Annotated in this window: 47 protein-coding genes and 2 tRNA genes; 32 read left to right on the plus strand and 17 right to left on the minus strand. The window is 75.2% G+C overall.

Features of this window, described 5'->3' with window-relative positions; genetic code table 11:
• The coding region (locus QNH85_RS18360; RefSeq protein ID WP_282948735.1) for a heparan-alpha-glucosaminide N-acetyltransferase domain-containing protein at positions 1–1218 on the minus strand (1218 nt) is incomplete at its 3' end.
• 114 nt (positions 1219–1332) lie between these two features.
• On the opposite strand from QNH85_RS18360, the gene QNH85_RS18365 reads away from it, so the two are divergent.
• The 4 genes from QNH85_RS18365 to QNH85_RS18380 all read left to right on the plus strand — a co-directional run bounded on the left by QNH85_RS18365 (position 1333) and on the right by QNH85_RS18380 (position 5288).
• Positions 1333–2154, plus strand: a complete 822-nt coding sequence (locus QNH85_RS18365) for a methyltransferase domain-containing protein (RefSeq protein WP_282948737.1) — start codon at positions 1333–1335, stop codon at positions 2152–2154.
• Positions 2155–2171: 17 nt separating this feature from the next.
• Entirely contained in the window at positions 2172–2954 is a 783-nt protein-coding gene (locus tag QNH85_RS18370; RefSeq protein ID WP_282948739.1) for a fumarylacetoacetate hydrolase family protein, read from the plus strand.
• Positions 2955–3027: 73 nt separating this feature from the next.
• A complete protein-coding gene (gene gltX, locus QNH85_RS18375) occupies positions 3028–4533 on the plus strand; it encodes a glutamate--tRNA ligase (protein WP_282948740.1) in 1506 nt (501 codons plus the stop codon).
• Positions 4530–5288 carry an HAD family hydrolase gene (locus tag QNH85_RS18380; RefSeq protein ID WP_282948742.1) on the plus strand — a complete coding sequence of 253 codons (759 nt, stop codon included), beginning with the start codon at positions 4530–4532 and terminating at the stop codon, positions 5286–5288. Before gltX ends, QNH85_RS18380 begins: the two co-directional genes overlap by 4 nt.
• A 48-nt stretch (positions 5289–5336) precedes the next feature.
• Here the strand turns inward: QNH85_RS18380 and QNH85_RS18385 are convergent, their stop codons facing one another.
• Complete coding sequence (locus QNH85_RS18385) at positions 5337–6137, minus strand: class I SAM-dependent methyltransferase (RefSeq protein WP_282948744.1); 801 nt, start codon at positions 6135–6137, stop codon at positions 5337–5339.
• A 191-nt stretch (positions 6138–6328) separates the two neighbouring features.
• On the opposite strand from QNH85_RS18385, the gene QNH85_RS18390 reads away from it, so the two are divergent.
• Positions 6329–6400: transfer RNA gene (locus QNH85_RS18390), tRNA-Gln, on the plus strand.
• Positions 6401–6502: 102 nt separating this feature from the next.
• Positions 6503–6575 (plus strand) — tRNA-Glu (locus QNH85_RS18395).
• 175 nt (positions 6576–6750) lie between these two features.
• Here QNH85_RS18395 and QNH85_RS18400 read toward each other — a convergent pair.
• On the minus strand, positions 6751–7470 hold the full coding sequence (locus tag QNH85_RS18400; RefSeq protein WP_154728344.1) for an IclR family transcriptional regulator: 720 nt from the start codon (positions 7468–7470) through the stop codon (positions 6751–6753).
• A 95-nt stretch (positions 7471–7565) separates the two neighbouring features.
• Between QNH85_RS18400 and leuC the strand changes: the two genes are divergently transcribed.
• The 4 genes from leuC to QNH85_RS18420 all read left to right on the plus strand — a co-directional run bounded on the left by leuC (position 7566) and on the right by QNH85_RS18420 (position 11618).
• Positions 7566–9020: a 3-isopropylmalate dehydratase large subunit gene (gene leuC / locus QNH85_RS18405; RefSeq protein WP_213281961.1), complete on the plus strand. Its 1455-nt coding sequence runs from the start codon at positions 7566–7568 to the stop codon at positions 9018–9020.
• Between the two features lie 49 nt (positions 9021–9069).
• Positions 9070–9735 carry a 3-isopropylmalate dehydratase small subunit gene (gene leuD, locus QNH85_RS18410; protein ID WP_282948747.1) on the plus strand — a complete coding sequence of 222 codons (666 nt, stop codon included), beginning with the start codon at positions 9070–9072 and terminating at the stop codon, positions 9733–9735.
• 143 nt (positions 9736–9878) lie between these two features.
• The gene (gene murA, locus QNH85_RS18415; RefSeq protein ID WP_282948749.1) at positions 9879–11195 is read left to right on the plus strand and encodes a UDP-N-acetylglucosamine 1-carboxyvinyltransferase; all 1317 of its coding nucleotides are present in this window, start codon (positions 9879–9881) and stop codon (positions 11193–11195) included.
• A 168-nt stretch (positions 11196–11363) separates the two neighbouring features.
• Complete coding sequence (locus QNH85_RS18420; RefSeq protein ID WP_282948750.1) at positions 11364–11618, plus strand: acyl carrier protein; 255 nt, start codon at positions 11364–11366, stop codon at positions 11616–11618.
• 134 nt (positions 11619–11752) lie between these two features.
• Here the strand turns inward: QNH85_RS18420 and QNH85_RS18425 are convergent, their stop codons facing one another.
• The 3 genes from QNH85_RS18425 to QNH85_RS18435 are packed head-to-tail and all read right to left on the minus strand — an operon-like array spanning position 11753 to position 13801.
• Complete coding sequence (locus QNH85_RS18425; RefSeq protein ID WP_282948752.1) at positions 11753–12532, minus strand: ANTAR domain-containing protein; 780 nt, start codon at positions 12530–12532, stop codon at positions 11753–11755.
• Between the two features lie 5 nt (positions 12533–12537).
• Positions 12538–12714 (minus strand): hypothetical protein, encoded by a 177-nt coding sequence (locus tag QNH85_RS18430; protein WP_282948754.1) that lies wholly within the window; start codon positions 12712–12714, stop codon positions 12538–12540.
• A gap of 49 nt (positions 12715–12763) precedes the next feature.
• On the minus strand, positions 12764–13801 hold the full coding sequence (locus tag QNH85_RS18435) for an ANTAR domain-containing protein (protein WP_282948756.1): 1038 nt from the start codon (positions 13799–13801) through the stop codon (positions 12764–12766).
• 234 nt (positions 13802–14035) lie between these two features.
• Here QNH85_RS18435 and QNH85_RS18440 point away from each other — a divergent pair, with 234 nt between their 5' ends.
• Positions 14036–14770: a lysophospholipid acyltransferase family protein gene (locus QNH85_RS18440; protein ID WP_282948759.1), complete on the plus strand. Its 735-nt coding sequence runs from the start codon at positions 14036–14038 to the stop codon at positions 14768–14770.
• Positions 14767–15768, plus strand: a complete 1002-nt coding sequence (locus QNH85_RS18445; RefSeq protein WP_282948760.1) for an NAD(P)H-dependent glycerol-3-phosphate dehydrogenase — start codon at positions 14767–14769, stop codon at positions 15766–15768. The genes QNH85_RS18440 and QNH85_RS18445 overlap by 4 nt, the downstream gene beginning before the upstream one ends.
• On the opposite strand, the gene QNH85_RS18450 is transcribed toward QNH85_RS18445, so the two are convergent.
• Positions 15765–16403: a TetR/AcrR family transcriptional regulator gene (locus tag QNH85_RS18450; RefSeq protein ID WP_213281948.1), complete on the minus strand. Its 639-nt coding sequence runs from the start codon at positions 16401–16403 to the stop codon at positions 15765–15767. The genes QNH85_RS18445 and QNH85_RS18450 overlap by 4 nt on opposite strands.
• Positions 16404–16635: 232 nt before the next feature.
• Here QNH85_RS18450 and QNH85_RS18455 point away from each other — a divergent pair, with 232 nt between their 5' ends.
• From QNH85_RS18455 to QNH85_RS18480, 6 genes are all read left to right on the plus strand, one after another.
• Positions 16636–18306 (plus strand): ABC transporter substrate-binding protein, encoded by a 1671-nt coding sequence (locus QNH85_RS18455; protein WP_282948763.1) that lies wholly within the window; start codon positions 16636–16638, stop codon positions 18304–18306.
• A gap of 83 nt (positions 18307–18389) precedes the next feature.
• Entirely contained in the window at positions 18390–19232 is an 843-nt protein-coding gene (locus tag QNH85_RS18460) for an ABC transporter ATP-binding protein (RefSeq protein WP_282948765.1), read from the plus strand.
• A complete protein-coding gene (locus QNH85_RS18465; RefSeq protein WP_282948767.1) occupies positions 19229–20035 on the plus strand; it encodes an ABC transporter ATP-binding protein in 807 nt (268 codons plus the stop codon). Before QNH85_RS18460 ends, QNH85_RS18465 begins: the two co-directional genes overlap by 4 nt.
• Positions 20036–20040: 5 nt before the next feature.
• Positions 20041–21024: an ABC transporter permease gene (locus QNH85_RS18470; RefSeq protein WP_213281944.1), complete on the plus strand. Its 984-nt coding sequence runs from the start codon at positions 20041–20043 to the stop codon at positions 21022–21024.
• Positions 21025–21027: 3 nt separating this feature from the next.
• The gene (locus QNH85_RS18475) at positions 21028–22095 is read left to right on the plus strand and encodes an ABC transporter permease (protein ID WP_428830436.1); all 1068 of its coding nucleotides are present in this window, start codon (positions 21028–21030) and stop codon (positions 22093–22095) included.
• Positions 22092–24353: an exo-beta-d-1,3/1,6-glucosidase gene (locus QNH85_RS18480; RefSeq protein ID WP_282948769.1), complete on the plus strand. Its 2262-nt coding sequence runs from the start codon at positions 22092–22094 to the stop codon at positions 24351–24353. The genes QNH85_RS18475 and QNH85_RS18480 overlap by 4 nt, the downstream gene beginning before the upstream one ends.
• A gap of 108 nt (positions 24354–24461) precedes the next feature.
• Here QNH85_RS18480 and QNH85_RS18485 read toward each other — a convergent pair whose 3' ends face one another.
• Entirely contained in the window at positions 24462–25634 is a 1173-nt protein-coding gene (locus QNH85_RS18485) for a trans-sulfuration enzyme family protein (RefSeq protein WP_282948797.1), read from the minus strand.
• A gap of 99 nt (positions 25635–25733) precedes the next feature.
• On the opposite strand from QNH85_RS18485, the gene QNH85_RS18490 reads away from it, so the two are divergent.
• On the plus strand, positions 25734–26885 hold the full coding sequence (locus QNH85_RS18490; RefSeq protein WP_282948771.1) for a D-alanine--D-alanine ligase family protein: 1152 nt from the start codon (positions 25734–25736) through the stop codon (positions 26883–26885).
• A 22-nt stretch (positions 26886–26907) separates the two neighbouring features.
• On the opposite strand, the gene QNH85_RS18495 is transcribed toward QNH85_RS18490, so the two are convergent.
• Positions 26908–27486 carry a DUF3515 family protein gene (locus QNH85_RS18495; protein ID WP_282948773.1) on the minus strand — a complete coding sequence of 193 codons (579 nt, stop codon included), beginning with the start codon at positions 27484–27486 and terminating at the stop codon, positions 26908–26910.
• A 65-nt stretch (positions 27487–27551) separates the two neighbouring features.
• On the opposite strand from QNH85_RS18495, the gene QNH85_RS18500 reads away from it, so the two are divergent.
• Entirely contained in the window at positions 27552–28559 is a 1008-nt protein-coding gene (locus tag QNH85_RS18500) for a thiamine-phosphate kinase (protein WP_282948798.1), read from the plus strand.
• A 40-nt stretch (positions 28560–28599) separates the two neighbouring features.
• Here the strand turns inward: QNH85_RS18500 and QNH85_RS18505 are convergent, their stop codons facing one another.
• Together QNH85_RS18505 and rpmB are read right to left on the minus strand one after the other, a co-directional pair.
• Positions 28600–29121 (minus strand): GNAT family N-acetyltransferase, encoded by a 522-nt coding sequence (locus QNH85_RS18505; protein WP_213281941.1) that lies wholly within the window; start codon positions 29119–29121, stop codon positions 28600–28602.
• Between the two features lie 114 nt (positions 29122–29235).
• Complete coding sequence (rpmB, locus tag QNH85_RS18510; RefSeq protein WP_213281940.1) at positions 29236–29427, minus strand: 50S ribosomal protein L28; 192 nt, start codon at positions 29425–29427, stop codon at positions 29236–29238.
• A gap of 307 nt (positions 29428–29734) precedes the next feature.
• Here rpmB and QNH85_RS18515 point away from each other — a divergent pair, with 307 nt between their 5' ends.
• The 11 genes from QNH85_RS18515 to mutM all read left to right on the plus strand — a co-directional run bounded on the left by QNH85_RS18515 (position 29735) and on the right by mutM (position 40311).
• Positions 29735–31285, plus strand: a complete 1551-nt coding sequence (locus tag QNH85_RS18515; protein ID WP_282948775.1) for a DAK2 domain-containing protein — start codon at positions 29735–29737, stop codon at positions 31283–31285.
• Positions 31282–33552 carry an ATP-dependent DNA helicase RecG gene (locus tag QNH85_RS18520; protein ID WP_428830437.1) on the plus strand — a complete coding sequence of 757 codons (2271 nt, stop codon included), beginning with the start codon at positions 31282–31284 and terminating at the stop codon, positions 33550–33552. Before QNH85_RS18515 ends, QNH85_RS18520 begins: the two co-directional genes overlap by 4 nt.
• 69 nt (positions 33553–33621) lie before the next feature.
• A complete protein-coding gene (locus tag QNH85_RS18525; RefSeq protein WP_282948777.1) occupies positions 33622–34314 on the plus strand; it encodes an ABC transporter ATP-binding protein in 693 nt (230 codons plus the stop codon).
• Positions 34311–36020, plus strand: coding sequence for a DUF6297 family protein (locus tag QNH85_RS18530; RefSeq protein WP_282948778.1), 1710 nt, complete (start codon positions 34311–34313; stop codon positions 36018–36020). The genes QNH85_RS18525 and QNH85_RS18530 overlap by 4 nt, the downstream gene beginning before the upstream one ends.
• Positions 36017–36598, plus strand: coding sequence for a 16S rRNA (guanine(966)-N(2))-methyltransferase RsmD (rsmD, locus tag QNH85_RS18535; RefSeq protein ID WP_282948780.1), 582 nt, complete (start codon positions 36017–36019; stop codon positions 36596–36598). Before QNH85_RS18530 ends, rsmD begins: the two co-directional genes overlap by 4 nt.
• Before the next feature lie 10 nt (positions 36599–36608).
• Positions 36609–37154, plus strand: a complete 546-nt coding sequence (coaD, locus tag QNH85_RS18540; protein WP_282948781.1) for a pantetheine-phosphate adenylyltransferase — start codon at positions 36609–36611, stop codon at positions 37152–37154.
• On the plus strand, positions 37151–37654 hold the full coding sequence (locus QNH85_RS18545; RefSeq protein ID WP_282948783.1) for a hypothetical protein: 504 nt from the start codon (positions 37151–37153) through the stop codon (positions 37652–37654). The genes coaD and QNH85_RS18545 overlap by 4 nt, the downstream gene beginning before the upstream one ends.
• A gap of 133 nt (positions 37655–37787) precedes the next feature.
• Positions 37788–38366 (plus strand): YceD family protein, encoded by a 579-nt coding sequence (locus tag QNH85_RS18550; RefSeq protein ID WP_282948785.1) that lies wholly within the window; start codon positions 37788–37790, stop codon positions 38364–38366.
• A 2-nt stretch (positions 38367–38368) separates the two neighbouring features.
• A complete protein-coding gene (gene rpmF / locus QNH85_RS18555; RefSeq protein ID WP_213281933.1) occupies positions 38369–38563 on the plus strand; it encodes a 50S ribosomal protein L32 in 195 nt (64 codons plus the stop codon).
• Positions 38564–38621: 58 nt separating this feature from the next.
• Positions 38622–39371 (plus strand): ribonuclease III, encoded by a 750-nt coding sequence (rnc, locus tag QNH85_RS18560; protein WP_282948788.1) that lies wholly within the window; start codon positions 38622–38624, stop codon positions 39369–39371.
• Positions 39372–39387: 16 nt separating this feature from the next.
• Positions 39388–40311, plus strand: a complete 924-nt coding sequence (gene mutM / locus QNH85_RS18565) for a bifunctional DNA-formamidopyrimidine glycosylase/DNA-(apurinic or apyrimidinic site) lyase (protein ID WP_282948789.1) — start codon at positions 39388–39390, stop codon at positions 40309–40311.
• A 10-nt stretch (positions 40312–40321) separates the two neighbouring features.
• On the opposite strand, the gene QNH85_RS18570 is transcribed toward mutM, so the two are convergent.
• Positions 40322–41269, minus strand: coding sequence for a phosphoglycerate dehydrogenase (locus QNH85_RS18570; protein WP_282948791.1), 948 nt, complete (start codon positions 41267–41269; stop codon positions 40322–40324).
• Between the two features lie 147 nt (positions 41270–41416).
• Between QNH85_RS18570 and QNH85_RS18575 the strand changes: the two genes are divergently transcribed.
• The gene (locus QNH85_RS18575) at positions 41417–42046 is read left to right on the plus strand and encodes a response regulator (protein WP_213281973.1); all 630 of its coding nucleotides are present in this window, start codon (positions 41417–41419) and stop codon (positions 42044–42046) included.
• 57 nt (positions 42047–42103) lie between these two features.
• Here the strand turns inward: QNH85_RS18575 and QNH85_RS18580 are convergent, their stop codons facing one another.
• From QNH85_RS18580 to QNH85_RS18600, 5 genes are read right to left on the minus strand one after another with little or no spacing between them, the layout of a single operon-like run.
• Entirely contained in the window at positions 42104–43936 is a 1833-nt protein-coding gene (locus QNH85_RS18580; protein WP_346016345.1) for a GAF domain-containing sensor histidine kinase, read from the minus strand.
• A complete protein-coding gene (cydC, locus tag QNH85_RS18585; RefSeq protein WP_282948793.1) occupies positions 43921–45819 on the minus strand; it encodes a thiol reductant ABC exporter subunit CydC in 1899 nt (632 codons plus the stop codon). The genes QNH85_RS18580 and cydC overlap by 16 nt, the downstream gene beginning before the upstream one ends.
• On the minus strand, positions 45816–47546 hold the full coding sequence (cydD, locus tag QNH85_RS18590) for a thiol reductant ABC exporter subunit CydD (RefSeq protein WP_282948794.1): 1731 nt from the start codon (positions 47544–47546) through the stop codon (positions 45816–45818). Before cydD ends, cydC begins: the two co-directional genes overlap by 4 nt.
• A gap of 13 nt (positions 47547–47559) precedes the next feature.
• Positions 47560–48642: a cytochrome d ubiquinol oxidase subunit II gene (gene cydB, locus QNH85_RS18595; RefSeq protein WP_282948795.1), complete on the minus strand. Its 1083-nt coding sequence runs from the start codon at positions 48640–48642 to the stop codon at positions 47560–47562.
• Between the two features lie 12 nt (positions 48643–48654).
• Complete coding sequence (locus QNH85_RS18600; protein WP_282948802.1) at positions 48655–50139, minus strand: cytochrome ubiquinol oxidase subunit I; 1485 nt, start codon at positions 50137–50139, stop codon at positions 48655–48657.
• Positions 50140–50161 lie beyond the last annotated feature (22 nt).

Raw genomic sequence — 50161 nt, forward strand, 5'->3', positions numbered from 1 at the left:
GTCCGCTGCACGACCACGACGACCGTACGCTGACCGCGTGGAGGGTCTGAACGGTCTCGTGGTGCTGCTCGCCGGCGCGCTCGGTCTGGTCACCGGCATCGGTGCCACGCTGGCGTTCCGGTTCAGCCGCCGCGCCCCGCACACGGCGCCCGGGCGGGCGGCGCGGGGGCCCTCCCGCCCCCGGTCCTGGCCGGCGGCCCCCGGGCGGCCCGCGCGGGCGGGGGCGCGCGCCGCGAGGGTGTGCAGCAGCCGCTCCAGGGGCCCCTGGCCGAACGCGACCCGCCAGAGCCAGCACGCCGCGAGCGTGACCGCGAGGAACGTCAGCCACACCGAGGTGTCCGGCTCCCACACCACCCGCTCCCCGAGCCCGGCGATCGCGAACAGCTGCGCCGTGTAGGCCGTGAGGGCCAGCGCGCCGGTGGCGGCGACCGGGGCGACGAGGCGCGGTGCCGCGTCCCCCACGACGAGGCACAGCGCCAGGACGGCGAGGCCGACGCCGGTGTTCGCCACGACCTCCAGGGGCGAGCTCGAGTGCGGCTCGGTGGTCACCAGCGCGGCGAGGGTCCCGCCCGGCTCCACCGCCCGGCTCAGCAGCGCCGACGCCCCGTGGCCGACGACGGCGAGGACGACGCCGGCGCCCAGCAGCCGGCGGCGCACCGCCGCGTCGCGCAGGTCCGACCGCCCGACGGCGAGACCGACCAGCACGTAGGCGAACCACACGAGGGCGGGGTAGTAGTCGCCGACGACGATGTCGGTGAACGCGCGCCCGGGCAGCACCGCGAGCACCGGGGCCACCGCCAGGCGCAGCACCGGCCCGAGCGCCGCGACCGCCGCCGCGCCGACCAGCAGCCGGCGCGGGTCGGCGCCGAGCAGGGGGACGGCCGCCGCGAACAGCACGGCGTAGGTCGGCAGGATCACCACGACCGGCGTGCCGAGCAGGAGCACCGCGACCCCGATGCCGAGCACGGCGAAGGCGCGCACGAGGATCCTTGTCCGGGCCTGCACCCGCCGGACGCCGACGACGGGGGAGGACCCGCCGGAGATCAGAGCCACCGACACCCCGGACAGCAGCACGAACAGCGCCGCGGACCGCCCGTCGACCACCTGCGCGAGCGACCACGGCCACGGGTCGTCCGGTCCGCCCGGCCCGACGTGCGCCGTGATCATCCCGAGCACGGCGAGGCCGCGGGCGACGTCGACCCCCGTGATCCGCTGCATGCCGACACGGTAGCGGCGTCCCGGACGCCGGGCGCCGCGCACGTCGTCCCGCCATCCGGGACGGCCCGTACCGCCTACTGGAACGCACCCCGGCGACCCGCCTAGAGTCGACGGGTGACCGACACGCACCCGGCCGAGGTCTACACCCACGGCCACCACGACAGCGTGCTGCGCTCCCACCGGTGGCGCACCGCGGAGAACTCGGCGGCCTACCTGCTGCCTGCCCTGCAGCCCGGCCAGCGCCTGCTCGACGTGGGCTGCGGCCCGGGCAACCTCACCGTCGACCTCGCGGCCCGCGTGGCGCCCGGGGACGTGGTCGGGCTGGACCGGTCCGAGCGGGTGCTCGACATCGCCCGCGAGGAGGCCGCCCAGGCCGGGGTCGCCAACGTCACGTTCACGCCCGGCGACGCGTACGCGCTGCCGTTCGAGGACGACAGCTTCGACGTCGCGCACGCGCACCAGCTGCTCCAGCACCTGGCCGACCCGGTCGCCGCCCTGCGCGAGCTCCGCCGGGTCACGCGGCCCGGCGGCGTGGTGGCCGTGCGCGACGCCGACTACGCGGGGATGACCTGGTACCCGCCGTCGCCCGTCCTCGACGAGTGGTCCGCGCTGTACCACGAGGTCACGCAGGCCAACGGGGCGGAGGCCGACGCCGGCCGGCGGCTGCACTCCTGGGTCCTCGCCGCGGGCTTCGACCCCGACTCGCTCGTCGTCACCGCCGGTGTCTGGTGCTACGCCTCCGCGGAGGACCGCGAGTGGTGGGCCGGCCTGTGGGCGGAGCGGTGCGTGGCCTCCGACTTCGCGCAGCAGGCCGTCGGGCACGGGCTCGCCGACGAGGTGGCGCTCGAGCAGCTGGCGACCGGCTGGCGCGAGTGGGGCGAGGCCCCCGACGGGTGGTTCGCCGTGCTGCACGGCGAGGTGCTGGCCCGGGTCTGACCGTTAGGGTGAGGCCCGTGCGTATCGCGAGGTTCACCACGGGGGACGACCCCCGCTACGCCCTGGTCGAGGGCGAGCCGGGTCAGGAGCAGCTCGTCGTCATCACCGGCGACCCGATCTACACGCCGGTGCAGCCCACCGGCGAGCGGATCCCGCTCGGCGACGGGGTCCGCCTGCTCGCGCCGGTCATCCCGCGGTCGAAGATCATCGGCGTCGGCCGCAACTACGTGGACCACGCCGCCGAGATGGGCAACGAGGTCCCGGCGTCGCCGCTGCTGTTCCTCAAGCCCAACACCTCGGTGGTCGGCCCGGACGACCCGATCGTGCTGCCCGACTGGACCGAGGAGGTCTCGTACGAGGCCGAGCTGGCCGTCGTGATCGGCAAGGTCACCAAGGACGTCCCGCCCGAGCGCGCCCTCGCGCAGGTGTTCGGCTTCACCGTGGCGAACGACGTGACGGCCCGCGACGCGCAGCGCGCCGACTCCCAGTGGGCCCGCGCCAAGGGCTTCGACTCGTCCTGCCCGCTCGGGCCGTGGATCGTGCCGGGGCTCGACGTCGACGACCTGGCGGTGCGCTCCCGGGTCAACGGCGAGGCGAAGCAGGACGGCCGGACGTCCCAGATGGTCTTCGACGTCGCGTACCTCATCTCGTACATCTCCGAGGCGTTCACCCTGCTCCCCGGCGACGTGATCCTCACCGGCACGCCCGCGGGCGTCGGCCTGCTCGCCGAGCGGGACGTCGTCGAGGTCGAGGTCGAGGAGATCGGCACCCTGCGCAACCCGGTGCTGCGCCGGGGCTGACCGCCTGCCCGCGCGTCGGACCCGGCCCCACCCGCGTCGGGCCGGGCCGGCGCGGCTCGATAGGGTGGACGGCGTGACCTCCGCTGCTCCCGCCTCCCCGGTTCGCGTCCGCTTCTGCCCCTCGCCCACGGGCACCCCGCACGTCGGGCTGATCCGCACGGCGCTGTTCAACTGGGCGTACGCCCGGCACGTCGGCGGCACCTTCGTGTTCCGCATCGAGGACACCGACGCGGCGCGCGACTCCGAGGAGTCCTACCAGCAGCTGCTCGACGCGCTGCGCTGGCTCGGGCTCGACTGGGACGAGGGCGTCGAGGTCGGCGGCCCGCACGCGCCGTACCGGCAGTCGCAGCGGATGGACCTGTACGCCGACGTCGCGCGGCGCCTGCTCGAGGGCGGCTACGCCTACGAGTCGTTCTCCACGCCGGAGGAGGTCGAGGCCCGGCACCGCGCCGCCGGCCGCGACCCGAAGCTCGGCTACGACGGGTACGACCGCGGCCTGACCGACGAGCAGAAGGCCGCCTACCGCGCGGAGGGCCGCGAGCCCGTCCTGCGGCTGCGGATGCCCGACGAGGACGTCACGTTCACCGACCTGGTGCGCGGCGACGTCACGTTCAAGGCCGGGTCCGTGCCGGACTACGTGGTCGTCCGCGGCAACGGGCAGCCGCTCTACACGCTGGTCAACCCGATCGACGACGCCCTCATGGGCATCACGCACGTGCTGCGCGGCGAGGACCTGCTGTCGTCGACCCCGCGCCAGGTCGTGCTGTACCGGGCGCTGCTGGAGCTCGGCGTGGCGACGGTCATGCCGCAGTTCGGCCACCTGCCCTACGTCATGGGCGAGGGCAACAAGAAGCTCTCGAAGCGGGACCCCGAGTCGAACCTGTTCCTGCACCGGGAGCGCGGCTTCACGCCCGAGGGCCTGCTGAACTACCTGTCGCTGCTCGGCTGGTCGATCGGCCCGGACCGCGACATCTTCTCGGTCGCCGAGCTGGTCGAGGCGTTCGACGTCGCGGACGTGAACCCCAACCCCGCGCGGTTCGACCTGAAGAAGGCCGAGGCGATCAACGCCGAGCACGTCCGGCTGCTCGCGCCCGAGGACTTCCGCGACCGCCTGGTGCCGTACCTGCACGCCGCGGGCCTGGTCCCCGCCGACTCGTACGCCGACCTGTCGCCGGAGCACCGCGCCCTGCTCGACGCCGGCGCGCCGCTGATCCAGACCCGGGTCACGCTGCTCGGCGAGGCCGTGGGGATGCTCGGGTTCCTGTTCACCTCCGACGACGCGCTGGTCGTCGAGGAGGACGCCCGGGGCGCGCTGAAGGAGAGCGCCGCCGACGTGCTCGACGCCGCGACCGCCGCGCTGTCGGAGCTGCCCGCGGACGGGTTCACCACCCAGGCCACGCAGGACGCCCTGCAGGCCGCGCTGGTCGACGGGCTCGGCATCAAGCCGCGGTTCGCGTTCACGCCGCTGCGCGTGGCCGTGTCGGGCCGCCGCGTGTCGCCGCCGCTGTTCGAGTCCCTGGAGATCCTCGGCAAGGACTCCACCCTGGCGCGGCTCGCGACGCTGCGCGCCTCGCTGTGACGGCCGCTGTGCCCCCCGCCGTGCCCGGGCCGCCGGTCGACGGCGTCCTGTTCGACGTCGACGACACCCTGGTCGACACGCACGGGGCCTTCGCCGCGGCGCTCGCCGCCGTGAGCCGGCGCTGGCTCCCGGAGCTCGACCCGGCGCGGGACGGCGAGGTGCTGGACCACTGGCGCGCCGACTCCGGCGGCCGCTACCGCCGGTACACGCGCGGCGAGGTGTCGTACCGCGAGCAGCGGATGGCCCGCGCCAACGACCTGCACGCGACGTTCGGCGGGCCGGCGCTCGACGACGCCGCCTACGACGAGTGGAACGCGCTGTTCGAGGAGCGGTTCCGCGCCGCCTGGGCCGCGCACGCCGACGCCGCCGCGGTGGTCCGGCGGCTGCTGGACGCGGGCGTGAAGGTCGGCGCCCTCACCAACGCCGCGACGGAGTACCAGATCGCGAAGCTGACGCACGCGGGGCTGGCGCAGGACGTCCCGCTGCTGGTCGGCGTCGACACCCTCGGGTTCGGCAAGCCGGACCCGCGCGTGTTCGCGGAGGCCTGCCGCCGGCTGGGCACCGAACCCGGCCGGACCGCGTACGTGGGCGACGAGCTGGACGTCGACGCCCGCGCCGCCGTGGCCGCCGGGCTGCGGGGGGTGTGGCTGGCCCGGCCGGGCCTGGGCGCGAAGGACGCGAACGGCACCGCCGCGCTGCCGACCGACGTGGTGATCGCGTCGCTGGACGAGCTGCCGGCGGTGCTCGGGCTCTGACGGCGGGGCCGGCGCGGGCCGGCGCGGGTGAGCCCAGGTCAGCGCGGGTCAGCGCGCGGCGGTGCGCACCGCGCGGAAGCAGTCCGTCCGGTAGGGCATCGCGACGACGTCGCGCCCGCGGAGCTCGGGGTGCGTGGCCGCCAGCTCGTCGATCTCCGCCAGCAGCGCCTCGCGCGCGTCCTCCGGGAGGGTCAGCACGTGCGAGCGGCTCGCGGCGAGCGCCCGCAGCGACGACGGCGCCACGGGGTCCGTCCACCGCACCTGCCGGTGCTCGACGGGGCCGAACATCGGTCCGAGGGCCGGGGCCCCGCTGATGGTCCGCAGCGGGTCGTCGCGGTGCAGGATCTCCTCCACCTCGGCGACCCACCCGGCACCCGCCTCGGTGTCCCGGACGTTCCACAGCAGCGCCAGCGTGCCGCCGGGCCGCAGCACCCGGGCCAGCTCGGCGGCCGCGCGCGGCGGGTCGAACCAGTGCCACGCCTGCCCGACCGCCACCGCGTCGGCGCTCGCCGCCGGCAGCCCGGTGCCCTCGGCGGTGCCCGGCAGGACGGTCACCCCGGGGAGCGCGGCGTGCAGAGCGTCGCGCATGCCCGGGGACGGCTCGACGGCCGTGACCCGGCGGCCCGGGACGTCCTGCGCGAGGATCCGCTCGGTCAGCTTGCCCGTCCCGGCGGCGAGGTCCACGACGTCCAGGGCGCTGCGGGGCACGCACCACGCGACGGCCTCGTCCGGGTAGGACGGGCGGGCCGTCTGGTACAGCGCGGCGGCGGCGCCGAACGAGGCCGCGCGGCGGGCGTGCTGGTCGTCGTGGGTGGCGTGGCGGGTGGGGGAGGCGGGCTGATCGGTCACGCCTCCGAGACTGCCACCGGGCGTCCGGACAGGCCTCGCGAGCGGCCGGTTTGGAGCCCGCCCGACTGTCCGGTAATGTTCTCGGCCGGTGAGACGTCCGGTTGACGTCGGCCCCCCAACCGCTCGGACGGCGCCCTGTGCGCCGGTCGGTGCTGGTCGCGGGACCGGGATCAACGGGGGTTTTGTCCCATTGGGGTATGGTGTAATTGGCAGCACGAGTGATTCTGGTTCACTTAGTCTAGGTTCGAGTCCTGGTACCCCAGCAAGGCCCGGTGACATTGCCCGCGAGGGCGGACGCCACCGAGTCGAGCAGGATGCTGTAGAGTAGTTCCCGGTCGATCCCCGGTAGGGGAGAGATCGTCCAGGCCCCCATCGTCTAGAGGCCTAGGACGCCGCCCTCTCACGGCGGTAACAGGGGTTCGAATCCCCTTGGGGGTACATCGAGAGGCCGGTCACCATCAGGTGACCGGCCTTTCTGCTTGCCGCACCCATTCCCGGGCTTCCCCCCTGCATTCCTCAGCGATAGCCGAGATCGGCAGTGCGGCGCCGAGGTCGGCAGCCGTAGGTGCCGAACTGGGCCACCGACTGCCGACCTCGGCGCGTCGCGGGTGCGCTACTCCGCGGTGCGGCGCAGGACCTCCGTCAGGCGGTTCGCCGCCGAGACGACGGCCGCGGCGTGCAGGCGGCCGGGCTGGCGGCTGAGGCGCTCGACCGGGCCGGAGATCGAGACCGCCGCGACGACCCGCCCGGACTGGCCCCGGACCGGGGCGGAGACCGACGCCACGCCGACCTCGCGCTCGGACACCGACTGGGCCCACCCGCGGCGGCGGACGCCGGACAGGATCGTGGCGGTGAACTTCGCGCCCTGGAGCCCGCGGTGCAGCCGGTCGGGCTCCTCCCAGGCGAGCAGGATCTGCGCGGCGGACCCGGCGGCCATCGTGAGCGTCGCCCCCACCGGGATCGAGTCGCGCAGGCCGATGGGCCGCTCGGCGGCCGCGACGCAGATGCGCTGGTCGCCCTGCCGCCGGTAGAGCTGGGCGCTCTCGCCCGTGTGGTCCCGCAGCGCGGCGAGCACCGGGCCCGCCGCTGCCAGCAGCCGGTCCTCGCCGGCCGCGCTCGCCAGCTCCGTCAGTCGCGGCCCCAGGACGAACCGACCCTGCATGTCGCGCCCCACCAGGCGGTGGTGCTCGAGCGCGACCGCCAGACGGTGAGCCGTCGGACGGGCAAGATGGGTGGCGTTGACCAGCTGCGCGAGGGTCGCGGGGCCGGCCTCCAGGGCGTTGAGGACAGAGGCGGCCTTGTCGAGTACGCCGACTCCGCTAGAGTTGTCCATAGGTCGATATTGGCGTCTCGAAGGCTGAGACGCAAGTGCGACACCCAGACGGACCCCGGACGGCCCCCCGCCCGGCGAGCGGAGAGGACGGCGACATGGCCGGCACACTGGCGGAGAAGGTGTGGGAGAACCACATCGTGCGGCGCGGCACGGACGGCGCGCCCGACCTCCTGTACATCGACCTGCACCTGGTCCACGAGGTGACCAGCCCGCAGGCCTTCGAGGGGCTGCGGCTCGCGGGCCGGAAGGTCCGCCGCCCGGACCTCACCCTGGCGACCGAGGACCACAACACCCCGACGCTCGACATCGACCGGCCGATCGCCGACACGACGTCGCGGACCCAGATCCAGACCCTGCGGAACAACGCCGCGGAGTTCGGCGTCCGGCTGCACTCCCTGGGCGACGCGGACCAGGGCATCGTGCACCAGGTGGGCCCGCAGCTCGGGCTGACGATGCCGGGCCTGACGGTCGTCTGCGGCGACTCGCACACGTCCACGCACGGCGCGTTCGGCGCGCTGGCGTTCGGCATCGGCACCTCCGAGGTCGAGCACGTGCTCGCCACGCAGACCCTGCCGCTGGCCCCGTTCAAGACCATGGCCATCACCGTGAACGGCGCGCTGCCGCTCGGCGCCACGGCGAAGGACATCATCCTGGCGGTCATCGCGAAGATCGGCACCGGCGGCGGCCAGGGCTACGTCCTGGAGTACCGCGGCGACGCCATCCGGTCCCTGTCGATGGAGGGCCGGATGACGATCTGCAACATGTCGATCGAGGCCGGCGCCCGCGCGGGCATGATCGCCCCGGACGAGACCACGTTCGAGTACCTCAAGGGCCGCCCGCACGCGCCCGAGGGCGCCGACTGGGACGCCGCCGTGGAGTACTGGCGGACGCTGCGCACCGACGACGACGCGACGTTCGACGCCGAGGTGGTCCTGGAGGCCGCGGACCTCGAGCCGTTCGTCACGTGGGGCACCAACCCCGGCCAGGGCCTGCCGCTGTCCGCGACCGTCCCCGTCCCGGAGGAGATCGCGGACGCCAACGAGCGCGTCGCCGCCGAGCGGGCCATCGAGTACATGGGCCTGACGCCGGGCCAGCCGCTGCGCGAGATCGCGGTCGACACGGTGTTCATCGGCTCCTGCACGAACGGCCGGATCGAGGACCTGCGGGCCGCCGCGAAGATCGTCCAGGGCAAGCAGAAGGCCGAGTCGGTCCGGGTGCTGGTCGTGCCGTCGTCCGCGCGGGTGCGCCTGCAGGCCGAGGCCGAGGGCCTGGACAAGATCTTCCTGGACTTCGGCGCGGAGTGGCGCAACGCCGGCTGCTCGATGTGCCTCGGCATGAACCCCGACCAGCTGGCGCCGGGGGAGCGGTCCGCGTCGACGTCGAACCGCAACTTCGAGGGCCGGCAGGGCAAGGGCGGCCGCACGCACCTGGTGTCCCCGCTCGTGGCCGCCGCCACCGCGATCCGCGGGACCCTGTCCTCCGTCTCCGACCTCGGCCCGGACGTCCCGGTGCCGGACGGCTCGCCGCTGCAGGACCTGCAGCCGGCCTGAGCCGCCGACCCCGCCGCCCGAGCCCCCCGACCCCAGGAACGAGATCGTCATGGAGAAGATCACCCAGCACACCGGCGTCGGCGTCCCGCTGCGCCGCAGCAACGTCGACACCGACCAGATCATCCCGGCCGTGTACCTCAAGCGGGTCACCCGCACCGGCTTCGAGGACGCCCTGTTCGCCGCCTGGCGCGGTGACCCGTCGTTCGTGCTGAACCAGGACGCCTACAAGGCCGGCTCCGTGCTGGTCGCGGGCCCCGACTTCGGCACCGGCTCCTCCCGCGAGCACGCCGTGTGGGCGCTCAAGGACTACGGCTTCAAGGTCGTGCTGGCCTCCCGGTTCGCGGACATCTTCCGCGGCAACTCCGGCAAGCAGGGCCTGGTCGCCGGCCAGGTCGCGCAGGAGGACATCGAGCTCATCTGGAAGATCCTCGAGACCGCCCCGGGCACCGAGGTGACCGTGGACCTCGAGGCCCGCACGGTCACCTGCGACGACGTCGTGGTGCCGTTCCAGATCGACGACTACACCCGCTGGCGCCTCCTGGAGGGCCTGGACGACATCGGCCTGACCCTCCAGCACGAGGAGGAGATCACCGCGTTCGAGGCGACCCGCGACGCCTGGCGGCCGAAGACGCTGCCGGCCAAGCACCTGCCGCCGGTGGAGATCAAGGCCGCCCGCCCGGTCGAGCTCGCGATCGGCCGCCGTCCCGGCCTGTAGGACCACGCACCCGACGCCCGGGCCCCGCAGCCGCTGCGCTGTGCGGGGCCCGGGCGTCTGGTTTGTGGAGGTTTGGCGAGCGCTGTGCCGCGCCACCCGCGCGGTGCGCGTCGGCACCCTCCCGGGTGGGTCACCATGGGGGGATGACCGATCTGCTGTACGTCCACGGCGGCACGCCGCTCTCCGGTGAGATCACCGTCCGCGGGGCCAAGAACTTCGTCTCCAAGGCGATGGTGGCGGCGCTGCTGGGCGAGACCCCGAGCGTGCTCCGCAACGTCCCGCAGATCCGCGACGTCGGCGTCGTGACCGGGCTGCTGGAGCTGCACGGCGTGCGGGTCGACGCCGACCCGGAGGGGGGCGTGCTGCGCCTCGACCCCACCGACGTCGAGTCGGCGCACGTGGCCGACATCGACGCGCACGCCGGGTCCAGCCGCATCCCGATCCTGTTCTGCGGCCCGCTGCTGCACCGCCTCGGCGAGGCGTTCATCCCGGACCTCGGCGGCTGCCGGATCGGCGACCGGCCGATCAACTACCACCTCGACATCCTGCGGCAGTTCGGCGCCGTCGTGGACAAGCGCGAGAACGGCATCCACATCCGCGCGCCGCGCCGCCTGCAGGGCACGAAGATCACGCTGCCGTACCCGAGCGTCGGCGCGACCGAGCAGCTGCTGCTCACCGCCGTGCGCGCCGAGGGCATCACGGAGCTGACGAACGCGGCGATCGAGCCCGAGATCATGGACCTGATCAACGTCCTGCAGAAGATGGGCGCGATCATCTCGGTCGACACCGACCGGGTCATCCGGATCGAGGGCGTCGACCGGCTCGTCGGGTTCCAGCACACGGCGCTGGCGGACCGCATCGAGGCGGCGTCCTGGGCGTCGGCCGCGCTGGCGACCGGCGGAGACATCTACGTCCGCGGCGCCACCCAGCCCGAGATGACGACGTTCCTCAACACGTTCCGCAAGGTCGGCGGCGAGTTCGTCATCGACGACGAGGGCATCCGGTTCTTCCACCCCGGCGGCGACCTGTCGTCGATCGTGCTCGAGACGGACGTGCACCCCGGCTTCATGACCGACTGGCAGCAGCCGCTGGTCGTCGCGCTGACCCAGGCCAAGGGCCTGTCGATCGTGCACGAGACGGTGTACGAGAACCGGTTCGGGTTCACCGACGCGCTGCGCGGGATGGGCGCGACCATCCAGGTCTACAAGGAGTGCCTGGGCGGGCGGCCGTGCCGGTTCGGGCAGCGGAACTTCTACCACTCGGCGGTCGTCTCGGGCCCGACGCCGCTGTCCGCCGCCGACATCGAGGTGCCCGACCTGCGCGGCGGGTTCAGCCACCTGATCGCCGCGCTCACCGCCAAGGGCACGTCCGCCGTGCGGGGGATCAGCCTCATCGACCGGGGCTACGAGCGGTTCACCGACAAGCTGGTCGCGCTCGGCGCGGAGTTCGACCGCGACTGACGCGGTACCGCCACGACGACGCCCGCCCGCGCCACGCGCCGGCGGGCGTCGTCGTCCCCGGGTTGCGGCGTCGCGCCGGGCCCCTAGCGTGGGGCTCGGGTCCAGGGTCGGGCCCGTCCGCGCGGCACCGCCGGAGCGCCGCGGTGCCGGACGAAAGGAGCCGTGGTCATGGCGACAGGCGAGACCGGTTTCGACGACGTCACGTTCGACCTCATCTCCGTGCAGTACCACTCGCTCAAGGCCGGGCACGACTACGGGCAGTACGTGCGCGACGCCCGCAACGCCGGCGAGGACGAGATCGCCGAGTTCTTCGAGCGCGTGATGGCCGAGGACTCCGCGCGGGCCCAGCAGTGCCACCAGTTCCTGGCACGGCTCACCCAGCACGGGACGGACGCGACCTCACCGCAGAGCGCAGGGGCCTGAGCGGCGGGGTCCGGCCCGGTCGCGAGGTCGCCCGGCGGGACCGGGCGACCTCGCGGACGGACCGGGCGGGCCGACGTGGCACGCGGACGGACCGGGCAGGCCGACGCGCCCCGGGCCGACGTGGCCCGCGGGGGTCAGGTCCCGGGCCGGTCGCGGAACTCGTTGGCGCTGTGCGGCTCCGCCCCGGACACCCGGGTGACGATCTGCGCGGCCACGTCCCGCAGCTTGGCGTTCCGGTGCTGGGACGCCCGGCGCAGGATCGCGAAGGCCTCCTCGGGGGAGCAGCGGTTCTGCGCCATGATGACGCCGAGCGCCTGGTCGATGGTGGTGCGCGACGCCATGGCCTGCTTCAGGTCGGCGTTGACCCGGGCCTGCTCCTCCACGCGCGCGGCGACGGCGAGCGCGCGTCCGGCGTCCTCGGCGAACGCCTGCACGTCCGCCAGCGTGGCCTCGTCCCACTCGCCGGGCTCCGGCCGGTACAGGTTGATCGCCAGCTCGAGGTCGGGCTCCTCGGCCAGGGACGCGGGCAGCGCCGCCGCCGAGCCGAACCCGGCCGCCAGCGAGGCCTCGCGCCACTGCGCCCACCGGTCGGCGGCCGCGATCTCGGGCACCGTGATCAGGCCGCCGTGCACGGTGGCCTCCAGGCACGGGCCCGCCCCGGCGGCCTGCTCCACGCGGTCGCACTCGGCGCTGCGCTCGTCGGTCGCGGCCGCGACGGTCGGCTGCTGGCGCAGGCGGAGCGTGATGGCGGCCGAGGCCGAGTCGCCGACCCGCTCGGCGGCGCGGTGCACGATCGTGTCGAGCAGCACCTCCAGCGGGACGGCGGTGGCGAGCATGCTGTGCATCTCCCCGAGCGCGACCGTGCGCCACTCCTCGTGGACGGAGCCGTCACCGTCCACGGACGGGGTCGCCACGGCCCTCATCGCCCGGCGGGGCCGCGTCCGGGGCGCTGCCGCTGCTCGGGCCCGTCGGCCGGCTCGGTGTAGGCGTCCTCGGGCCCGTCGCCCTCGGACCCCGGCGTGCTCTGCTCGGCCACGTCGTCGGGGTCGCCCCCGGGCAGCACGCCGTCGGGGCGGTCAGCCGCATCCTGGCTCACGTCGTCCTCCTCCGTCTCGGATGGGAGACATGCTGCTGCCGGGGCGTGCTCACCGCATCTCGGCGGGCTCGGGCGCCGTGCCGTGCGGCGGCACCATCCGCAGCGCCACGCCGGCGTGCTCGCACCGCCGCCGCAGCCGGGAGATGTGCAGCGCGGCGACCGGGCCGAGCCGCTGCAGGGCGGAGGCGTCCAGCACGAGGGTGCCGCGCGACGGGACGGCGCGCAGCGCCTCGGACAGCCCGGTCACGAGCGCGGGGGCGGTCGAAGCGTCCACCTCGCCCTCCAGCCGCACGAGCACGACCCGCCCGTCCTGCGCGTGCCGGACGTCGAGCTGCGCCGGCAGGTGCGGGTGGGCGTGCAGCGAGCCGTCGAGCGCCGCCGCGGTCGCCCCCGGCACGTCGGCGAGGCTCGCGAGGGCGGTGTCGAGCAGCTCGCGCGGGTCGACCGCGGCGCGGCGGCCCGGCAGCGCCTCCAGCAGCCGCTCGGCCAGGGCCCGGACCTTCACGTTGAGGTGCTCGGAGTGCCACCGCAGGAACTCGAAAGCCGCGGCGCCGTCGATCCCGTACGCCAGCATGACGGCGCCCTTGGCCTGGTCGATCACCTCGCGGGAGGCGATGGCGGCGGTCAGCATCTCGTCGGCCCGCCGGGCGGCGGTGGCGCCGATCTCGGCACCGAGGTCGATGAGCAGCCCGAGCTGCTGGCGCGCGGGGGCGTCGGGCGTGTCCGCCTGCGCGTCGAGCGAGCCGTCCCCGGTGCGGGTGCCGCGCGGGTCGGCCTCGCCGGCGAGCACCGCGAGCACCACGCGCTCCTCGCCGGCGGCGTCGAGCAGGCGGTAGCGCGCGGTGCGCCCGGCCGCGGGCTCGGTGGGCGCGCCGCGCAGGACGGACTCGAGCCCCGCGCGGTCGTCGCGGTGGCAGTGGGCGAGCATCAGGGCGGTCGAGGGGACGACGTCCCCCGGCTGGAAGCCGTGGATGCGGTAGACGGGCTCGGACCACGCGAGCGACTCGCCGTCGCTGAGGATGTGGAACGTGCCCGGTACGGAGGACCGGGACTCCGCCCGGGTCGACGGTCGGGTGGTGAGGGACATGCGTGCTCCGAAGCCGAGGCGCGACCGTGTCTCTGCACGTCACGCCGGGTTTCTCGCGCGGCTCGCTTCGTCCCAACGATGCGCGGCGGCCCCGGGGGTGAACCGCGGTGACCAGGACCGATACTGCCTCATCCGGGCGTGGCGCGCACGCCGAGGCCGTCACCGGCGGTGCGGGCGCGCTCGCCCCGGGCGCGCCCGCGGGGCCCTGCTGCCCGCCAGGTAGCATCGGCTCCCGTGCACCCGCCCCGCGCCAACCGCGCCTACCGCAACGTCGCCCGCGTCCTGCGCCCCGTGCTCTACGCGATCACGCGGCGGGACTGGCGGGGCACGGAGCACCTGCGCCTGCCGGCGGGCACCGGGTTCATCGCCGCCGGGAACCACATGTCGAACGTCGACCCGATCACGTTCGCGCACTACCTGTACGACAACGGCGTCGCCCCGAAGATCCTCGCGAAGTCGTCGCTGTTCGGGGTCCCGGTGCTGGGCTGGGTGCTGCGCACGTCCGGGCAGATCCCGGTGTACCGGAACACCTCGCGGGCGGGCGACTCGCTGAGCGCCGCGGAGGCCGCGCTGGCCGAGGGGGAGTGCGTCGCCGTGTTCCCCGAGGGCACGCTGACCCGGGACCCGGACCTGTGGCCGATGGTCGCGAAGACCGGCGTGGCCCGCCTCGCGCTGACCTCCCGGGTGCCGGTCGTGCCGATCGCGCAGTGGGGCGCGCAGGACCTGCTGGGCCGGTACAAGAAGCTGTTCAAGCCGTTCCCGCCCAAGAGGATCACCGTCGTCGCGGGCCCGCCCGTCGTGCTCGACGACCTGTACGACCGGCCGCTCGACGCCGCGACGCTGCGCGAGGCCACCGAGCGGGTCATGGCGGCGATCACCGCCCTGCTCGCGGACGTGCGCGGCGAGACGCCCCCGGCCACCCCCTACAACATGCGGCGTCCGGGCGGGACGTCGACGGACCTCACGTGACGCGCGCCGCCGTGCTGGGCGCCGGCGCCTGGGGGACGACGTTCGCCGCGGTGCTGGCCGACGCGGGGTGCGACGTCACCGTCTGGGGCCGGGACGCCGCCGTGTGCGCCGAGATCGCGCGGGACCGCCGGAACAGCCGCTACCTGCCGGGCACCGACCTGCCGGAGCGCGTCACCGCAGACCCGGACGCGGCGTCCGCCCTCGCCGGCGCCGACGTGGTGGCCGTCGCCGTCCCGTCGCAGTCCGCGCGGGCCACCCTGGCGCCGCTCGCCGGGGCGCTGGCGCCCGGGGCGGTCGTCGTGTCCCTGATGAAGGGCGTCGAGCTCGCCACCGACCGCCGGATGAGCGAGGTCGTCGCCGAGTCGCTCGACCTGCCCGGCGCCCGCGTGGCCGTGCTGTCGGGGCCGAACCTCGCTTCCGAGATCGCCGCGCGGCAGCCGACCGCGACCGTCGTCGCGTCGACGGACGCCGGTGCCGCCGAGCGGGTCGCCGCCGCCTGCGCGACCGGGTACTTCCGGCCGTACACGAACGACGACGTGGTCGGGGTCGAGCTGTGCGGCGCCGTGAAGAACGTCATCGCGCTCGCGGTCGGCATCTCGCAGGGCCGCGGCCTCGGCTACAACACGATGGCCACCGTCATCACCCGGGGCCTGGTGGAGATCACCCGGCTCGGGCTCGCGCTCGGCGCCCGGGCGGAGACGTTCCCCGGGCTCGCGGGCATGGGCGACCTCATGGCGACCTGCGCGTCCCCGGACTCGCGGAACCACCGGCTCGGCCTGCACATCGGCCGCGGGATGACGCTGGACGAGGCCGTCACCGCGACCGGCGGCACGGCGGAGGGCGTGAAGAGCTCGAGGTCCGTGCTCGACCTGGCGGAGCGCGCGGGCGTCGAGATGCCGATCACCCAGGCGGTGGTCCAGGTGCTGCACGAGGGGCTGCCGGTCGACGCGCTGGCGCCGCTGCTGCTGGGCCGCCCGCGCAAGGCCGAGGGCCTCTAGCCCTCCGCGACCACGGCGGGTGCGGGCTGCACGACCGCGGACACCAGCGCCTCGATGGCGAACTCGCTCGCGCGCGCCAGCTCCACGTCGTCCCGCGCCAGCAGCCACTGCACCTGGAGGCCGTCCATCACGGCGAGGATGCTCGCCGCCGCGCGGTCGACGGTGTCGGGGGCCTCGATGCCCCGCGCCTCGCACACCACCCGGAACGCCGCGGCGATCTCGCCCCGCAGCGTGCGGTACCGGTCCTCGAAGTACGCGCGGCCGGGGTGGTCGTCGGTGACGGACTCGGCGGACAGCACGGCGTAGGTCTGCACGATGCCGGGGCGCTGCTCGTTGGCGAACGCGGTGCGCACCAGGTGCCGGAACAGCTCGATGCCGTCGGGGATCCGCTGCTCGGCGAGGCCCTCCACGTCGGTCTCGTCGCGGTACCGCAGCACCTCGACCAGCAGCTGGTCCTTGGACCCGAAGTGGTGCAGGATCCCGGCGTGGGTCATGTCGACCTGCTCCGCGATCTCGGTGAGCGGGCCGTTGTTGTACCCCTTGCTGCCGAACGTGGTCATCGCGGCGCGCAGGATGCGCCGTCGGCGCTCCAGCGTCTCCGGTCGTGGCCGGGGGGACCGCTTGGGCGAGCCCATGACTTCCTCATTCCTGCGGGCGCCGGGGTGCCGCGCGCCTGCGGGGCGCGCGCCGCCGATTCTAGGGCGCCCGCGTCGTGGCGGCGGGGACCTGCGGTCGTGACCAAGTCGTGACCCTGCACGTCGACATCGACTTACTGACAGTGTAGTAACGTTCCGGCCAGCACGATCGCGACGACGCGACGTGGCCTCTGAGCAGCCACCCCGGGCCGCTCGTTTCGAAGGAGAAACCATGAGGATCAAGACACCGGCGGTCGCACTCGGCGTGGCCGCCGCCCTGGCCCTGACCGCCTGCTCCGGCGGCTCCGGCGGGTCGGCGGACGACGGCACCAGCACCGGCGGGGCGGGCGCCGCCCTCACCATCGCCAAGCCCGACGGCGCGATCGCCACCGAGTCGAACAACCCGTGGGTCGGCGACGCGTCGGGCATGAAGCTCGGCTACATCAACGCGATCCTCGAGCCGCTCGGCTTCGTCAACCTGGTCGACCCCACCGACGAGGTCACGCCCTGGCTGGCGCAGGAGATCACCTGGAACGACGACTTCACCGCGGTGACGCTGGTCGCGCGGGACGGCGTCACCTGGAACGACGGCGAGGACTTCACCGCCGACGACATCGCCTTCACGTTCACGCTGCTCAAGGACACCCCGGAGCTCGACAACGCCGCCCTCGGCATCACCGACGTGGCGCTCGACGGCGACACGGTCACGATCAGCTTCGCCGCCTCGATGTTCGCCAAGCAGGACAAGGTCCTGCACAAGCTCATCGTCCCGCAGCACGTCTGGGAGTCCGTCGCGGACCCGGCGACCGACCCGAACCTCGAGCCCGTCGGCACCGGCCCGTACACGCTCACGCAGTTCTCGTCGCAGAGCGTCGAGCTGACCGCGCGCGACGACTACTGGGGCGGCGAGCTGGCCGCGCCGACGCTCTACTACGTGTCGTACAACGACAACACCGCCCTGACCACCGCGCTCGCCAGCGGCGAGGCGGACTGGGCGCAGGCGTTCATCCCCAACGTGCAGTCGGCGTACCTCGACAAGGACGAGGACAACGTCTACTGGGCCGCCGCCGGCCTGGGCATCGACACGATGTTCGTCAACACGCAGACGAAGCCGTTCAGCGACGTCGCGTTCCGGCAGGCCATGAACCTGGTGGTCGACCGCGAGAAGCACCAGGCGATCGCCCGCGAGGGCGGCGTGCCGGAGCTGACCTCCGTGACCGGCCTGCCGACCCCCGCGGGTGACGCGTTCATCGGCGAGGACTACGCGGACGAGTCCTTCGGGGTCGACGTCGAGGGTGCCAAGCAGATCCTCTCCGACGCCGGCTACACCTGGGACGGCGACGCCCTCGTGGACCCGGACGGCGAGCCCGTCACGTTCGAGCTGAGCGTCCCGCAGGGCTGGAGCGACTACGTCACCGGCATCAGCCTGATCGCCGACTCCGCTGCCGAGCTGGGCGTGGAGGCCACGGTCGACACCCCGGACTCCGACACCTGGTGGGCGATGAAGGGCGAGGGCGACTTCCAGGCGATCCTGCACTGGACGGACACCGGCGCCACGCCGTACGACCTGTACAGCGACATCATGGACGGCCGCTGGCTGAAGCCGGTGGGCGAGGCCGCCGACTTCAACTTCGGGCGGTACGACAACCCCGACGCGACCGCCGCGCTGAACACGTACGCGACGGCCACCGACGACGGGGCGCGCGAGGAGGCCCTCGCCGAGATCCAGCGGATCTTCGTCGAGGACGTCCCGGCCCTGCCGATCGGCACGCGCCCGTTCATCGGCGAGTACAACACCCGCAACTACGTGGGCTGGCCGGGCGAGGACGACCCGTACACCAACCCCGACCCGACCCAGCCCTCGGCCGCGCTCATCCTGACGAGCCTCGAGCCCGCGAGCTGACCGGCGCGACGCGGCCGGCGCGGGCCCCACGGCCCGCGCCGGCCGCGCGACGCAGGGCGGCACGAGCAGACGGGAGAGGTGCAGTGGCAGGACAGGACGTGCTGACGGTCTCGGACTTCAGCGTGGTCTACGACGTGGACCCGCCGGTCGAGGCGGTGCGGGAGGTCTCGCTCAGCGTGCGCCGGGGGGAGATCCTCGGGCTGGCGGGGGAGTCCGGGTGCGGCAAGACCACCCTGGCGTACGGGGTGCAGCGGCTGCTCCGGCCGCCCGCGGTGATCTCCGGCGGGACGGCGGTGTTCCACGACGAGTCCGGGCGGGACGTCGACCTCAACGCGCTCAGCGACGAGGAGATGCGCGCGTTCCGCTGGGACAAGGCGTCGATGGTGTTCCAGGGCGCGATGAACGCGCTGAACCCGGTCGTCGCGGTCGGCAGGCAGCTGGACGACGTGTTCAGGACGCACCGGCCCCGGATGAGCCGGGCCGAGCGGCTGGCCGAGTGCGGGCACCTGCTCGACATGGTCGGGGTCGGGAGGGACCGGCTGCGGTCGTTCCCGCACGAGCTGTCCGGCGGGATGCGCCAGCGCGTGATGATCGCGATGGCGCTGGCCCTGCGGCCCCAGCTGATGATCATGGACGAGCCGACGACCGCGCTCGACGTGCTGGTGCAGCGCGAGATCCTGCAGCAGATCTCCGACCTGCGCCGGGAGCTCGGGTTCTCGGTCGTGTTCATCACCCACGACCTCCCGCTGCTGCTGGAGATCAGCGACCGGATCGCCGTGATGCGCGCCGGCCGGGTGGTCGAGCTCGACACCGCCGAGAACATCTACCGCCACGCCCGGCACCCGTACACCCAGCGGCTGCTCGGGTCGTTCCCGAGCCTGACCGGCGACCGCGGCGACTTCGTCCGCACGGGAGGTGCCTCATGACCACCCTCGAGTTCTCCGGCGTCACCAAGAAGTACCGCGTCCGCGGCGCGGGGGAGATGCTCGCGCTCGACGACGTGTCGTTCACCCTGACGTCGGGCCAGACGATCGCGCTGGTCGGCCAGAGCGGCAGCGGCAAGTCGACGATCGCCAAGATCATCACCCGCCTGGAGCGCGCGACCTCCGGGACCGTGCTGCTCGACGGCGCCCCGGTGCCGAGCCGCGGGCGCGGGCTGCGCCGGTACCGGCAGCAGGTCCGCATGGTGTTCCAGGACCCGTTCGCCTCGCTGAACCCGTACCACACCATCCGGCACCACGTGGAGCGGCCCCTGCGGCTCGACCGCGTCGTGCCGTCCGACCAGGTCGAGGCCGAGGTGCACCGTCTGCTCGAGCGGGTGCACCTGGACCCGCGCGAGGTCGTCGACCGCCGCCCGCACGAGCTGTCCGGCGGTCAGCGCCAGCGCGTCGCGATCGCCCGCGCGCTGGCGTCCCGGCCCTCGCTGCTGGTCGCGGACGAGCCGGTGTCGATGCTCGACGTGTCGATCCGGCTCGGCGTGCTCAACCTGCTCGCCGAGCTCCAGCGCGAGTCCCACCTGGGCGTCCTGTACATCACCCACGACCTCGCGACGGCGCGGCACTTCAGCGACCAGATCATGGTGCTGCACCACGGGGTCGTCGTGGAGCGCGGTGCTGCCGACGACGTCATCCTGCGCCCGCAGCACGCCTACACCCGCGCCCTGCGCGACGCCTCACCGGACCCCGACAAGCACTTCGCGGGCCCGGCCACGACGCCGGAGAGGAGCTGACCGCCGTGCGATTCTTCACGCGCCGCGCCGTGTTCTACCTGTTCACGGCCTGGGCGGCCATCACCATCAACTTCTTCCTGCCCCGGATGATGAAGGGCGACCCGGTCTCCGCCTACCTGCAGAAGAACCAGGGGCGGATCAGCCCGGAGGCGGCGTCGTCGCTGCGGACCCTGTTCGGGCTCGACGACGACAAGACGATGCTGCAGCAGTACGTCGACTACTGGGGGCTGCTCCTGCGCGGCGACCTGGGCCGGTCGTTCTCCAAGGGCCTCGCCCCGGTCACGGACGTGATCGGCACGGCGCTGCCCTGGACCGTCGGGCTGGTCGGCATCGCGACGGTGCTCAGCTTCTTCCTCGGCACCGGCGTGGGCGCCTGGATCGGCTGGCGCCGCGGCAGCAGAGCCGACGCGCTCGTGCCGGTCGCGACGTTCTTCTCGACGGTGCCCTACTTCTGGATGGGCCTCATCGCGATCGCCGTGTTCTCCACCGCGCTCGGCTGGTTCCCCGCCTCGCACGCCTACGACAAGGGCAGCGCGCCCGCGTTCAGCGCCGACTTCGTCGGGCAGGTGATCCAGCACGGCACGCTGCCGGCGCTCACCATCGTGCTCGCGTCGCTCGGCGGCTGGGTGCTGGGCATGCGGAACATGATGGTCACCGTCCTCGACGAGGACTACGTCACCGTCGCCCAGGCCAAGGGACTCGCCCCGCGCCACGTGATGCTGAACTACGCGGCCCGCAACGCGGTGCTGCCGCAGCTGTCGTCGTTCGCCCTGTCGCTGGGGTTCATCGTCGGCGGGACGCTCGTCATGGAGCTCGTGTTCTCCTACCCCGGCGTCGGCAAGCTGCTGCTCGACGCGACCACCGCGAAGGACTACCCGCTCATGCAGGGGCTGTTCCTCATCATCACGCTGACCGTCCTGGTCGCGAACATCATGGCGGACGTCGCCTACGCCGTCCTCGACCCGCGCACCCGGCAGACGGAGGGCTGAGCGATGACCTACCCCACCACCACGGTCGAGCAGGCCGCCGAGCCCGCGCCCGCTCCGGGGACCGGCCCGACGCGCACCGGCGGCGGCCTCGGCTCCCGGCTCGGCCGGTCGTTCGCGATGTTCCGCAACGGCAAGTCGCTGACCGGCCTGGCGATCCTCGGGTTCTTCGTGCTGCTGGCCGTCTTCGGCGACCTCATCGCGCCGTACGGGCCGCTCGACAAGGACTTCGACGCGCTGCGCCAGCCGCCGTCGGGGCAGCACTGGCTCGGCACCACCCACATGGGCGAGGACGTGTTCAGCCAGATCGTCTACGGCACCCGCGGCGTGCTGGTCGTCGGCCTCAGCGCGGGCGTCATCGCGACGATCGTCTCCGTGGCGATCGGCGTCACCGCCGGCTACGTCGGCGGCTGGAAGAGCGAGACGCTGTCGGCGCTGACCAACGTGTTCCTGGTGCTGCCCGCGCTGCCGCTGATGATCATCGTCGCCTCCCAGTACGACGACCCGAGCCTGCTGCTCATCTCGGCGGTGCTCGCGATCACCGGGTGGGCCTGGGGCGGCCGCGTCCTGCGCGCCCAGACCATGTCGCTGCGGAACCGGGACTTCGTGCAGGCCGCCCGCGCCAACGGGGAGCCGCTGCACCGGATCATCGCGGTGGAGATGCTGCCGAACCTGACGGCGATCATCGCGTCGAGCTTCGTCGGCACCGTGACCGCCGCGGTGCTCGGGCTGACCACGCTCGCGTTCATCGGGGTCATCCCGATCACCAACCTGAACTGGGGCACCATCCTGTACTGGGCGCAGCAGAACGGCGCGTTCCCCGACTTCTGGTGGTGGTACGTCCCCGCCGGCCTCTGCATCGCCCTGCTCGGCATGGCGCTGTCGCTGATCAACTTCGGCATCGACGAGTACGTGAACCCGCGCCTGCGCTCCGCCGGCGAGCGGGCGCGCGCCCTGCGCAAGAAGGGCCTCAGCCCGGCCGGCACCGTCACCGCCGTCCGCCCCGCCACCTCGCACCCGCACCCGCACGAGCACCAGCACCACGACGACCCCGATCAGAAGGACCCCTCGTGACCGACACCACCACCGCAGCCGCCGCCTACCTCGACGCGACCCTCCCGGTCGAGGACCGGGTGCGGGACCTGCTCGACCGGATGACCCTCGAGGAGAAGGTCGGGCAGATGCTGCAGCTCGACGCCCGGGACGACGTCGCGGACCACGTGCTGCGCCGGCTCGCCGGGTCGATCCTGCACGCGTCCCCGGAGCGGCTGCTGCGGGCGCACGAGCTGGTCGAGGAGACCCGGCTGCGGATACCGCTGCTCGTGGCGGAGGACTGCATCCACGGGCACTCGTTCTGGGTCGGCGCCACGATCTTCCCCACCCAGCTCGGCATGGCCGGCACCTGGGACCCCGCGCTCGTGGAGCAGGTGGCCCGCGCGACGGCCCGGGAGGTCGCGCCGACCGGGGTGCACTGGACGTTCTCGCCGGTGCTCTGCATCACGCGCGATCTGCGCTGGGGCCGCGTCGACGAGACGTTCGGGGAGGACCCGTACCTGATCGGGGAGCTCGCGTCCGCGATGGTCCGCGGCTACCAGGGCGACGGCCTGACCGACCCGACGGCGATCCTCGCCACCGCGAAGCACTTCGCCGGGTACTCCGAGACGCAGGGCGGCCGGGACGCGAGCGAGGCGGACATCTCCCGCCGCAAGCTCCGGTCCTGGTTCCTGCCGCCGTTCGAGCGCGTCGCCCGCGAGGGATGCAGCGTCTTCATGCTCGGCTACCAGACCATGGACGGCGTGCCGATCACGGTCAACGACTGGCTGCTGAACGAGGTGCTGCGCGGCGAGTGGGGCTACACCGGGACCCTCATCACCGACTGGGACAACGTCGGTCGGATGGTCTGGGAGCAGAAGGTGCAGCCCGACTACGCGCACGCCGCCGCCGCCGCGGTGAAGGCCGGCAACGACATGGTGATGACGACGCCGCTGTTCTTCGAGGGGGCGCTGGAGGCCGTCGAGCGCGGGCTGCTCACCGAGGCCGAGCTCGAGCCCGCCGTCGCCCGCATCCTCACGCTGAAGTTCCGGCTCGGGCTGTTCGAGGACCCGCGCCGGCCCGACGCCGCCGCGCAGGCCGCCGTGATCGGGCACGCCGACCACGCCGCGCTCAACCTCGAGGTCGCGCGGCGCTCGCTCGTGCTGCTGCGCAACGAGGGCGGGGTGCTGCCGCTGCCGGCCGCCGGTCCCGCGCGGCGCGTGGCCGTCGTCGGCCCGCTCGCGGACGACGCGCAGACCCAGCTCGGCGACTGGGCGGGCTCCTCCGGCCAGGCCGACTGGCTCCCGGACGGCCAGCCGCGCGAGATGATCACGACCGTCCTGGACGGGCTGCGCGCGACCGTCCCCGCGGGCTGGACGGTGCAGCACGCCCGCGGCGCCGAGATCCTCACGCTCGAGCCCGACCCGGAGGGCGCGACGTTCCCCGACGGGCAGCCGCGCCCGCCGGTGGTCGTGCCGTCCGAGCCGGACGAGGCCCTGATCGCGGAGGCCGTCGCCGCCGCGCGGGACGCCGACTACGTCGTGGCCGTCGTCGGCGACCGGATCGAGCTGGTCGGGGAGGGGCGGTCCACCGCGACGCTCGAGCTGGTCGGCGGGCAGGTCGCGCTGCTCGACGCGCTCGCCGCGACGGGGACGCCGCTGGTCGTGGTGCTGCTCGCGTCCAAGCCGCTGGTGCTCCCGGAGTCGGCGCTGTCCGCCGACGCGCTGATCTGGGCAGCCAGCCCCGGCATGCAGGGCGGCCAGGCGCTCGCGGACGTGCTGCTCGGGCTCGCGGAGCCGTCCGGCCGGCTGCCCGTGTCGTTCGCGCGGCACGCCGGGCAGCAGCCGACGTACTACAACCAGGTGCGCGGCCAGCACGGCGACCGGTACGCCGACCTGACGCAGCGCCCCGCGTTCGCGTTCGGGGAGGGGCTGTCCTACTCGACCGTCGCGTACGAGGACCTGCGGCTGACGTCGACGGTGCTCGGGCCGGACGGCACCGTGCGGGCCGAGGTGACCGTGCGGAACACCGGGACGCGGCCGGCGCGGGAGACCGTGCAGGCGTACGTGTCGGACCGGGTGACCTCGGCGTCGTGGGCGGACAAGGAGCTCAAGGCCTTCCGGCAGGTCGACGTCGCGCCGGGCGGGTCGGTGCGCGTCGCGATCGAGGTCCCCGTCGCGGACTGCACGATCGTCGACGCGGCCGGCCGCCGGGTCGTCGAGCCGGGCGAGTTCGACCTGCTGGTGGGCCCGAGCAGCCGCGATGACACGTTGCTCCGCGCACCGTTCGAGGTGCGCTGACCGGGTCGCTCCCCTCCGGCCGAGGTCGGCAGTCCCGGGCCGAGGTCGGCACCCCGGGGTGCCGACCTCGGCCGCCGGGTGCCGACCTCGACGCCGGGTGCGGGCGGGCTACGCGCGGAGCGCCTCGTCCAGGTCGCGCCAGAGGTCCTCGACGTCCTCGATGCCGACCGACAGCCGCAGCAGGTCCTCCGGGACCGTCGGGGACTCCGTGGCGAACCGCCGGCGGCGCTCGATGCTGGACTCCACGCCGCCGAGGCTGGTCGCCGGCACCCACAGGCGCAGGGCCGCGACCACGGCGTCCGCCCCCGCGGCACCGCCGGCCGGGCGCAGGCCGATGATCGAGCCGTAGCCGGACATCTGCGCGGTCGCACGCGCGTGGCCCGGGTCCTGCGGGAGCCCGGGGTGCCGCACCTCGGCGACGCCGGGGTGGGCCGCGAGCCGCTGCGCCAGGTCCAGGGCGGTGCGCTGCGAGCGCTCGACCCGCAGGGCCAGCGTCCGGACGCCGCGCAGGGCGAGGTAGACCTCGAACGGCCCCGCGATCGCGCCGTGCACCGTGCGGTAGGTGTGCAGCCGCTCGTGCAGCGCGGGGTCGTCGGCCAGGGCCGCGCCGAGGACCACGTCGCTGTGCCCCGCCAGGTACTTGGTCACCGAGTGCACGACGACGTCCGCGCCGTGCTCCAGCGGCCGCTGCACGAGCGGCGTGGCGAACGTGTTGTCCACGGCCACGAGCGCCCCCGCGGCGTGCCCGGCGGCCACCAGCGCGGGCAGGTCCGCGACCTCGAGCATCGGATTGGTCGGCGACTCCACCCACAGCAGCGACGTCGCGCGCCCGGTGGGGGAGGCGGCGGGGTCGAGCGCGGCGGTCACGGCGTCGGTGTCCGCGATGTCGACCTGCTGGACCTCGACGTCGGACCGCTCCGCCAGGTCGCGCGCGTACCCGAGCGTCACCTGGTAGGCGTGCCGGGGGAGGACCAGCCGGCCGCCGTGCGGGACCAGCGACAGCGCCGCCGCGATGGCGGCCATGCCGGAGCCGAACACCAGCGCCGGGTGCGCCGAGCCCTCCAGGGCGCCGAGCGTCTGCTCGAACGGCCCCCAGGTCTCGGTGTCGCCGCGGGCGTACATCATCTCGCCGGGCTGCGGCACGCCCTGCGACACGTACGTCGAGGACAGGACGACCGGGGGGTTGACCGGGGCGCCCTGCGCGCGGGCGGGGCGGCCGGACGTCACGGCGAGGGTCTCGCGGGCGAGGCCGGCCGGGTGCCGGTGGTGCTCGGGCTGCACGGGGTGCTCGGTGGGCTCGGTGTGCGTCACGACGCGCAGGCTAACGCCGCCCGCGGTGCGCCACCGCCGCGTCCCACCCAGCGGCTAGGCTCGCGGGCGATGTCCAGCAGCCCTGAGCCCCAGACCCCCTCCACCGCGCCCGGCCGCCGGCCCCGGGTGCTCGTCCTGTTCGGGGGGCGCTCCAGCGAGCACGCCATCTCCTGCGCGACCGCCGGCGCGGTGCTCCGGGCGATCGACCGCGAGCGGTACGACGTGCTGCCGATCGGCATCACCCCGCAGGGCCGCTGGGTGCGCGTCGCGGACGACCCGGACCGCTGGGCCATCGTCGACGGCCGGCTCCCGGAGGTCGAGGCGCTGCCCGAGCAGGTGCTGCTGCCGCAGGAGGCGGGCTCCCGCGCGCTGCAGGTCATCGAGCCGGGCTCGCCCGCCACCGCGCTGGGCGACGTGGACGTGGTCCTGCCGCTGCTGCACGGCCCGTTCGGGGAGGACGGCACGCTGCAGGGCATGCTCGAGCTCGCGGACGTCCGGTACGTCGGCGCGGGCGTGCTCGCGTCGGCGGTCGGCATGGACAAGCACTTCATGAAGGTCGCGCTCGCCGGGGCGGGGCTGCCGGTGGGGCCGTTCGTCACGCTCCGCGGGGACGACCTGGAGCAGGACAAGGACGGCGTGCGGGCCCGCATCGAGGCGCTGGGGCTGCCGCTGTTCGTCAAGCCCGCCCGCGCCGGGTCGAGCATCGGCATCACCCGCGTCACCGACCTCGCCGACCTGCCCGCGGCCGTCGCGGAGGCGCAGCGGCACGACCCCAAGGTCGTCGTCGAGGCCGGCATCGTCGGCCGCGAGATCGAGTGCGCGGTGCTCGGCGGGCGGTCCGGCGCCCGGGCGCGCGCGTCGCTGCCGGGCGAGATCGTCGTCACCGACGAGGCGCACGGCTTCTACGACTTCGAGGCGAAGTACCTGGACGAGTCCGCCGTCGAGCTCACCTGCCCCGCTGACCTCCCCGCCGACGTGACCGCCCGGGTGCAGGACGTCGCGATCCGGACCTTCGAGGCCGTCGACTGCGAGGGCCTCGCGCGCGTGGACGTGTTCGTGGCGCCCGACGGGCAGGTGATCGTCAACGAGATCAACACGATGCCCGGGTTCACGCCGTTCTCGATGTACCCGCGGATGTGGCAGCAGAGCGGGCTGTCCTACCCCGACCTGCTGGACGAGCTGCTGCAGCTCGCGCTCGAGCGGCCCACCGGCCTGCGCTGAGGCGCTGCCGTCGCCGCCGCCGTCACAGGCAGGTGCGGGTCGCCTCGACCTGCGCCACCGCCACGCTGAGCCCGTCCAGGAACGACGTCGACCGCTCGGCCACGACCGACGCCGGGACGTGCACCTCCACCGCGGGGTCGCGCCCGTAGGTGACGAACGTCCAGTCCGAGGACCCCGAGGGCTCTTGCGTCGCGGGCGCCGTCGGGTCGGTGCCGGGCGTCGCGCCCGCGTCGGCGACCGGCTCCGAGTCCGCGCGCACCAGCCAGTCGACGCTCGGGCCGCTCGCCGTCTCCACCGTCACGCACTGCTCCGTCGTCGGCCCGGGGACCTCCACGCCGCAGCGCAGCGTCACGGGATCCGTCGGGTCGCCCCACGCGGAGGTCGCCTGGCTGGTGGTGCGCAGCTGCTCGAGGTCGTCGCCGAGGACCTCCGGGAGCGCCAGCACGACGCGCGCGCACGCGGGCTCGGTGGCGTGCGGCGCGACCGTGACGCCGACCGCCTGCGCGCAGCCCGCCAGCGTCGAGGCCACCAGGACCGCCAGGGCCACCAGGGCCGGCGTCGTGGTGGTCCGGCGGCGGGAGGTGCGGATCGAGCGGGTCACCCGGTCACGGTAACCCGGGCGCCGCGGGATACCGTGACGGCGTGACCGACGCCGCAGCGCCCCGGGTGGACCGTGCCGACCACGCAGCCCGCTCCGGCGGCCCCTGCGTCGGCGACCTGACCGAGGAGCAGCTGCTCGCGCGGATCTTCCCCCTGCTGCCGGCCGGCGACCGCACCCTGCTCGGCCCGGGCGACGACGCCGCGGTGCTGGCCGCGCCGGACGGGCGGTTCGTCGTCTCGACGGACGTCCTGGTGGAGGACCGGCACTTCCGGCTGGACTGGTCCACCGGCGAGGACGTGGGCTGGCGCGCGGCGATGCAGAACCTCGCGGACGTCGCCGCCATGGGCGCCCGGCCCACGGCCCTCGTCGTGGCGCTCGTCGTGCCCCGGCACGTGCCGGTCGCGTGGGTCGAGGGGCTCGCGCGGGGGCTCGGCGCGGCCTGCGCGACCGTCGGCGCCGGCGTGGTCGGGGGCGACCTGTCCGGCGGTGAGGCGGTGGTGGTCGCGGTGACGGTGCACGGCGACCTCGCGGGCGCGTCTCCGGTGCTGCGCTCGGGCGCCCGGCCGGGGGACGTCGTCGCGCTGGCGGGGACGGTCGGGCGGTCCGCGGCGGGTCTCGCGCTGCTCGGTGCGGGGCGCGCCGACGCCGACCCGGACGCCGTGCGGGTGTACCGCCGGCCGGAGCCGCCCCTGCCCGCCGGGCCCGCTGCCGCCGCGGCCGGGGCCACGGCCATGATGGACGTGTCCGACGGGCTGCTGCGCGACGGCGGCCGGATGGCCGCGGCCAGCGGGGTCGTGCTGGACCTGGGCGACCCCACGCGGGTGCTGGCGGAGGACCTCGCGGCGCTGCGGGGCGCGGCCGCGGCGCTCGGGGTCGACGGCGTCGGCTGGGTGCTGACCGGCGGCGAGGACCACGGCCTCCTGGCGACGTTCCCGGCCGGCGCGGTGCCCGACGGGTTCCGGGCGATCGGGGCGGTCCGGTCCCCGGAGGAGGCGGGCGCCCCGGCTGGCTCCGTGCTGGTCGCCGGCGACCGACCGGCGGTGTCCCCGGGCTGGGACCACTTCCGCCGCTGAGCGGTGCTCCGCCGAGCCGCGCCGCGCGCGGGCGGGTGCGTCAGCCGCGCCGGTAGCGGACCTCGAGGAGCTCGGCACCCCCGACGTCCTCGGTGCGCTCCGTGCCGTCGGGCTGGAAGCCGTGCCGGCGGTAGAAGTGCCGCGCCCGCTCGTTGTCCTCGAACACCCACAGCGTCACCGGGACGCGCGGCGGCACGTCGGCCAGCGCGGTGCGCAGCAGCTCGCGCGCGACGCCGGAGCCCCACATCCCGTGGTCCAGGTAGATCGAGCGGATCTCGAGGGCGTGCCGGTCGGCGTCCTCGTCGGTCGACGGCCCGAGCGCGATGAACCCCACGACGTGGTCGTCGTCGGACACCGCCACCCAGATCTGCGTGCGGCTGCCCGGCTCGAGGTGCCGGCGCCAGCCCTCGGCGCGCTGCTGGACGTCCAGCGCGGCCAGGTAGTCCTCGGGCACCAGCCCGGCGTACGCCTGCTGCCAGGTGCGGACGTGCACGCGGGCGATGCCCTCGGCGTCCTGCGGCCGGGCAGGTCGGACCACGTGCTCGCGCCGCTGCTCGCTCATGCGCTCAGGGTGCCACACGCTCCCGTGCCGCCACAGGGGTTCGCGGTGCGTCCGTGCCCGGGCAGCACGAAGGCCCGTGCGGGGTGTCCCGCACGGGCCTTCGTCGACAGACGCTCAGACGGCGCGCTGCACCTTGCCGGCCTTGAGGCACGAGGTGCAGACGTACAGCCGCTTCGGGGTGCCCGCGACGACCACGCGCACGCGCTGGATGTTCGGGTTCCAGCGGCGCTTGGTGCGCACGTGCGAGTGCGAGATGCTGTGCCCGAAGCTCGGGCCCTTGGCGCAGACGTCGCAGTTGGCAGCCACGGTGTTCTCCTGATCCGGTCATTGCACGCCGCTCGGGAAGGTGCCCGGGCGGCAAGTCCTGGTTGGTCGGGGCGCCCGCACCGTCGGTCCGAGGACCGGGCCGCGGGGCGCCACCAGTGCCCGGAGCGCGCCGGGCAACCGGACAAGACTAGCCCACGAACGCCCGGACCCTCAAAACGACCTGCGTCACACCGGCGCACCCGGACCGGCGCGGGCCGGGGACGAGCGCGGGTGCGGGGCATCCGTGGGGCAGAGTAGGGAGGTGGGCGAGGGCCCACGAGGGATGACGGAAGGACCGCGCGCGGACGTGGCTGGGCGACTGGTGGACGGCGACGTGCTGCGCGCCTGGCTCGACGGAGCGGTGCCTGCGCTCGAGGCGGCCCGGGAGCGGATCGACGCGGTCAACGTCTTCCCGGTCGCGGACGGGGACACCGGCACCAACGTGCTCCTGACGGTGCGGGGCGCCGCCGACGCCGTCCGCGAGCTCGCCCCGCACGCTCCCGGGCCCGACGTGCTGCGCGCGCTGGCCCGCGGTGCCCTGCTGGCCGCGCGCGGGAACTCCGGGGTCATCGTCAGCCGGTACCTGGGCGGGCTCGCGGAGGTCCCGGACGCCGCGCTCCCCGAGGCGCTGCGCCGCGCCGCGGACGCCGCCCGCACGGCGGTGCACGCCCCCGAGGACGGCACGGTGCTGACCGTGGCCGCGCGGGTGGCGGACGCGGCTGCGGACGCGACCCGCGGCGACGTGTCCGGCGACGCACCCGGCGATGCGTCCGGCGGCCCGTCCGGCGACGACGTCGCGGCGCTCGCGGCCGGGGTCGCGGCGGGGCGCGCGGACCTCGCCCGGATCAGCGCGGCGCACCCGGTGCTGCGGTCGGCGCGGGTGGTCGACGCGGGCGCGTGCGCGCTGCTGGTGCTGCTCGACGCGCTGCTCGCGGCGCTCGAGGGCCGCGGCGGACCGGTCGACGTGGCGTGGCTCTCCGAGCACGCCGGGTCGGCATCGACGCCCGGCGCCGCCGGCGACGCGGGGGACCACGCGGGGGACCACGCCTTCGAGATCATGGCGGTGCTCCACGCCCCCGACGCCGCTGCCGCCCCGGAGCTGCGCACCGCCCTCGCGGCCGTCGGCGGGGCCGTGGCCGTGGTGGAGGGCGACGCGGTGCTCACCGCGCACGTCCACGCGGACGACCCGGTGCCGGTGCTCGCGGCGGTCGGGGCGTGCGGTCCGCGGTGGACGGCGTCGGTGCGGGCACTGGTGGGCGCGCCGAGCCCGGTCGTCGCCTGCACGGCGCACCCGGAGCTCGCCGGGGCGCTGGCGCTCGCGGGCGCGGTCGCGCTGGTGCTGCCCGACGCCGTGCCCGTCCCCGAGGCCCGCGCCGCGGTGGCCCGGGCCGCGCAGGACGCGCTCGCCCCCGCGCACGACCGTTCCGCCGCCGGGGCGCCCGCCGGTGCGGCCAGCGTCGTGGTACTGCCCGGCGACCGGCTCCCCGCCGCGGTGCTCGACCCGGCGTGGTCCGTACCGGACTGGGCGTCCGACGACGTGCGCGTGCTCGCCGCCGTCGTCGCCGGTCCGGAGGCGGAGCCCGGGACCGCAGCCGCGACCGATCTCGACTCCGCGCTGGCGGAGGCGGAGCTCCTGCTCGCCGCCGGACCCGCCGACGCCCGCGGGCTGACCGTCGTGCTCGGCGCGGGCGCTGCCGCGGACGACGGCCTCGACCTCGCTGACCGGCTCGGGGCGCTGCACCCCGGGCTGCCCGTCGCGGGCGGCCGGCCCGGCCCCGCCCGCCCCCCCGTTCCCCCCCCGGTCCCGCCGGCCGCCCCCCGGGCCCCCCCCCCCCCCCGCGCGGAGGCCCGCCCGTGACCGTCCCCGACGACGCCGTCGTCCGCCCCCTGCCGTTCCTCGAGCGCGACCTCGCGGGGATCGCCGGCAACCCCCGGGCCGCGAAGCTGCTGGGCAAGCTGGGCCTGCGGACGTACGGGGACCTGCTGCGCCACTACCCGCGCCGCTGGCAGCGCTGGGGCGAGATGACGCCGATCGACGCGCTCGTCATCGGCGAGCACGTCACGGTCGACGCGCGGGTCGAGCAGGCGACGATGCGGACCATGCGCACGCGCGGCGGCGTGATCCTGGAGGTCGTGGTGCGCAACGACCGGCACCAGCTGCACCTGACGTGGTTCGCGAAGCACGCCGGGGCGCTGCGGGCGTTCGAGAAGGAGCTGGTGCCCGGCACGTACGGCCTGTTCTCCGGGACGGTCAAGGAGTACCGGGGCCAGATGCAGCTGCTGCACCCGGAGTACGAGGTGCAGGAGCTCGGCAGCGTGGTCGACGAGGCGCTGCGGATCCAGGAGAGCGAGCGGCCGCGGCCCGTCTACCCGCTGACCGCGGGGCTGACCAACAAGACGATGAAGTCGTTCGTCGGCACGGTGCTGGACATGATGACCGACGCCGACGTGCCGGACCCGCTGCCGGAGCCGGTCCGGCGGGACCTGCCCTCGCTGCCGGGCGCGCTGGCCGGCCTGCACCGGCCGCACGACCGGGTCGAGCTCGAGCAGGCCCAGAAGCGCCTGCGCTTCGAGGAGGCGTTCGTCCTGCAGGCCGAGCTCGCCCGCCGCAAGGCCCGCATCGCGGCGCAGGCGGCGGTGGCCCGCCCGCCCCGGTCCGGCGGGCTGCTGGACGCCTTCGACGCGCGGCTGCCGTTCGAGCTGACCGCCGGGCAGCGCGAGGTCGGTGCGGAGATCGCGGCCGAGCTCGCCGAGGACGTGCCGATGCAGCGGCTGCTGCAGGGCGAGGTCGGCTCCGGCAAGACGGTCGTGTCGGTCCGGGCGATGCTCCAGGTCGTCGACGCGGGCGGTCAGGCCGCGCTGCTGGCGCCCACCGAGGTGCTCGCCGCGCAGCACGCCCGCACGCTGCGGAACCTGCTCGGGGACCTCGCCGAGGGCGGGATGCTCGGCGGCGCGGAGCAGGCGACCCGCGTGGCGCTGCTGACCGGGTCGCAGGGCTCGGCCGCGCGACGCCAGGCGCTCGCGGAGGCCGCCGGCGGTGCGGCGGGCATCGTCGTCGGCACGCACGCGCTGCTCTCCGAGCACGTGCAGTTCGCGGACCTCGGGCTGGTCGTCGTCGACGAGCAGCACCGGTTCGGCGTCGAGCAGCGCGACACCCTGCGTGCCAAGGCCGGGGGTGTCCCGCACCTGCTCGTGATGACCGCGACCCCGATCCCGCGGACCGTGGCGATGACCGTCTTCGGCGACCTGGAGACGTCCACGCTCCGGGAGGTCCCCGCGGGCCGCGCGGAGGTCGTCACCCACGTGGTGCCCGCCGACCGCCAGGCGTGGCTGGACCGCACCTGGCAGCGCGTCCGCGAGGAGGTCGACCGCGGCGGCCGCGCGTACGTGGTGTGCGCGCGCATCGACTCGGCCGCCGACCCGAAGGCCGCGGCCCGCGACGACGGGGACGGGGCGGACCTGGTCCTCGACGACCTCGTGGAGGGCGAGGGCGACGAGCGCCCGAAGCGGGTGCTCCGGGCGGTGCTCGACGTCGCCGAGGAGCTCCGCGGCAGCGCCGCCTTGGGCGGCGTGCCGGTCGGCGTCCTGCACGGCCGGATGGCGCCCGAGGAGAAGGAGCGTGCGCTCGCGGACTTCTCGTCGGGCGCGGTGCCGGTCCTGGTGTCGACCACGGTCGTCGAGGTCGGGGTCGACGTCCCCGAGGCGACGGTGATGGTGGTGCTGGACGCCGACCGGTTCGGCATCTCCCAGCTGCACCAGCTGCGCGGCCGGATCGGGCGCGGCAGCAGGCCGGGCGTGTGCCTGCTGGTCGCCGACGCCCCCGACGGCACGCCCGCGGCGACCCGGCTGGCGACGCTCGCGGCGACGCGGGACGGGTTCGAGCTGGCGGGCGTCGACCTGGAGCTGCGGCGCGAGGGCGACGTGCTGGGCGCGGCGCAGTCCGGCCGGGGCACGTCGCTGCGGCTGCTCAAGGTGACCGAGCACGTCGACGTGATCGAGCACGCCCGCCGCGACGCCCGGGAGCTCGTGGCGGCCGACCCGGAGCTCGCGGGCCACCCGGACCTGGTCGCCGCGATCCAGACGATGCTGGCGGGGACGCGCGAGGAGTTCATCGACCGCACGTGACCCCCGGCCGGCGGTGCCCGGCCCGGAGGTCCCGTCCGGCCGCCCCGCGCCGGTGCGTACGCTGCACCCGTGTCGAAGCAGCCCGTCATCCGCGCCGTCGACCTGCTCGTCGGCTACGGCGGGGAGCCCGTGTGCGCCCCCGTCTCGTTCACCCTCCCGCCCGGCAGGGCCCTCGCGCTGGTCGGCGCGAACGGCTCCGGGAAGTCGACCGTGCTGCGGGCGGTGCTCGGCCTGCTGGAGCCGGTCGGCGGCCGCGTGGAGGTGCTGGGCCGGCCGGTCGACGAGCGGGAGATCGGGTTCCGCACCCGCGTGTCCAGCGTGCTCGACGACGACGCGTACTTCCCGGCCCTGACCGTCGCGGAGCACCTGTACCTGACGGCGCGCGGCCACGGCGTGCAGGGCGCGGACGCGGTCGTGGACGAGCTGCTCGCGGAGTTCGGCCTGGCCGAGCACGCCGGCGCCCTGCCCGTGGCCCTGTCCTCCGGCCAGCGGCGCAGGCTGCTGCTCGCGGCGGGCCTCGTCCGGCCGCGGTCGCTGCTGGTGCTGGACGAGCCGGAGCAGCGGCTCGACGTCGCGATGCGCGACCACCTGGCGCAGCGGCTGGTCGAGGAGAAGCGCGCGGGCGGCTCGGTGCTGCTCGCCACGCACGACCCCGACCTGCTGCGGGCCGTCGCGGACCGCGCGGTGCTCGTCGGCGACGACGCGTCCCGGCTGCTCAGCCCGGCGGACGCCGCCGAGGCCCTGCGCCCGGGGGTCCTGTGACCGACCTGCCCGCCACCCCGCCGGGCGACGTGGACGAGTTCGCCGCGACGCCCGACGGCCCCGACGGCCCCGGCGGCACGACCCTCACCTGGGACGACGCGCCCGAGCCCGCCGTCGCGCCCACCGACGGCAGCACGCCGATCCCCGCCGCCCGCTCGATCCGCCGCTACACCGGTGCCGTCGCCCGCCGGCGCGCGGGCGCGGGCCTCGGCGAGGTGCTGGGCGACGTCTACTACGCGGTGCTGATGACCGCGGTCGGCATCGGCGTCGCGCTCGGCGTCGCGGGCCAGCTCCGCTCCGCCCTCCCGCACGTCCCGGACCACGCGCTCGGCACCGGCGTGAGCCTGCCGACCGTGGTCGCGGTGGTGGCGGTGGTCATCGCCGGCACGGTGCTGTCGATCGGCGCGCGGCTCGGGCCCGTGGGCGCCGGGGGCGCCGAGGCGACCTGGTGGCTGACCACGCCGGTCGGCCGGCGCGGGCTGCTGCGCCCGACCTCGCTGCGGCTGCCGGTCGTGGCCGGGCTGGTCGGCGGGGCGGTGGTGGCCCTGCTGGACGGCGGGCTGCTCGCCGACCACGGGGTCGGGCACGTGCTGCGGCTCGGGCTGACCGCCGGGCTGGTCTGCGCGGCGCTGGTGGTGCTCGCCGGGCACGCGCAGAGCCGGGGCGTGCCGCGCCGGGCGACGGCCGTGGTGGGGGACCTGGTGATCGCCGCCGCGCCGGTGCTCGCGCTGGCCGGGGCGCTCGCGGGCTGGCGGCTCGCCGCGCTGCCCGACGTCGCGTGGTGGCTGATCGCGGTCGTCGCGGTGGCCGTGGCCGCCCTGGGCTGGTGGCTCGATCTGCGGCTGGGCCGGATCCGGGGGCGCGACCTGCGCGAGAGCGGGTCGGTCGCCACCCAGGCCGCGGGCGCCGTCGTCTCGCTGGACTCCCGCGAGCTCGGCCGGGCGCTGTCCGACTCCGCCGCCCGCCCCCGCCGGCGCCGGGTGCGCCGCATGCGCCTGGTGCGCGGGCCCGTCTCGGCCGTCGTGGTCGCGGACCTCACGGTGCTGCTGCGCTCCCCGCGGCACCTGGTGCAGCTGGTCGTGTCCGCGCTGGTGCCCGTGGTCGTCGTCATCACCCCGCAGCTCGCGGGCGCGCTGGGCGTGGCGCTCGGGGTCGTCGTCTCCGGCTACGTCGGGATGCTCGCCACGGGGGAGGGCGCCCGCCGCGCGGAGATGGCGCCGATCGTCGACCGCCTGCTCCCGCTGTCCGCCCAGCAGGTCCGCCGGGCGCGCCTGGTCGTCCCGGGCGTCGCGATGCTGCTCTGGTCGCTGGCGGCGTTCGGCGCCGTCGGGCGCTGGGAGGGCGACGTCGCGGGCTGGCTGCTGCTGGGCGTGGCGTCCGCGCCGGTGTGGGCGGGGGCGGCGCTGCGCGCGGCGTACCGGCCGGCACCGAAGTGGGACGGCCCGCTGGTCGCCACCCCGATGGGCGCGCTGCCCGGCGGGGTCGCCGGCGTGCTCGCCCGGGGCCCGGACGTCGCCGTGCTGGGCATGGTGCCCGTGCTCATCTGCGTCGCGCTCGGCACCGTCGTGCCGACGGTCGTCGTCGTGCAGGTCGCCGTCTCGGCGATCGCCCTGGCCGTCGGGTCGAGCACCAGCACGAAGACGATGATGGACCGCATGTCCGAGTCGATGGACGCCGCCGAGGCGGAGAAGAAGGCACGCTCGTGACCCGCATCGTGGCCGGCTCGGTCGGCGGCCGGACCCTCGCCGTGCCGCCGCAGGGCACGCGCCCGACCAGCGAGCGGGTGCGGGAGGCGCTGTTCTCCCGCCTCGAGCACCTGGACGCGGTCGAGGGCGCGCGGGTGCTGGACGGGTACGCCGGGTCGGGCGCCCTCGGCCTGGAGGCCGCCAGCCGCGGGGCCGCCCGGGTGGTCCTGGTCGAGACGGGCAAGGTCGCCGCCGACGTCTGCCGCAAGAACGTCGCCGCGCTCGGCCTCCGCGACCGCGCCGAGGTCGTCCGCGACCGGGTCGAGAAGTACGTGGCGCGGCCGGTCGCCGAGCCGTGGGACCTGGTGCTGCTGGACCCGCCGTACGACGTGCCCGACGAGACGGTGGCCGAGGTGCTCACGGCGCTGGTCCCCGCGCTGACGGCGGAGTCGGTCGTCGTGGTGGAGCGCTCCGCGCGCAGCGGCCCGCCGCCGTGGCCCGCGCAGATGCACGGGTTCGACACCCGCACCTACGGCGACACGGCGCTGCACCTCGGCGCGCGGAGCCCGGTCCCGGACGACGACGCGACCCGGAGGTAGATTCGGGCGCGTGGTCCTCGCGGTGTGCCCCGGCTCGTACGACCCCTTCACGCTCGGACACCTGGACGTGGTGCGCCGCGCCCGGCGTCTGGCGGACGAGGTCGTGGTCCTGGTCGCGCACAACGCCGCCAAGTCCCCGCTGCTCGACGTCGCCACGCGCGTCGCGCTCATCGAGGACGCGGTCGCCGGCCTGCCGGGCGTGCGCGTGACGTCCTCGGCGGGCCTGCTGGCCGACGAGCTGCGCGCGCTGGGCGCCGACGTCGTGGTCAAGGGCCTGCGCGGCGGCGCGGACTTCGACGCCGAGCTGCCGATGGCCCTGATGAACCGGCACCTGTCGGGCGTCGAGACCGCGTTCGTCGTGGGGGACCCGGCGCTGTCGCACGTCGCGTCGTCGCTGGTGAAGGACGTCGCCCGGCACGGCGGCCGGATCGACGACCTGGTGACACCGGCCGTCGCCGCGGCCGTGCGCGCCGCGCTGGGCCCCGCACCGCGCACCCAGGGCACCTCGGTGTCCGCCGACCGAGCACCGACACCCGCCGAGGGGAGCCCCGCATGACCGAGCCGACCGCCGCCGACGCCCCCGGGGCGCGCCGGGAGAACCTCAGCTCCGTGCTCGACGCGCTGGAGCAGGCCGTCTCCGCGGCGCGCGCCATGCCGATGTCCGCGTCCGTGCTCGTGAGCCGCGCGGAGCTGCTGGACCTGGTCGAGCAGGCCCGCGCCGCGCTGCCCACGCAGCTGCAGCGCGCCGACGACGTGCTGGCCGCCGCCGACGCGGAGCGCGCCGCCGCCCGGGCGGACGCCGAGCGGATCGAGGCGGCCGCGCGCCGCCGGGCCGCGGAGCTCGTCGAGCAGGAGTCGGTCGTCGCGCTGGCCCACGAGCGGGCCGCCGAGATCGTCCGGGAGGCGGAGGAGACCGCCCGCGGGCTGCGCCGGGACGCCGACGACTACTGCGACCGGCGGCTCGCCGACTTCGAGATCGACCTGGGCAAGGTGCTCAGCCAGGTGCAGGCGGGGCGCGCCAAGCTCGCGGACCGGCTGGACGACCCCGCGTCCTGAGGCGTGTGACGCACGCCCCGGCCGTCGAGGCCTCCGGTCGTTTGGGCGGGAGGGGCCCCGTACCGTAGGATCGACCGTTGGTCCTGCCGGTCATCGCAGCGACCGAGACCCCCTCATGACAGGAACGTGGACCGTGGAGCGCGCGCCTCACCTCGATCCCCGCTCGCCGTTCGTGCTCGACACCCACGAGCTCGGCCGACGTCCGGGATCGATGCGTCGTGCCCGCGCGACGGTCCCCGCCCCCGAGGATCTCGGTACCGACGTGATCGGCGTCCCCCCCGGTGCCGACGTCGAGCTGGACCTCCAGCTCGAGGCCGTCATGGAGGGGGTCTTCGTCTCCGGCTCCGTGCGGGCCCGGGCGGTCGGGGAGTGCGCGCGCTGCCTGGACGAGGTCGTCGAGACCCTCGACGTCCAGCTCCAGGAGCTCTACGTGTACCCCGGTCGTGCCGAGGTCGCCAAGGAGAACGGCGACGACGAGGAGGACCTGCCCGAGCTCGACGGCGACCTGGTCGACGTCGAGCCCGCGATTCGGGACGCGGTCGTGACTGCGCTACCGTTCCAGCCGTTGTGCCGGGACGACTGCCCGGGTCTGTGCTCCATCTGCGGAGCGCACCTGGCGGACGACCCCGGGCATTCGCATGAGACCCTTGACCCTCGGTGGGCGGCCCTCGGCGGCCTGCAGAGCACGCTTGACGAGAAGAGAGAGAGCTAGCCGTGGCTGTTCCGAAGCGCAAGATGTCGCGCAGCAACACCCGTGCGCGTCGGTCGCAGTGGAAGACCACTGCCACGACGCTCACGACCTGCCCGCAGTGCCAGTCGAACATGCGCCCCCACCAGGCGTGCCCGACGTGCGGCACCTACGCCGGTCGCCGCTACGCCGAGGCGATGCGGACCGAGCACGCCGGCTGACGGCAGCGCCGACGCGCCTGCGGCCGGTGACGCACCGGACGCGCGGGCGACGAGCACCATGAGCACCTCAGCAGCACAGCTCGCCCAGCAGCTCGGGGTCCACCTGGACCCCGAGCTGCTGGTGCTTGCCCTCACCCACCGGTCGTTCGCCCACGAGGCGGGCGGCATCCCGACCAACGAGCGCCTGGAGTTCCTGGGCGACACCGTGCTCGGGCTCACGGTCACCGAGGAGCTGTACCGCCGGCACCCGGGTCAGTCCGAGGGCGAGCTCGCGAAGATGCGCGCGGCGACCGTGTCGCAGCGCGCGCTGGCGGAGGTCGCGCGGGCCCTCGACCTCGGGTCCTACGTGCTGCTCGGCAAGGGGGAGCTCGCCACCGGCGGGCGGGACAAGGACTCGATCCTGTCCGACACCCTGGAGGCCCTCTTCGGCGCCGTGTACCTGTCCCACGGCCTCGAGGTGTCCCGCCAGATCGTCCTGCGCCTGGTCGGCCCCACGCTGACGGCCGCCGCGGACCTCGGCGCGGGCCTGGACTGGAAGACGAGCCTGCAGGAGCTCACCGCCGCGCTCGGCCTGGGCGCCCCGGTGTACCAGGTGACCAGCGACGGCCCGGACCACGCCCGCACGTTCACCGCCGAGGCCGTCGTGGCCGGGCAGGTGCGCGGCACCGGCACGGGCACCGCGAAGAAGCTCGCGGAGCAGCGCGCCGCCGCGCTCGCGTGGACCGCCCTGCAGGCGGAGGCCGAGACCCTGGCGGAGGCTGCCGAGGCCGCCGACGCCGCCGGGGTGCCGGTCGACGCCGCCGACTGAGCCGGCCGGGTCCCGCGTGCCGGAGCTGCCCGAGGTCGAGACCGTCCGTGACGGCCTCGAGCGCCACGTGGTCGGCCGCACCGTCCGGTCGGTCGAGGTGCGCCGCCCGTACAGCGTGCGCCGCCACCTCGCCGGGCCCGCCGACCTCGCCGGCCGGCTCACCGGGCGCACGCTGACCGCCGCCGCGCGCCGCGGCAAGTTCCTCTGGCTGCCGCTGGACCACCCCGGCGCGCCGGGGGAGCGGCCCGACGACGCCCTGCTGGCCCACCTGGGCATGAGCGGCCAGCTGCTCGTGCGCGGGTCGGCGGCCGACGTCGCGTCCGGCGGCGACCACGGGCACCTGCGGGTGCGGCTGCTGCTCGACGACGGCGGCGCGCTGGACTTCGTGGACCAGCGGACGTTCGGGCACCTGTCGGTGGTGGACCTCGAGCCGACCGCGGACGGCCGCCCCGGCGGCGCGGGCTCGGACCTGGACCTGGTGCCCGCGCCCGTCGCGCACATCGGACGCGACCTGCTGGACCCCGCGCTGGACGTGGACGCCGTCGCCCGGGCGATCCGCCGCCGCCGCACGCAGGTGAAGCGCGCGGTGCTCGACCAGGGCGTCGTGTCCGGGGTCGGCAACATCTACGCCGACGAGGGCCTCTGGCGGGCGCGGGTGCACCCGGCGACGCCGACCGCGGACCTCGACCAGGCGACGGCGCTGCGCGTGCTCGACTGCGTCGCGGGCGTCATGCGGGACGCGCTCGCCCAGGGCGGGACGAGCTTCGACGCCCTCTACGTCAACGTCAACGGGGCGTCCGGGTACTTCGACCGGTCGCTGGCCGTCTACGGGCAGGCCGGCCGCCCGTGCCCGCGCTGCGGGACGCCGGTGGTGCGCGAGCCGTTCATGAACCGCTCGTCGCACCTGTGCCCGGTCTGCCAGCCGGCCCCGGCGGCCTGAGGGGCGGACCTCAGCGGCGGACGACGTTCCGCAGCGGCTCCCCGCGCACGAACGCGCCGATGTTGTCGCTCAGCAGCGTGTCCGCCCCGATCGGTCGGCCGCCCGCCGCGTGCGGGGTGATGAGCACGCGCGGCTCGTCCCACAGCGGGGAGCCCGGGGGCAGCGGCTCGGTCTCGAACACGTCGAGCGCCGCCCCCGCGAGCCGACCGGCGCGGATCGCGTCCAGCAGGTCGTCCTCGTCGAGGGTGGAGCCGCGCCCGACGTTGACCACCCACGCGTGGTCCGGCAGAGCGGCGAACACGTCGGCGTCCAGCACCCGGCGGGTGGCGGGGGTCGCCGGGAGGATCGCGATGAGCACGTCGGTCCCGGGCAGCGTGCGGGCGACGTCCCGCGCGGCGATCACCGGGTAGCCCGCGCGCTGCCCGGCGTTCGAGGCCACGCCGACCACCTGGGCGCCGAGCACCGTCAGCAGGGGCGCGAGGCGGGCGGCGATCGAGCCGAAGCCCCAGATCAGCACGCGGGCTCCGGACAGCGAACGGAACTCGCCGCCCTCGTGCGGCAGCCGCTGGATGCCGCCCAGCTCCTCCGCCCAGCGGTGCTCGTCCTGGGCGCGGACCAGCTCGGGCAGCCGCCGCGCGGCCGCGAGCACCAGCGCCAGCGTGTGCTCGGCGACCGGGCCGTCGTGCAGCCCGCGGCCGGACGTCACCTGCACGTGGGGCGCGAACCCGGCCGCCAGCACGCCGTCGGTGCCCGCGGCGAGGGCCTGCACCCAGCGCAGCCGGCCCATCCGGCGGGCGGCGTCGGCGAGCTGCGCGGTCGGGTTCCCCCAGGCCACGAGCGCCTCGGCGTCGAGCAGGTGCTCGGGCAGCGGCTCCTTGACGTCGTACGTGGCCGTGCGCACGCCGTCCGGCAGCGTGGGGGAGAGCGGGATCGAGGACGGCAGCAGCACGGTGGTCATGGGCGAGAGGTTCCCCCACCCGGGGCCGCCGCGCCAGACGAGCCGGGAGCGGCGGTGCGCCACCCCGGCGCGCGGGGTCGATACGATGCCTTCGTGTCCGCCACGAACAGCGCAGTGCAGCCGGCCCGCTCCGGGGAGATCTCGGTGATGATCGTCGACGACCACGAGGTCGTGCGGCGGGGCATCGCCGAGGTGGTCGAGCGCGCCGACGGGATGAAGGTCGTCGCCGAGGCGGGGTCCGTCGCCGACGGCGTGCGCCGCGCGGGCCTGGTGCACCCCGACGTGCTGCTGGTGGACCTGCAGCTCCCGGACGGCACCGGCATCGACCTGATGAAGCAGGTCGCGGTCACGCTGCCCACCGCGCGGGCCATCGTGCTGACCTCGTTCGACGACGACGACGCGCTGGCCGAGGCGCTGGACGCCGGCGCCGCCGCCTACCTGCTGAAGAGCGTCCGCGGCGCGGAGATCACCGACGTGATCCGCGCCGTGGCGTCCGGCCGCACGCTGCTCGACGAGCGGACGGTCACCCGCCGCCGCGCCGGCCACGAGGACCCGACGGAGAACCTCACGCCGAGCGAGCTCAAGGTGCTCGACCTCATCGGCGACGGGCTGTCCAACCGCGAGATCGCCGAGCGCCTGGGCGTCGCGGAGAAGACCGTGAAGAACCACATCACCTCGCTGCTGGCCAAGATGGGCCTGCAGCGCCGCACCCAGGTGGCCGCCTGGGTCGCCGCCCGCCGGCACAGCGGCTGGCGCGCGGAGGCCGGGCACTCCTGACCCGCTTGGCGCCCGGACCTCCAGGCGTGCCGCCGTCCTGCTGCGCTCCTGCCGCTCTCAGCCGAGCGGCACCTCCCACGACAGCAGCGTGCCCGTGCCGCCCGGGGCGACCCCCAGCGAGAACGTCCCGCCGTGCTGCCGTGCGCGCGCCGCGAGGTTGCCGGTCCCGGACCGGCGGTCCCGCACCGCGGGCAGGCCGACGCCGTCGTCCTCGACCTCGACCAGCACGGCCCCCGTCGGCCCGGAGCCGCGGACGGCCACCCGGACGCTGACCGAGGACGCGTGCGCGTGCCGGGCGGCGTTCGCCAGCCCCTCGCGGACCACCGCCACCACGTCGTCGGTGCGGTCCGGGCCGATCCGCTCGTCGATCAGGTCCGCCACGATGTAGTCCCCGTCCGGCACGGACTCGCCGTCCAGCGTGACCACGAGCGACGGGGCGAACCCGAGCCCGGTGCGGGCGAGCGACGCCTCCCGGCGCAGCCGCTCGACGATGCCCGTGGCGGCGTCGGGGTCGCGCAGCGCGTAGACGATCTGCCGGATCTGCCGGACCGAGGCGTCGACATTGTCCAGAGCCTCCTCGACGATGCTGGTCAGCTCCGAGGGGTCGACGCCGCGGGCGGACCGCCGGCGCACCGTCTCGAGCTGCATGCCCGTGGCGAACAGCTGCTGGATGGCCAGGTCGTGCAGGTCCCGGGCGATCCGCTCCCGCTCGTCGAGCAGGGCCGCGACGTCCTGCGCGTGCCGGGCCTCGGCGAGCACGAACGCGAGGGCGGCCTGCGACGCGAACGACTCGGCGGTGGTGAGGTCGCTGGGCTCGAACGTCAGGGAGCCGATCTTGCGCAGCAGGATGAGCACGCCGACGCCGCGGCCGGACGTCTGCAGCGGGGCGAAGATCGCCGAGCCGAACGCCCGCATCGCGGGGACGGTGATCCGGCGCGACGTGGACAGGGACTCGAGCAGCAGCCCGGTGCCCTCCTCCATGACCGACCACGTCGGCCCGCCCGGGGTGAGCCGCGCGCCGATCAGGCTGTCGGCGTTGTGGCCGTCGGCCAGCTCGATCAGCAGCTCGCCCGCCACGCCCGGCAGGGCCAGCGCCGCCGTGTCCGCGTCCGCGACGTCCCGGGCGGTGGCGGCGATGTGGGCGAGCGCCTCCTCCTCGTCGGCGCCGGACAGCAGCATGGTGGTGATGTCCTGGCCCGCGCGCAGCCAGTGCTCCCGGCGCGCGGCGTCGGCGTACAGCTGCGCGTTCGACACGGCGACGCCCGCGGTGGCGGCGAGCGCGATGACCGTGGTGGCGTCCTGGTCGGTGAACCCGCCCTCCTTCTCGGAGAGGTACAGGTAGCCGTAGACCTGCTCCCGGACGCGCACCGAGGCGCCGAGGAACGACCCCATCGACGGGTGCTCCGCCGGCCAGCCGCGGAACGCCGGGTGGTCCGTCAGGTCGTCCAGCTTCAGCACGCCGTGCGTCGGGATCTTGCTCAGCACGCCCTGCGCGTGGGGCGGGTGGCCCATCATCGCGGCGGCGGCCGCGGGGACGCCGGTCTGCACGAACGTGGTGGACTCGCCGCGGGAGTCCAGCACGTTGATCGCGCCGTACTTCGCTCCCGTCAGCTCGACGGAGACGCGGACGAACCGCTCCAGGACGCCCGGCAGCTCCAGGCCGGACGCCACGGACAGGACCGCGTCCAGCAGGTCGGCCATCTCGTCGCCGGTCTCGGACGCCGTGCCGAGCTCCAGGTGGGAGCGGCCGCCGGGCTCGCGGACGTGGATCGTCGTGGTGACGCCCGGTCCGTAGGTCGGCTCGGGCAGCCCGCCGGGTCGCTCGTGGCGCTCGGGCCGGCGGTCCGGCCCCGCCGGGGTCGGTCGCTGCGTCGTCAGGTCGTCGGCCATGCCCTCGTCGTCCCCGTCCCACCGTCGTGCTGCTCGCTCGCGTGCGCCTCACGGTAGTCGTCGTCGGCGGCGATCAGGTCGGTGTGCGTGCCGCGCGCCGCGATCCGGCCGTCGCGGAGCACCAGCACCTCGTCGGCCGCGGCGAGCGGGGCGAGCCGGTGCGTGACGACCAGGACCCCGCGCGACGCGTCCTCGCCGCGGGGAGCGGTGAGCAGGTCGGTGACGAGCCGGTCGGCGGTCGCGGGGTCGAGGTGCTCGGCGGGCTCGTCGACCAGCAGGAGGGGGGCGGCGGCCAGCAGGGACCGCGCGAGCAGGAGCCGCCGCCGCTCACCGCCGGAGACGCTGCGCGCGTCCGGGCCGAGCGCGGTGTCGACGCCCTCCGGGAGGCCGGCGAGCCAGTCGCCCAGCCCGGAGCGGATGAGCGCGGCGCGCGCGTCCTGGGGCGTGGCGTCCCCGCGGGCGACCCGCAGGTTCTCCAGCACCGTGGTCTCGAAGACGTGCGCGTCCTCGGTGGTCAGCGCCAGCCGGGACAGGCGGGCCGCCGGGTCCACCTCGGCCAGCGGCACGCCGTCGAGAAGGACCTCACCGGCCCGCGGCGGCAGGAAGCCGGCGAGCGTGAGCAGCAGGGTCGTCTTCCCGACGCCGGACGGGCCGACGACGGCGACGCTGCGCCCGGGGGAGACGTCGAGGTCGAGGCCCTCGACCACCGGCGGACGCCCGGGCCAGCCCACGGCGAGACCCCGGGCGACGAGCCGCGGGCCGGGGCCGGACCGGCCCAGCTCGGTCGCCTCGGCGGGGGCCGTGCGCGGGTCGACGGGCGTCGGCGCGGGTCCGTCGGCGTCGTCGAGCACCGCCATCAGCCGGGCCGCGGCCGCGCGGGAGCGGTGCACCTGGATGGCGGCGGCCGGCAGCACGGAGGTCGCCTCGAACGCGGCGAGGGGGGTCAGCACGATCACGGCGAGCTCGACGGGGGCGAGCGTGCCCGCGGTCGCGGCCGGGATCCCGACCAGCAGGGCGGCGAGCACGGCGACGCCGACGGCGAGGTTCCCCAACGCCGCGGCGACGGCCGCGGGGCCCGCGCCGGCGTCGGTGGCACGGGCGAGGTCGGCGTCGGCGGCGCGCAGGCGGGCCAGCTCCGCGGCCGTGCGGCCCTGCACGGCGAGGGGGCCGACGTCCTCCAGCAGGCCGAGCGCGGTGGCCGCCATCTCGGCGCGGGCGGCGGCGGCGCGCTGCTCCGTGGTGCGCGCGGCACGCTGGGCGAGCCACGGCGCGACGACGCCCGCGAGCAGCAGGCAGGCGGCGAGCGTCAGGCCCGCGGCGGGCAGGAACAGCCCCATCGCGACGACCGTGCCGAGACCGAGCACCGCGGCGACGGCCGCGGGCAGCAGGCCCCGGACCACGACGTCGCCGACCGCGTCGACGTCCGCGCCGACGCGGGCCAGCAGGTCACCGCGCCGCAGCCCGAGGGTGGCCTCGGGGCGGCCCGCCGCGAGCCGCGAGTAGAGGGTCGTGCGCAGCGTGCTCATGCCGCGCAGCGCCACGTCGTGGGAGACGAGCCGCTCGAGGTAGCGGAACAGGCCGCGGCCGATGCCGAAGGCGCGCACCGCGACGGTCGCCACCGACAGCTCCAGCACCGGCGGCATCTGGGCGGCGCGCGTGATGAGCCACGCCGAGACGGCGGCGAGCGCGACGGCGGACCCGAGGGCCAGCACGCCGAGCAGCACGGCGAGGGCGACGCGGCGGCGGTCGACGTCGAGCAGCCGGACGGCCCGCCGGAGCGGGTCGGCGGGGCGTCCCGGGCCCGGCGGGGGCGTTCCCCGCCGGCCGGCGGGCGGCGCGGTGAGCGTGCGGGTGGCGTGCGCGGTGCGCGTCGTGGCGGTCACCGGGAGGCCTCCGACTCGGCGAGCGCCGTGGGGCCGGCCTCGTCGGCGCGCTCCGCCGCGGCGGCCCGGACCTCCACGACCGCGTCGGCGAGCGCGACGAGCGACGGCCGGTGGGCGACCAGCACCACGGTCCGCCCGGCCTCGCGCAGCGTACGGACCGTGGCGAGCACGACGCGCTCGCCGGCGGCGTCGAGGTGTGCGGTGGGCTCGTCGAGCACCACGAGCGGCGCGTCGGACAGCAGCGCCCGGGTGAGCGCGACGCGCTGCCGCTGGCCGACGCTGAGCCCGGCGCCGCCGCGGCCGAGGTCGGTGCGCCAGCCGTCGGGCAGGGCGGCGACCACGGCGTCCAGCCCGGTGAGCGCCGCGGCACGGTCCCGGCGTGCGCGGTCGGCGGGGTCCAGCGCGTCGTCGTCGGCGCCCGACACCAGGCGGCCGATGCTGGCCGGGTCGAGCACGGGCCGCTGGGGGAGCCAGGCGACCTGCGGCCAGTAGGTCTGCGGGTCCACGTCGGCCAGGGCGGTGGCGCGGCCGTCGGCGTCGACGACCTCGACCGTGCCTGCGTCCGGCCGGACCAGCCCGAGCAGCACGTCGACGGTGGTCGACTTCCCGGCGCCGCTCGGGCCGGTGACCGCGACGGTGCTGCCCGGGGTGAGCGTGAGGTCGAGGCCGGCGGGCGCGAGCACGTCCCGGCCCGGGGCGCGGACCGTGACGCCGCGGAGCCGGACGGTCGCGGTGCGCAGGTCGGGGGCGGTGACGGTGCCGGACGCCGGGACGGGCGTCTCCAGCACGGCGAACACCTGGTCCGCCGCGGCGACCCCGTCGGTGGACGCGTGGAACTGGGCGCCGACCTGCCGCAGGGGCAGGTACACCTCGGGGGCCAGCACCAGCACCGCGAGGCCGGTCACGAGGTCCAGCTCCCCGTACACCAGGCGCAGGCCGATGCCGACGGCGATCAGCGCGACGGAGAGCGTGGTCAGGAGCTCCAGCACCATCCCGGACAGGAACGCGATGCGGAGCGTGCCCATGGTGGCGCGCCGGTGCGCGTCACCGAGCGCCTGCACCCGCGCGGCGGGACCGCGCTCCCGGCCGAACGCCCGCAGGGTGCCCAGCCCGGCCACGAGGTCGAGCACCTGCGACCCGAGCCGCTGCATGACCCGCAGGCTCCGGTCCGACCGGCCCTGGGTGAGCTGGCCGATCAGCACCATGAACACCGGGATGAGCGGCAGGGTGCCCGCGGCGATCGCCGCCGACACCCAGTCCAGCCCGAGGATGACGACGAGCGTCGCCGGGGTCACCGTCGCCGACAGCACGAGCTGCGGCAGGTACCGCACGAAGTACGGCTCCAGGGCCTCGAGGCCGCGGGTGGCCAGGGTGACGACGCGCGCCCCCTCGCCCTCGGCGAGCCAGCGCGGCCCGAGCTCCGCGGCGCGGGCGACCACCTGCTCCCGCAGCTCGGCGACGGCGCGCGTGGCGGCCCGGTGCGCGAACCGCTCCTGGACGCCGGTCGCCAGCGCCCGCGCCGCGACGACGGCGGCCAGCCAGCCGACCTGGGGGAGCAGGTCGGCCAGCGGGACGCCGTCGTGCGCGGCGGCGGCCAGCACCCGCGCCAGGAGGATCGCCTGGGCGATCACGAGGCCGGCCGTGACGATCCCGAGGGACACGGTCAGGGCCAGGTACCCCCGGGCGGCGCGGGCGTACCGCAGCAGGCGCGGGTCGAGCGGCTTCACGCGGTGCGGGTCCTCAGGCCCGGGTCGAGCCGTCGGGGGAGGTGCCGCCGTGCCCGGTGCTCGCGCCGGCCCGCGCCGTGACGCCGGCGAAGGTCAGCCCGGTGTGCTCGGGGATGTGCTCGGTCGAGATCCGCTTGCGGAACACCCAGTACGTCCAGCCCTGGTAGAGCAGCACCACGGGGGTCAAAACCACGGCGACCCAGGTCATGATCGTCAGGGTGTAGTCCGTCGACGACGCGTTGCGGATGGTGAGCGAGTTCGCGGGGTCGAACGCGGGCATCACGTCGGGGTACATCGACCCGAAGATCAGCACCACCGCGGCGACGATCGTGACGGCCGACCACACGAACGCCCAGCCCTCGCGCTGGGCGCGGGTCGTGACGACGACCGCGACCAGCGCGCCGGCGGCGACCGCCACCACGGCCCAGGTCCAGGTCACCGAGTAGGCCACCTGCGCCCACACGGCCCACAGGCCGGCGACGACCAGCGTGACGGGGGCGAGGCGCGCGGCGAGCGCACCGGAGCGGTCCCGCATCTCGCCCGACGTCTTCAGCGCCAGGAAGATCGCGCCGTGCGTGACGAACAGCAGCATCGTGACGACGCCCCCCAGGAGGGCGAACGGGTTGAGCAGCGCGAAGAAGCCGCCGACGTACTGGTGGTCCGCGTCCAGCTCGACGCCCCGCACCAGGTTGGCGAAGGCCACACCCCAGAGGATGCCCGGGATGTACGAGCCGAGCATGATGCCGCGGTCGGCCCAGGCCCGCCACGTGTCGGTGTTGATCTTGCCGCGCCACTCGAAGGACACGATCCGGAAGATCAGGCCCACGAGGATCAGCAGCAGCGGCAGGTAGAACCCGGAGAACAGGGTCGCGTACCACTCGGGGAACGCCGCGAAGGTCGCGCCGCCGGCGGTGAGCAGCCACACCTCGTTGCCGTCCCAGACGGGGCCGATGGTGTTGATCATGACGCGGCGGTCCCGGTCCTTGCGGCCGAGGAACGGCAGGAGCATGCCGACGCCGAAGTCGAAGCCCTCGAGCACGAGGTAGCCGGTCCACAGGACCGCGATGAGCAGGAACCAGACGACGGGGAGGTCCACGGCCGCCTCCTCTCAGTAGGCGAACGACAGCGGGCGCTCGGCGGCGCTCGGGTCGTCCGGGTCGGGCCGGTTGGCGGGGTTGTCCGGGCTGGGGTCCTTCTCGGTGTCGGCGACGCCCTCGACGGCGTACCGCTTCATCAGGCGGAACCAGAACACCGCCAGCACGCCGTACACGAGGGTGAACGCGACCATCGAGATGACGACCGTGGTCGCGCTGACCACCTCGGAGACGCCGCGCTCCGTGAGGAGCCAGACGCCGTCGACGCCGGTGGGGTTCGGCGCGACGACCCAGGGCTGCCGGCCCATCTCGGTGAAGATCCAGCCGAACGCGGACGCCAGGAACGGGGTCGGGATGGCCCAGATGCCGATCCGCGCGAGCCACTTGTTGTCCGACACCCGGCCCTTGCGCGTGAACCACAGCGCCGCGAGGGCGAGCGCCACCGACCCGGCGGCCAGCCCGATCATGAGGCGGAACGCCCAGTACGTGACGGTGAGGTCCGGGATGTAGTTCACGCCCTCGCCGTACTGCTCCTCGTACCGCTCCTGCAGGTCGTTGACGCCCTCCACGGTCGAGGTGAAGTCGTTGTTCGCGAGGAACGACGTCAGGCCCGGGATGCTGATGAGGTGCGCGACGCCGTCGCAGTCGTTGGTCAGGTCGCCGATGGCCAGGATCGAGAACGACGCGCCGTCCTCGGTCTCGCAGAGCGCCTCCGCGGCGGCCATCTTGGTGGGCTGCTGCTCGAACATGAGCTGACCCTGCGCGTGACCCGTGATGCCGAGCCCGACCCCCGAGACCAGCATGGTGAACACGCCGAGCAGCACGGCGGGGCGGTAGACGGTGCGGGCCTTCTCGGCGTGGCCCTGCCGGACCAGCCGCACCATCCACCAGGCGGCGATGCCGGCGACGAACGTGCCCGCCGTGAGGAACGCCGCCGTGATGGTGTGCGGGAAGGCGGCGAGCAGCGTGCTGTTGGTGAGCACGGCGCCGATGTCGGTCATCTCCGCGCGGCCGGTCTCCGTGTTGAAGATCGTGCCGACCGGGTGCTGCATCCACGAGTTCGCCGCGAGGATGAAGTACGCGGACAGGTTCGTCGCGATGGCGACGGCCCAGATGCAGGCCAGGTGGATCTTCTTCGGCAGCTTGTCCCAGCCGAAGATCCACAGCCCGAGGAACGTCGACTCGACGAAGAACGCGGCGAGCGCCTCCATCGCGAGCGGCGCGCCGAACACGTCGCCGACGAACCGCGAGTACTCGGACCAGTTCATGCCGAACTGGAACTCCTGCACGATGCCGGTGGCGACGCCGATCGCGAAGTTGATCAGCAGGAGCTTGCCGAAGAACTTGGTGAGGCGGAGCCAGGTCTCGTTGCCGGTGCGGACCCAGATGGTCTGCATGAGCGCGACGAGCGGCGACAGTCCGATCGTCAGCGGGACGAAGATGAAGTGGTAGACGGTGGTGACACCGAACTGCCACCGGGCCAGGTCGAGGGCTTCCACGGAGGTGTCCGTCCAGGTGCTG

The sequence above is a fragment of the Cellulomonas endometrii genome (assembly GCF_949769265.1).
In the GTDB taxonomy this organism is placed as follows: domain Bacteria; phylum Actinomycetota; class Actinomycetes; order Actinomycetales; family Cellulomonadaceae; genus Cellulomonas; species Cellulomonas endometrii.

Coding starts and splice junctions, on each gene's coding strand:
- QNH85_RS18400 (WP_154728344.1), bottom strand. CDS start 7,470: ATGGACAACTCTAGCGGAGTCGGCGTACTCGACAAGGCCGCCTCTGTC.
- leuC (WP_213281961.1), top strand. CDS start 7,566: ATGGCCGGCACACTGGCGGAGAAGGTGTGGGAGAACCACATCGTGCGG.
- leuD (WP_282948747.1), top strand. CDS start 9,070: ATGGAGAAGATCACCCAGCACACCGGCGTCGGCGTCCCGCTGCGCCGC.
- murA (WP_282948749.1), top strand. CDS start 9,879: ATGACCGATCTGCTGTACGTCCACGGCGGCACGCCGCTCTCCGGTGAG.
- QNH85_RS18420 (WP_282948750.1), top strand. CDS start 11,364: ATGGCGACAGGCGAGACCGGTTTCGACGACGTCACGTTCGACCTCATC.
- QNH85_RS18435 (WP_282948756.1), bottom strand. CDS start 13,801: ATGTCCCTCACCACCCGACCGTCGACCCGGGCGGAGTCCCGGTCCTCC.
- QNH85_RS18450 (WP_213281948.1), bottom strand. CDS start 16,403: ATGGGCTCGCCCAAGCGGTCCCCCCGGCCACGACCGGAGACGCTGGAG.
- QNH85_RS18455 (WP_282948763.1), top strand. CDS start 16,636: ATGAGGATCAAGACACCGGCGGTCGCACTCGGCGTGGCCGCCGCCCTG.
- QNH85_RS18465 (WP_282948767.1), top strand. CDS start 19,229: ATGACCACCCTCGAGTTCTCCGGCGTCACCAAGAAGTACCGCGTCCGC.
- QNH85_RS18475 (WP_428830436.1), top strand. CDS start 21,028: ATGACCTACCCCACCACCACGGTCGAGCAGGCCGCCGAGCCCGCGCCC.
- QNH85_RS18490 (WP_282948771.1), top strand. CDS start 25,734: ATGTCCAGCAGCCCTGAGCCCCAGACCCCCTCCACCGCGCCCGGCCGC.
- QNH85_RS18505 (WP_213281941.1), bottom strand. CDS start 29,121: ATGAGCGAGCAGCGGCGCGAGCACGTGGTCCGACCTGCCCGGCCGCAG.
- QNH85_RS18545 (WP_282948783.1), top strand. CDS start 37,151: ATGACCGAGCCGACCGCCGCCGACGCCCCCGGGGCGCGCCGGGAGAAC.
- rnc (WP_282948788.1), top strand. CDS start 38,622: ATGAGCACCTCAGCAGCACAGCTCGCCCAGCAGCTCGGGGTCCACCTG.
- QNH85_RS18570 (WP_282948791.1), bottom strand. CDS start 41,269: ATGACCACCGTGCTGCTGCCGTCCTCGATCCCGCTCTCCCCCACGCTG.
- QNH85_RS18575 (WP_213281973.1), top strand. CDS start 41,417: ATGATCGTCGACGACCACGAGGTCGTGCGGCGGGGCATCGCCGAGGTG.
- QNH85_RS18580 (WP_346016345.1), bottom strand. CDS start 43,936: ATGGCCGACGACCTGACGACGCAGCGACCGACCCCGGCGGGGCCGGAC.